Consider the following 55,999-nt stretch of genomic DNA (forward strand, 5'->3'; position numbering starts at 1 on the left):
CCCGAGAAAACGGATAACCACTCGGCATGGCAACTCCTCAAAACAACGGATGTTGCACTGACCGTATGAATCCGCCCGGCGTGTTATGTGCGTGATTTAAGTGTCGCGGTCGATGGGCGGCACCGGCCGGCCCCTCGCGCACTGCCACTAGGCTGGCGGAGTGTTTGAATCGCTGTCCGACCGTTTGACCGGTGCCCTCGCCGGGCTGCGCGGCAAGGGCCGACTGACCGACGCCGACATCGAGGCCACAACCCGCGAAATCCGGCTCGCCCTGCTGGAAGCGGACGTGTCGCTGCCGGTGGTGCGGGCGTTCGTCGGCCGGATCAAGGACCGCGCCCGGGGCGCCGAGGTGTCCGGCGCGCTCAACCCGGCGCAGCAGGTCGTCAAGATCGTCAACGAAGAACTCATCGGCATCCTCGGCGGCGAGACCCGCCAGCTGGCGTTCGCGAAGACGCCGCCGACCGTGGTGATGCTCGCCGGCCTGCAGGGCTCCGGTAAGACGTCGCTGGCCGGCAAGTTGGCCACCTGGCTGCGCGGCCAGGGGCACACCCCGCTGCTGGTGGCGTGCGACCTGCAGCGCCCCGCCGCGGTGAACCAGCTGCAGGTGGTCGGCGAGCGGGCCGGCGTCCCGGTGTTCGCACCGCATCCGGGCGCCTCTGCCGAGTCCGGGCCCGGCGACCCCGTCGCCGTAGCCTCACAGGGGCTGGTCGAGGCCCGGGCCAAGCACTTCGACGTCGTCATCGTCGACACCGCCGGCCGGCTGGGCATCGACGACGAGCTGATGGCCCAGGCCGCGGCCATCCGGGACGCCATCGACCCCGACGAGGTGCTGTTCGTCCTGGACGCGATGATCGGCCAGGACGCCGTCACCACCGCCGAGGCGTTCCGCGAGGGCGTCGGCTTCACCGGCGTGGTGCTGACCAAGCTCGACGGCGACGCCCGCGGTGGCGCCGCGCTGTCGGTCCGCGAAGTGACCGGTGTCCCAATCCTTTTCGCCTCCACCGGCGAGAAGCTCGAGGACTTCGACGTCTTCCACCCCGACCGCATGGCCAGCCGCATCCTGGGCATGGGCGATGTGCTGAGCCTCATCGAGCAGGCCGAGCAGGTCTTCGACGCCGAACAGGCCGAGGCCGCCGCCGTCAAGATCGGCGCCGGGGAGCTGACCCTCGAGGATTTCCTGGAACAGATGCTCGCCATTCGCAAGATGGGCCCGATCGGCAACCTGCTGGGCATGCTGCCCGGCGCCGGCCAGATGAAGGAGGCGCTGGCCGAGGTCGACGACAAGCAGCTCGACCGGTTGCAGGCCATCATCCGCGGGATGACGCCGGAGGAGCGCGCCGACCCCAAGATCATCAACGCGTCGCGGCGGCTGCGCATCGCCAACGGCTCGGGCGTGACGGTGTCCGAGGTCAATCAGCTGGTCGACCGCTTCTTCGAGGCCCGAAAGATGATGTCCTCGATGCTCGGCGGCATGGGCATCCCCGGCATCGGCCGCAAGTCCGCGACGCGAAAGGGCAAGGGCGCCAAAGGCGCAAAAGGAAAAGCGGGCAAGAAGGGCAAGAAGAGGGGCCCGACGCCGCCCAAGGTCCGCAACCCGCTCGGCCCGGGAATGCCTCAAGGGTTCCCCGACCTGTCACAGATGCCGGAGGGCCTCAACGAGCTGCCGCCCGGGCTGGCCGACTTCGACCTGTCCAAGCTGAAGTTCCCGGGCAACCCCGGAAGGGGGTAGCCGCGCGGTGCGCGTGCACGTGCGGGGTCTGGGGCTGCCCGACGAGACCGAGATCGAACTGTGGATCGTCGACGGCCGCATCAGCACCGAACCGGTCGCCGGGGCCGACACCGCCTTCGACGGCGGCTGGGTGCTGCCCGGCCTGGTGGACGCGCACTGTCACGTCGGGCTCGGTCACCACGGCGAGATCCCGATCGAGGAGGCGATCGGCCAGGCCGAGACGGAACGCGACGTCGGCGCGCTGCTGCTGCGTGACTGCGGCGCCCCGACCGACACCCGCAGCCTCGACGGCCACGACGACCTGCCCCGCATCATCCGGGCCGGCAAGCATCTGGCGCGGCCCAAGCGCTATCAGAAGGGCTTCGCGGTCGAGCTCGAGGACGAATCGCAGCTGCCGGCGGTGGTGGCCGAGCAGGCCCGCCGCGGCGACGGCTGGGTCAAGCTGGTCGGCGACTGGATCGACCGCGGTGTCGGTGACCTCGCCCCGCTGTGGTCCGACGACGTGCTGGCGGCCGCGATCGACGCCGCGCACGCCCACGGCGCGCGCGTCACCGCCCATGTCTTCAGCGACGAGGCCATGCCCGGCCTGATCAAGGCCGGGATCGACTGCATCGAACACGGCACCGGCCTGACCGACGACACCATCGCCCTGATGCTCGAGCACCGAACGGTGCTGGTGCCCACCCTGATCAACATCGTCGAGAACTTCCCGGGTATCGCCGACGGCGCCAAGCGCTACCCGGCCTACGCCGCGCACATGCGCCACTTGCACGCCCGCTGCCACGAGCGGGTCGCGGCCGCCCTGGACGCGGGCGTCCCGCTGTATGCCGGCAGCGACGCCGGCAGCATGATCGCGCACGGGCGGATCGCCGACGAGGTGGAGGCCCTCAAGGGGATCGGGATGAGCCCCACCGAGGCGCTGGGCGCGGCGTGCTGGGACGCCCGGCGCTGGCTGGGTCGGCCCGGTCTGGAGGACGGGGCCCCGGCCGACCTGGTGTGCTACGCGGACGACCCGCGGCAGGGTCCCGGTGTGCTGAGCAAGCCCGATCTGGTGATCTTGCGCGGCAACGTGTTTCGGCCGTAGTTAGGATCGGGTATGGCGTTGGCCAGCGGCGCGAACTTCGCCGGTTACCCGGTGGCGCGCAGGCTTGGTTCGGGTGTGACGGGTGAGGTCTATCTCGTCCAGGATCCGCGGGCGGCGCGCTGGCTGGCGCTGAAAGTCCTGTCGCCGGACCTGTCGGCCGACGGCGACTTTCGCCGGCGCTTCCTCGCGGAGACGACCGTCGCCGCCAACCTCTACCACCCGCACATCGTGGAGGTGTACGCCCGCGGCGAGTTCGATGGGCGGCTCTGGGTCGCGATGGACTACGTCGAGGGCAACAGCGCCGCGCGGCTGATGGCCGATCGGTTCCCCGCCGTCGCACCGGCCGGCGAGGTGCTGGCGATCGTCACCGCGGTGGCCGGGGCCCTCGACCACGCCCACGAGCGCGGGATGCTGCACCGCGACGTCAAACCCGGCAACATCCTGCTGACCTCGGGCCCGGGCGAGCAACGAATCCTGCTGGCCGACTTCGGGATAGCCCGCCAACCCGGCACGGTCGGCTACGCCGCGCCCGAGGCGGTGCTGGGCGCCGACGTCGACGGGCGCGCCGACCAGTACGCGCTCGCGGCCACCGCGTTTCACCTGCTGACCGGCGCGCCGCCGGCCGAACACGACGCGGCGCCGAGGCTCAGCGACCAGCGTCCGGAGCTGGCGCGCATGGACGGCGTCTTCGTCAAGGCGCTGTCCCGACGGCCCGGCGACCGGTTCGACAGCTGCCGGCGGTTCGCCGACGCGGCCGCCGAGGCCGCCGGCCTCCCGGTCGGCGAGCGCGGCCCGGGGGCCACGGAGGCCGTGGAGGCCGACCCCGTCGTCGACTATCCGGCCTACGCGTGGATGCCCGACCTCCCGCCCACCCGGTCGGCGCCCCGGCCCGCGCCCGACGCCGCACCGGCGACCTTGCCGGCGAAGCGCAGGCCGCGCAAGGTCCTGGTCGGCGCCGCGGCGGTGGCGCTCGTCGCCGGGCTGCTCGCCCTGGGCTTCGTGATCGGACGCAAGACCGACAACACCGCGCCCGCGGCGAGCCCGCCGTCCAGCGCCTCCGCCCCGGCCGCCGCGCCGCCGGCGCCCAGCACCCCGTCCGGCCCGCCCGCCCCGCTCGACGGCACGTATCGCCTCGAGGTCCAGCGAGCCAGGCAGACCTTCAATTACACGCCCAACCCGCAACCGCCGAACGTCAACACCTGGTGGGCATTTCGCTCGTCGTGCACGCCGTCGTATTGTGCGGCCGCCGCGATACAACTCGACAACAACGAGCACACGCAGCCCAACGCGGCGGGCGTCCGTCCCGTCGTGATGCGGTTCACCGACGGCGAATGGCGGTCCGAGCCGGAGACGGCGCAGTTCCCCTGCGTCGCCAAAGACGGCGCCGCCCACACCCAGACCATGACGCAGGTGCTGACGCTGCGCCCCGGATCCCAGCGTGATCTTGTCGGCGAGATGAACATCACCGTGCAAAGCAACGAGTGCGGCCAGCAATCAGCCGTGGTCCGGGTCCCGACGGTGGCCACCCGGACCGGCGACACGGCGCCGGGCGTCTACGTGCCGGATCCGGCGACGATCGGCGGCGCCCCGAGCGCGAGCGGCCCGCCCACGACCACCGGTGCACCCACCGCCACCGCCGCCCCGACGCCGTCGGCCACCGCGCCGTCCGGACCGGGGAGATGACCCTCCCAAGAAAAGATTGCGAGTGCTTGCTATCTATGTTACGGTCGTCGCAACCCAACGACCTGGAGGCAGACAGTGACCTACGACGTGATCATCCGCGACGGATTGTGGTTCGACGGCACCGGCGGTGCGCCGCAAACCCGCACGCTCGGGATTCGCGACGGTGTGGTGGCCACGGTGTCGGACCGGCCGCTGGACGAGACCGGTTGCCCGCAGGTGATCGACGCGGCCGGCAAGTGGGTCCTGCCGGGCTTCATCGACGTGCACACCCACTACGACGCCGAGGTGCTGCTGGACCCCGGGCTGAAGGAGTCGGTGCGCCACGGTGTCACCACGGTGCTGCTGGGCAACTGCTCGCTGTCCACGGTGTACGCCAACTCCGAGGACGCCGCCGACCTGTTCAGCCGGGTCGAGGCGGTGCCGCGCGAGTACGTCCACGGCGCCCTGGACTCCAACCGGACCTGGTCGACGGCCGCCGAATACATCGAGGCGATCGACGCCCTGCCGCTCGGGCCGAATGTCGGTTCGCTGCTTGGTCATTCGGACCTTCGTACCGCGGTGCTGGGCCTCGACCGCGCCACCGACGCGACCGTCAAGCCCACCGACGCCGAGCTGGAGAAGATGGCGGCGCTGCTGGACGAGGCGCTGGACGCCGGGGTGCTCGGCATGTCCGGCATGGACGCCGCGATCGACAAGCTCGACGGCGAGCGGTTCCGCTCGCGCGCGCTGCCGTCCACCTTCGCGACCTGGCGGGAGCGGCGCAGGCTGATCAAGGTGCTGCGCAAGCGCGGCCGGATGCTGCAGAGCGCGCCCGATGTCGAGAACCCCGTGTCGGGTCTGCTGTTCTTCCTGGCCAGCAGCCGGATGTTCGGGCGCCGCAAGGGAGTTCGGATGAGCATGCTGGTGTCGGCCGACGCCAAGTCGATGCCGCTCGCCGTGTACGTCTTCGGGCCCGTGACCCGGCTGCTGAACAAGCTGCTGGGCTCCAGCGTGCGGTTCCAGCACCTGCCGGTGCCGTTCGAGTTGTACTCCGACGGGATCGACCTGCCGGTGTTCGAGGAGTTCGGCGCCGGGACGGCCGCCCTGCACCTGCGAGACCAACTGCAGCGCAACGAGTTACTGGCCGACGAGGCCTACCGGCGGCAGTTCCGCAAGGAGTTCGACCGCATCAAGCTCGGCCCGTCGCTGTGGCACCGCGACTTCCACGACGCGGTCATCGTCGAGTGCCCCGATAAGTCGTTGATCGGCAAGAGCTTTGGCGCCATCGCCGACCAGCGCGGGCTGCACCCGCTGGACGCGTTCCTGGATGTGCTCGTCGAGAACGGCGAACGCAACGTGCGGTGGACGACCATCGTGGCCAACCACCGGCCCAAGCTGCTCAACGCGCTCGCGGCCGAGTCGAGTGTGCACATGGGCTTCTCGGACGCCGGTGCACACCTGCGCAACATGGCCTTCTACAACTTCGGCCTGCGGATGCTCAAGCGCACGCGGGACGCGCACCGGGCCGGCGCGCCGTTCCTGTCCACCGAGCGGGCGGTGCACCGGCTGACCGGCGAGCTGGCGGAGTGGTTCGGCCTCGACGCCGGCACCCTGCGTGAGGGAGACCGCGCGGACTTCGTGGTGATCGACCCGGCCGGCCTGAACGACGCGGTCGACGGCTATTACGAGGAGGAGGTTCCCTTCTACGGCGGCCTGCGGCGCATGGTCAACCGCAACGACGAGGCCGTGGTGGCGACCGGTGTCAACGGCGCCGTCGTGTTCGAGAGGGGCCGGTTCCGCGACGGCTACGGGACCACCGCCAAGTCCGGCCGTTACCTGCGGGCCGGCACACAACAGACCGCCGCCGCGAGCGTCTGAAGATGGCCAGGACCCAGCAGCAGCGCCGCGAGGAGACCGTCGGACGGCTCCTCGAGGCGAGCATCGCCAGCATCATCGAGGTCGGATACGCCCGCGCATCGGCCGCCGTGATCACCAAGCGCGCCGGGGTGTCGGTGGGCGCCCTGTTCCGTCACTTCGAGACGATGGGCGACTTCATGGCGGCGACGGCATCGGAGGTGCTGCGTCGCCAGGTGGAGTCGTTCACCAAGCAGGTGGCCGAGATCCCGCCCGACAAGCCGGCTTTGGAAGCGGCGCTGACGATCCTGCGGGACATCACCAGCAGCCCGACCAACGCGGTGCTGTACGAGTTGATGGTCGCCGCCCGCACCGACGAGAAGCTCAACGCCCATCTGCGCGAGGTGCTCGCCCAGTACTCCGCGAAGATCCTCGACGCCGCGCGCACACTGCCCGGCGCGGAGAGCTTCCCGGAGGAGACGTTTCCGGTCCTGGTGGCCTTGTTGACCAACGTGTTCGACGGAGCGGCAATCGTGCGAGGGGTACTGCCGGAACCGGAGATCGAGGAGCGACGGATCGCGTTGCTGAACGCCCTGATAACCGGGATGGTGCCGAATCAGGGTTTGTGACAACCGGTTTCGCGCGCCTACAGCGAGCCGATGCCGGACTCCGGGTTGAGCGCGAAACCCCAGTCGAACAGGCTCGCGGCCTGATCCCAATACGTCGGCCCACCCTCTTTCACCATCCCGTACATCATGGCGATCACCAGCCGGCGGCCGCCGCGGGCGGCGGCGCCGACGAAGGTCTTGCGGGCCGCGTTGGTGAATCCGGTCTTGCCGCCGATGGCGCCGGGGTAGCGCTGCAGCAGTTCGTCCTGGTTGGTGATGGGGTGATCGCCGTTATCGCCGGGGAACATCGCCGACGGCTCGGCGGTGATGTGCGCGAACACCGGATTGGCCATCGCGGCCCGGAAGATGACCGCCAGATCGTGGGCCGTGGAGGCGCCGGAGCCACCGGGCCCGTCCAGCCCGGACGGGGTCGCCGCGTGGGTGTTGGTCGCCCCGAGCGAGGCCGCCTTGGCGTTCATCTTGCCGACCGTGACGTCCGGGCCGCCGAGCAGGTGGGCCAGCGTGTTGGCGGCGTCGTTGCCCGAGACCAGCAGCAGCCCGTCGAGCAGTTGCCGCGCGGTGTAGGTGCGGCCCGGTTTGATGCCGACGCAGTTGCACTCGACCTGGGTGTCCGCGACGTCGGCGACGACGGTGGAGTCCAGGCTCAGCTCGTCCAGGGCCACCAGCGCCAGCAGCACCTTGATGGTGCTCGCGGGCGGGTGGGCCACGTTCTGGTCGCGGCCGGCCAGCACCTGACCGCTGTCCAGGTCGGCCACGATCCAGGTCTGCGCGGGGCCTTCGGGGATCGGCACCGAGCCGGCCGGCTGCATGCTGTCGGCCGAGGCGGTGACCGCGCCGCCGGTGGCGCCGACGGCGCCGACCGTAAGCGCAGCGGCGGCCGCGGCCATGAGTTTCCGCATGGCCGCAAAGTGTAACTTCCGCGCCGCTCACCGGGTAACCGTTGACCGCCGGCGCAACCGTGCACGAAAATGCGTGCATGGCCGGGGTTCGAGCAAAGAACCTGATGAGCCCCGACGAGACACTCGAGTTCCCAGGGATCAAGGTCCAACAGGTCGACGTCGGCGACCTGACCGTGGGGCGGATCGTGACGCAGCCCGGATGGCGGTGGTCGACGCACGTGCGCCCACGCGTCGGCGGGGACTGGTGCGACGCGCGCCACGTGGGGGTCGTGTTGTCGGGCCGGTTCGAGGTCGTGATGCGCGACGGAACGAAGCTGCAGTTCGGGCCGGACGACGTCTTCGAGATCCTGCCCGGTCATGACGGGTACACCCTCGGCGATGAGCCGTGCGTGCAGATCGAATGGTCCGGGTTGCGGGCCTTCGCGGGATTCCGGCTGTTCGGCACACACAACCGGGCGTTGGTCACGCTGCTGTTCACCGACCTCGTCGACTCCACGGCGATGGCGAAACGAGTCGGCGACGTCGCTTGGCGAGAACTGCTCTCCGCACACTACGAGGCGACACGGGCGGCGTTGGAACGCCACCACGGCCACGAGGTCAACACGACCGGAGATGGCCTGCTGGCGACCTTCGATGGCCCGGCCGCCGCCTTGCGCTGCGCGGCGGCGGTAAGCCGGGCCGCCGCGCGGGAAGGCCTGCAGATCCGTGCGAGCGTCCATGTCGGAGAGGTGGAACTGGTGGGGGCCGATGTGCGCGGCGTCGCGGTGCATGAGGCGGCACGGATCCTCGGCGCGGCGGCGGCCAACGAGATCCTGGTGTCAGCGACCACCCGCGCGCTGGCGGGCAACGCGGGATTCGTGTTCTCGCCCCGGGGCACTCACGTGCTCAAGGGCCTGCCGGGCGAATGGGAGCTCTTCGCATGCTTCGAGGAAGACGACGACGGCGGGGCCGGCAGCGGTTAGATAGGGCCGTTGACCCGACTCTCAGCGGGCCTCGAGGGGCGCATTTTGCGACCAGAGGATCTCCTCGAGCAGGTTGCGGCTGCGCCAGCCGTCCGGCGTGCGGACTATGTCGTGGTGGTAGTAGCCGCCGAAGTAGGTCAGCCCGTCCATGCCGGGGAACTGCATCGGGTTGAAGACCGCCGCCCGGACCCGGGCGGTGTCGCCGGTCACCTCAGCCTCGACGTTGGTGATGTAGTGCATGCCGCTCCAGGTGAAGGTGCCGAGCGTGCTGATCAGCCAATCGACAACCTGGTCGCGCTGGCCGGTGATGCCGCCCGAGGCCGCGTAGTCGATGAACGCGTCCTCGGTGAACACGGAGCGGTACAGCTCCCAGTCTCTGGTGTCCAGTGAGCGGGAATACCGTGCCAGCAGTTGCTGGATCTCGACGAAATCGAGGCTTTCGTTAGCGTTCATCGCCGCCGCCTTCGCATGACGCAGATGCCGATTTGATCGGCGTGCAGCTTACCGGCATTGCCGGGCGAATTTCCGCAGGAGCACTCCGTTCTGGCACAATGGGCGGCTGTCTGCCCTGCGGTCACGGCCGCGCGGTGGTCACACACGCGAGGCAAAACCGGATCCGCGCATCCCGCCCGGGTCGCTGAATTGCAGCGTGACACAAAGGAGAAGTCGCTCAACCATGGCTGTGAAGATCAAGCTGACCCGGCTTGGCAAAATCCGCAATCCCCAGTACCGAATCGCCGTCGCCGACGCGCGCACGCGGCGCGACGGCCGCTCCATCGAGATCATCGGCCGGTATCACCCGAAGGAAGACCCGAGCCTGATCGAGATCAACTCCGAGCGCGCCCAGTATTGGCTGTCCGTGGGTGCTCAGCCCACCGAGCCCGTCCGCAAACTGCTGCAGATCACCGGCGACTGGCAGAAGTTCAAGGGCCTGCCGGGCGCCGAGGGCCGGCTGAAGGTCAGGCCCGCCAAGCCCAGCAAGCTCGAGCTGTTCAACGCCGCGTTGGCCGCCGCCGAGGGCGAGCCGACCACCGAGGCCGCGAAGCCGAAGAAGAAGGCCCCGGCCAAGAAGGCCGCCAAGGCTGCCGAGGCTGCCGAGCCCACCGAGCCCGCCGCCGAGGCTGCCGAGCCCGTCGCCGAAGCCGAGCCCGCCGCCGCCGATCCCGCTGCCGAGGCGCCGGCCGAGGGTGGCGAGCAGCCCGAATCGACCACCGAAAGCTGACCGGCCCGTGAGCACCGTCGTCGTTGACGCCGTCGAGCATCTGGTCCGCGGGATCGTCGACAACCCCGACGATGTCCGGGTGGACATGGTGACCAGTCGGCGTGGCCGAACCGTCGAAGTGCACGTCCATCCCGACGACCTGGGCAAGGTGATCGGACGCGGGGGACGCACCGCGACCGCGCTGCGCACGCTGGTCGCCGGCATCGGTGGCCGCGGCATCCGCGTCGACGTGGTGGACACCGACCAGTAGGGCGGCGCCGCTCATGGAGCTGCTCGTCGGGCGCGTCGTCAAAGCGCACGGCATCGGCGGCGAGGTGGTCGTGGAGATCCACACCGATGATCCCGCTGCGCGCTTCGCGCCGGGTACCACGTTGCGCGCCAAGGCATCCCGGGGCGACGGGGGAGAGCGCGACTATGTCGTGGCCGCCGCCCGCGAGCACGGCGGTCGGCTGCTGGTGCGGTTGACCGGGGTGGACGACCGCGAGGCCGCCGACGCGTTGCGCGGCAGCCTGTTCGTGGTGGATTCCGACGACCTGCCGCCGATCGACGAGCCGGACACCTACTACGACCATCAGCTGGAGGGCCTGCGCGTGCGGACGACGGGAGGACAAGACGTCGGCGTCGTCGCCGAGGTGCTGCACACCGCGGCGGGTGAGTTGCTGGCGGTGCGGCGGGGCGACGGCGCCGAAACGGCCGAAGCGTTGGTGCCGTTCGTCGGCGCGATCGTGACGTCGGTGTCGCTGGACGAGCGCACCGTCGAGATCGATCCGCCCGAGGGCCTGCTGGACCTGGGCTAGCGGGCATCGACATGAGAATCGACGTCGTCACGATCTTCCCGGCCTATCTTGACCCGCTGCGACAATCGTTGCCGGGCAAGGCGATCGAGTCGGGCCTGGTCGACCTGCGCGTGCACGATCTGCGGCGGTGGACCCATGACGTGCACCGCTCGGTCGACGACACGCCATACGGCGGTGGGCCGGGCATGGTGATGAAGGCGCCGGTGTGGGGCGAAGCGCTCGACGAGATCTGTTCCGCCGAAACGCTGTTGGTCGTTCCCACCCCCGCGGGCGCGCTGTTCAAGCAGGCCACCGCCCAGCGTTGGAGCGCCGAGGCGCACCTGGTGTTCGCCTGCGGCCGTTACGAGGGCATCGACCAGCGCGTGATCGATGACGCCGCCCGGCGGATGCGGGTCGAAGAGGTCTCGATCGGCGACTACGTGTTGCCGGGCGGGGAGTCGGCGGCCATCGTGATGATCGAAGCGGTGCTGCGGCTGCTGGCCGGCGTCCTGGGCAATCCCGCGTCGCACCGCGATGATTCGCACTCGCCCGAGCTGGACCGGCTGCTGGAGGGGCCGAGCTATACCCGGCCGCCGAGCTGGCGCGGCCTCGACGTTCCCGAGGTTCTGCTGTCCGGCGACCATGCGCGAATCGCCGCCTGGCGCCGGGAGGTTTCGCAGCGGCGCACGCGGGAACGCCGGCCCGACCTGTCGGGCGACTAATCGGTGGGGGCGGTGCCGATCCGTCCGTTGGGGAATATCGTCTTGACCGCGCGCGTGATCGTGTCGCGCGCGGTGGCGTCGTCGGAGGACTGCAGCGACTGGACCACCATGACGTAGCGGCGGTCCGCCCCGATCAATCCGGTCGACAGATGCACCCAGGCGCTGCCGATGCAGCACATCCAGCCCTGCTTGACCGCGACCGTCTCGGCGTACAGGCCCTCGGGGATGCCGAATCGCTGTGGGTAGCCGTCGATTCCGGTCGGGGTGGCCTGCGCCAGGTCGTTGACGATGATCTTGGCGCGCTCCGCCGGCAGCCCACCCGACCCGTCGAGCAGGACGTCGTAGTAGTGCACCAGGTCGGTCACCGAACTCATGGTGTTCCACCAGCGCCCGTCGCTGGGCGGCGTGGTGGACGACAGGCCGTAGCGGCCCGCGACCTGGGTGATGATGGCGTCCCCGCCGCCCTGGTCCCAGAACTTCTCGGCGGCGCCGTCGTCGGACGACTGCAACATCGCGTCCAACGCCTGGTGGTCGTCGGGGGACAGCACGGTCTTGCCCTGCGACTCGGCCAGCAGCAGGTCGTCGGCGATGAACAGCTTGGCCACCGACGCGGTGCCGACGATCTGGGTGTTGCCGCTGGAGACCAGCTGGTGGGTCTTGCGGTCGAGGACCGCCACCGACAGCATGGCCCCGCCGGCGGCGGCCTCATCGGTGGCCCGCTGGACTCGTGCCTGCAGTCCGTCGAACCCGGAGCGGGGCAACGCCTGCGGTGGCAGCGTGGCGCCGTCCAGCATGAGCCCGACGGGCCGCGGCGGCTGTGCCGGACGGTCGGCCGCGGCGCGCACCGGCCTGGTGGACACCTTCGCGGGGGACCTCGCCGCGACGACCGCCTCGTCGCACCCGGCCATCACCAGCGTCACCGCCGCCATGGCGGCGAGCACAGTGAGCGGCCGTGCGCGCATTGTCTCCTCCGGACGTCTGGAAACGTGCGTGTGGCGGGCGGTTTTGACCCGAGTCATGTGTACCATTCACCGGCGTTTTCGGCGCGCCATGAACTGCGGGTTTACCTGTGATTTTCAATGCACGCGGGCCGTCTGGCACAATTGACCAGTTGTCTCGCCGCTGTCAGCGGACCGGGCCGCTTCCCGCCCGCTGCGAGATACGCCCCGGAAGCCCGAAAAACCATCGGCCTGGTGGCCCGTTCACACCCGCGTGTGGGCGGCTGCCGCGGCCGCGACCTCGAGGAAGAGTCTTCTCACGATGAACAGGCTGGACTTCGTCGACCAGGCGTCGTTGCGCGACGACCTCCCGGCCTTCGGTCCGGGCGACACCATCAACGTGCACGTCAAGGTGGTCGAGGGTGCCAAGGAGCGCATCCAGGTGTTCAAGGGCGTGGTGATCCGCCGGCAGGGCGCGGGCATCCGCGAGACGTTCACGGTGCGCAAGGAGAGCTACGGCGTCGGCGTCGAACGAACCTTCCCGGTGCATTCGCCGAACATCGATCACATCGAGGTGGTGACCCGTGGCGATGTCCGCCGCGCCAAGCTGTACTACCTGCGTGAACTCCGCGGCAAGAAGGCCAAGATCAAGGAAAAGCGCTGACCGGACGCGGCCGGCCGGGCCGCGAACCGCGCTGGCTACGCTGATCTCGTGACCGATACCACGGACTCGCCCGAACCCCAGTCCGACGCTGGTCAGTCAGAGCCGAAGGTTTCCACCCGCGACGCGGACACGGCCCCCGACGCGCCCCCGGAGCCCACCGAGCCGGAGCCCAAAGAGCCGGAGGCCAGCGAGCCGGAGGGCAAGAAGAAGTCCGCGCTGCGCGAACTGGCCATCCTGGCGGTGATCGCGGTGGGGGTCTACTACGTGATGCTGACGTTCGTTGCGCGTCCCTACCTGATCCCGTCGGAATCCATGGAACCGACGCTGCACGGGTGCACGGGCTGTGTGGGCGACCGCATCATGGTGGACAAGCTCAGCTACCGCTTCGGCGCGCCGCACCCCGGCGACGTCATCGTCTTCAAGGGACCGCCGTCGTGGAACGTCGGATACAGGTCGATCCGTTCTCCCAACCCCGCGCTGCGCCTGGCGCAGAACGCGCTGTCGTTCGTCGGTTTCGTGCCTCCCGACGAGAACGACCTGGTCAAACGCGTCATCGCGGTCGGCGGGCAGACGGTGCAGTGCCGGGCCGACACCGGGCTGACTGTCAACGGCAAGCCGCTCAAGGAGCCGTACCTGGATCCGGCGACCATGATGGCCGACCCGTCGGTGTACCCGTGTCTGGGCAGCGAGTTCGGGCCGGTGACCGTCCCGCAGGGCAGGCTGTGGGTGATGGGGGACAACCGCACGCACTCGGCGGACTCGCGCGCCCACTGCACCAGCGTCCCGGGCGAGGCGCTCAAGGGTGTGCTGTGCACCGGAGACCCGACATCGGGCACGGTGCCGGTAGCCAATGTCATCGGCAAGGCCAGGTTCATCGTCTGGCCGCCGTCACGATGGGGTGGTGTGGGTTCGGTGAACCCACAGCAGAATCAATAGCCATGGCCACCACGTGGCCGCCGCGGACGGTGATCCGCAAGTCCGGAGGTCTGCGCACCCTGGAGTCGGCGCTGTACCGCAGCGGCCTGGGGCCGGTGGCCGGGGTCGACGAGGTCGGCCGCGGCGCCTGCGCGGGTCCGCTGGTGGTCGCGGCCTGCGTGCTGGGGCCCGGGCGGCTGGAAAGCCTTGCGGCCCTTGATGATTCGAAGAAGCTCACGGAGAAGGTCCGGGAGCGGCTGTATCCGTTGATCCGCCGCTACGCCCTGGCCTACCACGTGGTGTTCATCCCGCCGGCCGAGGTCGACCGGCGCGGCGTGCACGTGGCCAACATCGAAGGCATGCGCCGCGCCGTGGCCGGCCTGTCGGTGCGGCCCGGCTACGTGCTCAGCGACGGCTTCCGGGTGCCCGGCCTGCCGATGCCGTCGCTGCCGGTGGTCGGCGGGGACGCGGCGGCCGCCTGCATCGCGGCGGCCAGCGTGCTGGCGAAGGTCAGCCGGGACCGGCTGATGGTCGCCATGGACGCCGACCACCCCGGCTACGGCTTCGCCGACCACAAGGGGTATTGCACGCCCGCGCACGGTCGGGAGCTGGCCCGGCTCGGCCCGTGCCCCGAGCACCGCTATTCGTTCATCAATGTCCGGCGGGTGGCCAGCGGGTGGAACACGCGGGTGGTGGCCGAATTCAGACCGGCCCCTCCGGCCGAGCGGGGCGAATACCGGTGAGGAAAGATGGCATCAGGGTTGTTACCCGCGCACCTTGGCAGGGAGAAGGACGTCTCAGCAGATGAGTGCAGAAGATCTCGAAAAGTACGAAACCGAGATGGAGCTCTCGCTCTACCGCGAATACAAGGACATCGTCGGCCAGTTCAGCTACGTCGTGGAAACGGAACGGCGCTTCTACCTGGCCAACAGCGTGGAGATGATGCCCCGCAACGCCGAAGGTGAGGTCTACTTCGAGCTGCGGCTGTCCGACGCGTGGGTATGGGACATGTACCGGCCGGCCCGGTTCGTCAAGCAGGTGCGGGTGGTCACCTTCAAGGACGTCAACATCGAAGAGGTGGAGAAGCCCGAGCTGCGGCTGCCCGAATAGGCCCCCGACCCAGAGCTATGTGCCCGGCGGAGGCGGAGTCTCGCCGTTGGACGGCAGCCGCCCGCGCCTCTCGATGACCTCCCGCGCCACGTCGGCCAGCTTGATGTTCAGGTCCTGGGAGTGTCGCCGCAGCAGGTCGAACGCCTCTTCTTCGGTCATGCCGTGCAGCAGCATCAGCATGCCCACCGCCTTGCCGATTTCACGGTTGCTGAGCAGCCCCTTTCGCAGGCTGGCGGCGTCCTCGCCCTTGGCGACGGCGTTGATGGCCACGCTGGCGAACGAGGCCAGGACCGCTGCCCGCCCGGCGGCCTCGGCGTCGAACGCGTTGGGCCTGTTACTGAACAGGTTGAGCGCGGCCCCCTTGCGCTTGTTGACCAGCAGCCGGAAGCCCATCGCGCCGCGCACCGGCGTCTCCGCGACGAGCAGCGACGCGAACTTGGGCCACAGCGACGGCGTGGTGAGGTCGGGGTCGATCTGCGGGGTTTCCTCCTCGATCGCGTCGATGCACGGGCCGTCACCCGCGCGCCGTTCCAGCTCGTCGATCTTCTGTGCGAGCCGGTCGCTGGCGCCCACGGTGAGGTAGCGATCGTTCTCGCGCACCAGCAGGCTGGCGTGATCGCAGCCCTTGACGATCATGGTCGCGGCGATGCAGATGGCCGCGTACATCTCGTCGGCATCCGAGCCCTGGTAAATGATCTCGGCGAGGGCCGCGAAGACGGTCGAGGGGTCGGCCGTCTCCCCGCCGGGTGGCGCCGCGTCCGCGCCGGCCTTCGATTCGTCTGCCACTTGTGCCTCGTTTTCCGCACGCGAGTTCGATGCCCTTGACGAGCATACTTACCTCCGCCGTGCACGGGTCTGAATCGGCCCTCACGGGTGGCCGCCCGAAATCCGCACCGCTGACCAGCGATTTTCGCGACGCCGGTTTCGGGCGCGGTGGGGCCGGGGAAAACACCCCGGGTGGGACTCACGGTTGCGGTAACCGGGCCGACGGGAGACATCGGCATCTCGGCGGTGACGGCGCTGGAGCGCGAACCCGCGGTGGACACCATCATCGGGATGGCGCGCCGCCCGTTCGACCCGTCGTCGCGGGGCTGGGTGAAGACGATCTACCGGCAGGGCGACATCCTGGACCGCGAGGCCGTCGACGCGTTGGTCGCGGACGCCGACGTGGTCGTCCACCTGGCGTTCATCATCATGGGCTCGCGCGACGAGAGCGCGCGAATCAACCTGCAGGGCGCGCGCAACGTGTTCGAGGCGTCCGTCGGCAGCGTCCGGCCGCGGCGCCTGGTGTACACCTCGTCGGTGGCGGCGTACGGCTACTACCCCGACAACCCCGTCCCGCTCACCGAGGACGTGCCGACCCGCGGGTCCCCCGAGCACTACTACTCCGCCCAGAAGGCCGCGTGCGAGGCGCTGCTCACCGACATCAGCAAGGACTCGTCGCTGGAGGTTTTCATCCTGCGGCCCTGCGTCGTCGCCGGGCCCAAGGCCCGTGCCCTGGCCCGGTCGATGCCGTGGAACAAGTTGCCCGGCCCGCTGCGCGCCGCGGCCAAGCTGGTGCCGATGCTGAAGCCGGTCGTGCCGGACCCCGGTTTTCCGTTGCAACTGGTCCACCACGACGACGTCGCGGCCGCGATCGCGCTGGCGGCCACCGCCCCGACGCCGCCGGGCTCGTACAACATCGCCGGCGACGGCGTCGTGACGGTGGGCGACGTGGCCAAGGCGCTGGGCGGCCGGCCGGTGCCGGTGCCCGCGGCCGCCGCCTCGGCGGCGTCCGCGGCGGTGTCGCGATTGCCGTTCGTCCCTTCGATACTGGAATGGCTGCACGTAGCGCGGACATCGGTGGTGATGGACACCGCCAAGGCGAAAAAGGAACTCGGCTGGCAGCCGGTGCACTCCTCGGCGGACACCTTGGCGGCGTTGGCTCGGGCGGTTTGACGGTCGCGCGGCCCGGCCGCCCGACCCGGCCGATGTAGGTTGATTTCGTGAGGTTTCACCGGGCGTCCGGCGACATCCCCGCCGACTACGACGAACGCGCGGTGACCGTCGCGCCCGCCAAGCACGAGGCGGCGGGCATGCGTGCGGTGATGGTCTCGCTGCAGCGGGGGCTCGAGCAGATGGGCGCGGTGCGCACCGCCGCGGCGCTGGCGCGGCTCAACCAGCGCAACGGCTTCGACTGTCCCGGCTGCGCGTGGCCGGAGGAGCCGGGCGGGCGCAAGCTGGCCGAGTTCTGCGAGAACGGGGCCAAGGCCGTCGCCGAGGAGGCCACCCGGCGCACCGTCACACGAGAGTTTTTCGCCCGGCACTCGATAGCCGAGCTGTCGGGAAAGCCCGAGTACTGGCTGTCCCAGCAGGGCCGGCTCACCGAGCCGATGGTGCTGTGTCCCGGTGACGACCACTACCGCCCGATCGGCTGGGACGCCGCCTACCGGTTGATCGTCGAGCGGCTGGGCGCGCTGGAGCACCCGGACCAGGCGGTGTTCTACACGTCCGGGCGCACCAGCAACGAGGCCGCGTTTTGCTACCAGCTGCTGGTCCGCTGTTTCGGCACCAACAATCTGCCCGACTGCTCCAACATGTGCCATGAGTCGTCCGGCTCGGCGCTGACCGAGTCGATCGGAATCGGCAAGGGCTCGGTCACCGTCGACGACGTCGCGCGCGCCGACCTGATCGTCATCGCCGGGCAAAACCCCGGCACCAACCACCCGCGAATGCTGTCGGTCCTTCGCAAGGCAAAGGCCAACGGCGCCAGGATCATTGCGGTGAACCCGCTGCCCGAGGCCGGGCTGATCCGGTTCAAGGATCCGCAGCAGCTGAACGGGCTTGTGGGACACGGCATCCCGATCGCCGACGAATTCGTGCAGATCCGCATCGGCGGCGACATGGCCCTGTTCGCGGGACTGGGCAGGTTGTTGCTCGAGGCCGAAGACCGCGCCCCGGGCACCGTCGTCGACCGCGAGTTCGTCGACGCGCACTGCGCGGGTTTCGACGAATACCGGCGCCGGACAATGGAGATCGACCTCGACACCGTGCACGCCGCCAGCGGTGTGCAGCGCGCGCAACTCGAACGCGTGGCCGCGATGCTGATGGCGTCGCGGCGCACCGTCGTGTGCTGGGCCATGGGCCTGACCCAGCACACCCACGCCGTGGCCACCATCGGCGAGATCACCAACCTGTTGCTGCTGCGCGGCATGATCGGCAAGCCGGGCGCGGGGGTGTGCCCGGTGCGCGGGCATTCCAACGTGCAGGGCGACCGCACGATGGGCATCTGGGAGCAGATGCCCGAGCAGTTCCTGGCCGCCCTGGACCGTGAATTCGGCATCAGCTGCCCCCGCAAGCACGGGTATGACACGGTGGCCGCGATCCGCGCGATGCGCGACGGGCGGGCCACGGTGTTCGTCGGCATGGGCGGCAACTTCGCGTCGGCCACCCCAGACACCGCAGTCACCGAGGCGGCCCTGCGCAGTTGCGCTCTGACGGTGCAGATTTCGACCAAGCTCAACCGCAGCCACCTCGTGCACGGGAACACCGCACTGATCCTGCCGACGCTGGGCCGCACCGACCGCGACATCCGCGGCGGGCGCAAACAGGTTGTCTCGGTGGAAGATTCGATGTCGATGGTGCATCTGTCCCGCGGCAGCCTGCACCCGCCCAGCGACCAGGTGCGCAGCGAGGTGGAAATCGTCTGCCAGCTGGCCCGCAGGCTGCTCGGCGCGGAGCATCCGGTGCCGTGGGAACGGTTCGCGGCCGACTACGACACCATCCGCGACGCGATCGCCGCGGTGGTCCCCGGCTGCGCCGACTACAACCGCAAGGTGCGCGGGCCGGACGGGTTTCAGCTTCCCCACCCCCCGCGCGACGCACGCGAATTCCACACCAGCACAGGCAAAGCCAACTTCGCGGCCGACCCGCTGCAGTGGGTGCCGGTGCCGCCGGGCCGGCTGGTGCTGCAGACGCTGCGCAGCCACGACCAATACAACACCACGATCTACGGGCTCGACGACCGTTATCGCGGGGTGAAGGGCGGGCGCCGCGTGGTATTCGTCAACCCCGCCGACATCGAGTCGCTGGGACTGGCGGCGGGCCAGCGGGTCGACCTGGTGTCGGAGTGGACCGACGCCGACGGGCGGCTGCAGGAGCGTCGCGCCAAGGACTTTCTGGTGGTGGCGTATTCGACCCCGGTCGGCAACGCCGCGTCCTACTACCCGGAGACCAATGCGCTCGTCCCACTGGATCATACGGCCGCCGTGTCGAACACCCCGGTGTCCAAGGCGATCATCGTGCGATTGGAGCCGGCGTCATCGGGCACGTAACCGCGCGGCGGAGGGTCAGGCATCTCAGCGCCGGTCGGGCCGTCACCCGGCCGGAGACCCTGGTCGTCGAGGAGCCGCTGGAGATCCGCGTCAACGGCGCTCCGGTCACCGTGACTATGCGCACGCCGGGCTCGGATATCGAACTCGCGCAAGGGTTTCTGCTCACCGAGGGAATCATCGGGTGCCGCGAGGACGTGGTCACCATTCGCTACTGCGGCGGGCGCGGGGACGACGGCGCCAACACGTACAACGCCCTCGACGCGACACTCGCGCCCGGCGTGCGGGAGCCCGACCTCGACGTCACCCGCAACTTCTACACCACCTCGTCGTGCGGGGTCTGCGGCAAGGCGTCGTTGGATGCGGTGCGGGTGATCGGCCGGTTCGCGCCGGGCTCGGATCCGGCGACCGTCGCCGCGGCCACGCTCAAGGCGATGCCCACCCAACTCCGCAGGGCGCAAAAGGTTTTCGACAGCACCGGCGGTCTGCACGCCGCGGCGTTGTTCGGTGTCGACGGCACCATGCTCGCGGTGCGGGAGGACATCGGCAGGCACAACGCGGTCGACAAGGTCATCGGCTGGGCGCTGGAACACCGGCGGGTGCCGCTGAGCGCGACGGTGCTGCTGGTCAGCGGGCGGGCCTCGTTCGAGCTGATGCAGAAGGCCGTGGTGACCGGGATCCCGGTGCTGGCCGCGGTGTCGGCGCCGTCGTCGCTGGCGGTCTCGCTGGCCGAGGAGTCCGGGGTCACGCTGGTGGCGTTCCTGCGGGAAGACTCGATGAACGTCTACACCCGGGCCGACCGGATCACGTAGCGCTGGGGATAGACCCGGGACTGGGGATAACCGCCTGTTCCGGCGCGCGCTCGGCCGCTTCGTGTCGGGGCCGTCGGGCAGGTTGGCCGCATGACGACCGAACCGACGATGACGCGGATTCAGTTGGGCGCGATGGGCGAGGCGCTCGCCGTGGATCACCTGACGAGGATGGGGCTGCGGATCGTGACCCGCAACTGGCGCTGTCGCTACGGCGAACTCGACGTGATCGCGTGCGACGACACCACCCGCACCCTGGTGTTCGCCGAGGTCAAGACCCGCACCGGCGACGGCTACGGCGGCCTGCCGTACGCGGTCACCGAGCGCAAGGTTCGACGGCTGCGCCGGCTGGCGGGGCTGTGGCTGGCCGCCCAGCACGAGCGCTGGGCCGCGGTCCGCATCGACGTGATCGGCGTGCGGGTCGGGCCCGATTACCCACGCCGCGCCCCGCAGATCATGCACCTGCAGGGGATCGGCTGATGGCGCTGGGGCGCGCGTTCTCGGTCGCGGTATGCGGATTGGACGGCAAGATCGTGGAGATCGAGGCCGACATCACCTCGGGGCTGCCGGGCGTGCACCTGGTGGGCCTGCCCGACGCCGCGCTGCAGGAATCCCGCGACCGGGTCCGGGCCGCCGTCACCAACTGCTGCAACAGCTGGCCCCAGACGAGGCTCACGCTCGCGCTCTCACCGGCGACGCTGCCGAAGATGGGATCGGTCTACGACATCGCCCTGGCGGCGGCCGTGCTGTCGGCGCAGCGAAAGAACCCGTGGGAACGACTGGAGAAGACGGTGCTGCTGGGCGAGCTGGCGCTGGACGGCCGCGTCCGGCCGGTGCGCGGCGTGCTGCCCGCGGTGCTGGCCGCCAAGCGCGACGGCTGGCCGGCCGTCGTCGTACCGGTGGACAATCTGGCCGAGGCGGGCCTGGTCGACGGCATCGACGTTTGGGGCGTTCGCACCCTGGGCCAGCTGCGGAGCTGGCTGTGCGGCAAGGCCCGGCTGCACGACCGCGTCGCCACGGCCGCCCCGCCCGCGGAGCCGCGTGCGGACCTGGCCGACGTGGTGGGCCAGGCGCAGGCGCGTTTCGCCGTCGAGGTCGCCGCGGCCGGGGCGCATCATCTCATGCTGACCGGGCCGCCCGGGGTGGGCAAAACCATGCTGGCGCAACGCCTTCCGGGGTTGCTGCCACCGCTGTCGGACACCGAGTCCCTGGAGGTCACCGCGATCCACTCGGTGGCCGGGCTGCTGTCGGGGGACACCCCGCTGATCACCCAGCCGCCGTTCGTGGCGCCCCACCACAATTCCAGCGTCGCGGCGCTGGTGGGCGGCGGTTCGGGCATGGCCCGGCCGGGCGCCGTCAGCCGGGCGCACCGCGGGGTGCTGTTTCTCGACGAATGCGCCGAGATCAGCGCCCACGCGCTGGAAGCGTTGCGAACACCGTTGGAGGACGGGGAGATTCGTTTGGCCCGCCGCGACGGGGTCGCGTGCTACCCGGCCCGGTTCCAGCTGGTGCTGGCCGCCAACCCGTGTCCGTGCGCGCCGGCCGATCCGCAGGATTGCGTCTGCGCGGGGGCGGTCAAACGGCGCTACCTGGGAAAGCTGTCGGGGCCGCTGCTGGACCGGGTGGACCTCCGGGTGCAGATGCATCCGGTGCGGGCCGGGGCGTTCTCGGTTTCCGACGGGGAATCGACCGAACAGGTTCGCCGCCGGGTGGCGGCGGCCCGCGACGCGGCCGCGGCGCGCTTGCGGCCGCACGGGTTTCGCACCAACGCCGAGGTCAGCGGGTCGCTGCTGCGGCGCAGGTTCCGTCCCGGCCATGAAGCAATGAAACCGTTGCGCACTGCGCTGGACCGTGGACTGCTCAGCATTCGTGGCCTGGATCGCACGCTGCGGGTCGCGTGGAGCCTGGCGGACCTCGCCGGTCGCGGCTCGCCCGGCATCGACGAGGTGGCCGCGGCGCTGAGCTTCCGGCAGCCGGGAGCCCAGCGATGACCCGCGCCGGCGACGATGCAGAGCTGTCTGCCTGGGCCTACCTGTCCCGGGTGGCCGAGCCGCCGTGCCCGGAGCTGGCCGCGCTGGTGGGATGTGTTGGCCCCCAGGAGGCCGCCGACCGGGTCCGGCGCGGCCTGGTCGGCGACGACCTTGCTCAGCACACCGAGGCCAGGCGCGGAATCGACCGCGCCGCAGCCGATCTCGAGCTGCTTGCCCGCCGCGGCGGACGGCTGATCACCCCCGACAGCCACGAGTGGCCGCTCGCGTTCGCCGCGTTCGGCGGCGCCGCGGTGCGGTCGCGCGGCGGGCCGCCGATGGTGTTGTGGGCGATCGGCCCCGCCCGCCTGGACGAGGCGGCGCACCGCGCGGCCGCGGTGGTCGGCACGCGCGCGGCGACCGCGTATGGCGAGCACGTCGCGGCCGACCTGGCGGCCGGGCTGGTCGAGCGCGACGTCGCGGTCGTCTCCGGTGGGGCCTACGGCATCGACGGCGCGGCCCACCGCGCGGCGCTGGCCGCCGACGGAATCACCGTGGCGGTGCTGGCCGGCGGGATCGACGTCCCCTATCCCGCCGGGCATTCCGCGCTGCTGCATCGCATCGGCCAGCACGGGCTGCTGTTCACCGAGTACGCGCCCGGGATCCGGCCGGCCCGGCACCGTTTCCTGACCCGCAATCGCCTGGTGGCCGCCACCGCCGGCGCCGCGGTGGTGGTGGAGGCGGGGCTGCGCAGCGGCGCCGCGAACACCGCGGCCTGGGCCCGGGCACTGGGCCGGGTGGTGGCCGCGGTGCCCGGACCCGTCACATCGTCGGCGTCGGCGGGTTGCCACGAGCTGTTACGCAACGGCGCCGAACTGGTCACCAGGGCCGACGACATCGTCGAACTGGTCGGCCGCATCGGCGAGTTGGCACCCGAACAGTCGCGGCCCACCACGGCGCTGGACGGGCTGGGCGAAGCCGAGCGCCAGGTGTACGAGGCGCTGCCGGGCCGCGGCGCCGCCACGGTCGACGAGATCGCCGTGGCGGCGGGGCTGGCGGCCGAGCGGGTGCTGGGCCCGCTGGCGATCCTCGAGGTGGCCGGGCTCGCCGAGCGGCAAGATGGCCGGTGGCGAATCGTCCGCGCCGGCGGCGGCCGGGCCGCGGGTACGGTGCGACTCGTATAGTCGACGACGGGTCGGGACTGGACAGGAGGACAAGTGGCAGGTCGACCTCTGCAACGCTTCGAAGTCGTCGGTACCAAGCAACTCACCCGGCACATGGTCCGGGTGGTGCTCGGCAGCAAGACTTTCGACACCTTCGTGCCCAGCAAGTTCACCGACTCCTACGTCAAGATGGCGTTCGTCGCCGACTACGTCGACATGGGCGGGCTGCCGCAACCGCTGACGCTGGACAGCTTCGCCGACCTGCCGCCGGCGAAAAGGCCGTCGGTGCGGACCATGACCGTCCGCCAGGTCGACGCGGCGGCCGGCGAGATCACGGTCGACATCGTGGTGCACGGCGACCACGGGGTGGCCGGGCCGTGGGCCGCCGCCGCGCAGCCCGGCCAGCCGATCTATCTGATGGGCCCCGGCGGCGCGTACACCCCCGACCCGGCCGCCGACTGGCATCTGCTGGCCGGTGACGAGTCCGCGCTGCCCGCCATCGCCGCGGCGCTGGAAGCGTTGCCGCCCAACGCGGTTGGCAAAGCGTTCATCGAGGTGGCCGGCCAAGAGGACGAAATCCCTTTGACCGCACCGGAATCCGTCGAGGTCAGCTGGGTCTATCGGGGCGGGCGCGCCGACCTGGTTCCCGAGGATCGCGCGGGCGACCACGCGCCGCTGATCGAGGCGGTCACCACCACCCCATGGCTGCCCGGGCAGGTACACGTCTTCATCCACGGCGAGGCGCAGGCGGTCATGCACAACTTGCGGCCCTACGTCCGCAAGGAGCGCGGCGTGGACGCGAAATGGGCGTCGTCGATCTCCGGCTACTGGCGACGCGGCCGCACCGAAGAGACGTTCCGGCAGTGGAAGAAGGAACTGGCCCTGGCCGAGGCCGGGACTTAGCGGTGGCGCCCAATTTCGGGGACTACCAGAACGAGATCTACTTGCGGGGCCTGGCCGGGGTGGTGCCGCCGTTCCCGATGGCCTTCGCCGAGCTGGAAGCCAAGGCCGCGACGGCGCTGCCGCCGTCGGTGTGGTCGTACGTGGCGGGCGGGGCCGGCGACGAGCGCACCCAGCGGGCCAACTGCGAGGCCTTCGGGCGGTGGGGCCTGTACCCGCGCATGTTCGTCGGCGCCGCGCAGCGCGACCTGTCCGTCGACCTGTTCGGCCTGGCCCTGCCGACCCCGCTGTTCATGGCGCCGATCGGCGTCATCGGGCTGTGCGCCCAGGACGGCCACGGCGACCTGGCCACCGCGCGCGCGGCCGCGGTCACCGGGGTGCCCATGGTCGCCTCGACGCTCACCGTCGACCCGATGGAAGACGTCGCCGCCGCCTTCGGCGACACGCCCGGGTTCTTCCAGCTGTACACGCCGACCGACCGCGAGCTGGCCGCCAGCCTGGTGCAGCGCGCCGAGGCGGCCGGCTTCAAGGGCATCGTGGTCACCCTCGACACCTGGGTCACCGGCTGGCGCCCACGCGACCTGAGCACGTCGAACTTCCCGCAGCTGCGCGGGCACTGCCTGGCCAACTACACCAGCGACCCGGTGTTCCGCGCCGGCCTGCAGCGCCCACCGGAGGAAGACCCGCAAGGCGCCGTGCTGCGCTGGGTGCAGCTCTTCGGAAATCCCCTGACGTGGGACGACCTGGGCTGGCTGCGCTCGCTGACCAAGCTGCCGCTGCTGGTGAAGGGCATCTGCCACCCCGACGACGCCCGGCGCGCCCGGGACGGCGGCGTCGACGGCATCTACTGCTCGAACCACGGCGGCCGGCAGGCCAACGGCGGCCTGCCCGCCATCGACTGCCTGCCAGGGGTGGTCGAGGCCGCCGACGGTCTGCCGGTCCTGTTCGACTCGGGCATCCGCAGCGGCGCCGACGTCATCAAGGCGCTGGCGCTGGGCGCCACCGCGGTGGGTGTGGGCCGGCCGTACGCCTGCGGTTTGGCGCTCGGCGGCGTCGACGGCATCGTGCACGTGCTGCGCATGCTGCTGGCCGAGGCGGACCTGATCATGGCGGTGGACGGCTATCCCACACTCAAAGATCTCACCCCGGACACGCTCCGGCGCGTCGACTGAGCCGCGGCGCGCCCGGCTGCGACCGTGGGGGAGTGCAAGCGATCCTCGATGAGTTCGACGAGTACCTGGAGCTGCAATGCGGGCGCTCGGCGCACACCCGTCGCGCCTACCTGGGGGACGTGCGGTCGCTGTTCGCCTTCCTCGACGGACGGGGCGTGGAGGCGCGCGGGCTCGGCCTGGACCGGTTGAGCCTGCCGGTGCTGCGGACCTGGCTGGCCGCGGCGGCCGGCGCCGGTGCGGCCCGCACGACGCTGGCCCGCCGCACCTCGGCGGTCAAGGCGTTCACCGCGTGGGCGCTGCGGCGCGGCCTGCTGACCACCGACCCCGCCACCCGGCTGCAGGTGCCCAAGGCGCACCGCACCCTGCCGGCGGTGCTGCGCCAGGATCAGGCGCTCGACGCCATGGCCGCCGCGAAATCCGGTGCTGCGCAAGGCGATCCGTTGGCGCTGCGGGATCGGCTGATCGTGGAGATGCTGTACGCCACCGGGATTCGGGTAAGCGAGTTGTGCGGCCTGGACGTCGACGACGTCGACGCCCGGCAGCGGGTGGTGCGGGTGCTGGGCAAGGGCGACAAGCAGCGCACCGTGCCGTTCGGGGTGCCGGCCGCCGACGCGCTGCGCGGGTGGCTGAACGACGGGAGGCCGGCCCTGGTCACCGCGGAGTCCGGGCCGGCGCTGCTGCTGGGCGCCCGCGGCCGCCGGCTCGACGTGCGCCAGGCCCGCACGGTCGTGCACCAGACCGTCTCCGCGGTGAACGGCGCCCCCGACATGGGGCCGCACGGCCTGCGGCACAGCGCGGCCACACACCTGCTCGAAGGCGGGGCCGACCTGCGGGTCGTCCAGGAGCTGCTCGGCCATTCCAGCCTGGCGACCACCCAGCTGTACACCCACGTCGCGGTGTCCCGGTTGCGGGCCGTGCACGACCAGGCCCACCCCCGGGCTTAGCCCTGGAGCGGCTTGAGCCGGATCCGGGTGGACTTCAGCAGGCCCAGCGGATCGACGTAGTCCGCGCCCGACGCCGGGCCCCACATCGCGCCCCAGTGCAAGCACGCCGCCGTCGGGCAGCCCGGGTGCCCGGCGACCAGCTCGCCGAGCACGGTCTGCGCCGTCACCGGCTGACCGACCCGCACCGCCGCTCGCACCGGCTCGTAGCTGGTGCGCAATCCGCCGGGATGGGCCAGCGACACCACCGGCCGCCCGGCCAGCAGCCCGGCGAACACCACGGTCGCGTCCGCGGCGGCGTATACCCGCTGGCCGGGGGATCCCGGCAGGTCCACGCCCCGATGCCCCGGTTGCCAGTCGGGCGACGGGGCGTCGAATCCCCGGGCCACCGCGGGCGGCGGGCGCAGCGGCCAGTCGAACCGAACGTCGTCGGCGACCGCCGGCGCGGCGCCGAGCAGGTCCAAGGCCAGCATCAGTGCCACCCACCGCATCCGTGCAGTCCAGCGCGGCGCCGCCGATCGGGCCAGTCAGCGCTGTGGACAAGCACCGTCAAAGCACCTGGCCGAGCGGTGTAAACTGCTTCACGCGGTCCGTGTGAACGGGCTGACTTCGCGTGTCTGCGCAACAACCGGATGCCGTGCGGTCCCGAGTAAGGGTTCGGCATCTCGACAGACGCCAGGGCCCGGCCTCACCCGATGCCGGGCGACAACCGACAACAAAGGAATGGCCGGTAATGGCTGTTGTAACCATGAAGCAGCTGCTCGACAGCGGCACCCACTTCGGGCATCAGACCCGACGCTGGAATCCCAAGATGAAGCGGTTCATTTTCACCGACCGCAACGGCATCTACATCATCGACCTGCAGCAGACGCTGACCTTCATCGACAAGGCGTACGAGTTCGTCAAGGAAACCGTCGCCCACGGCGGGACGGTGCTGTTCGTGGGCACCAAGAAGCAGGCGCAGGAATCGGTCGCGGCCGAGGCCACCCGCGTCGGCATGCCGTACGTGAACCAGCGCTGGCTGGGCGGCATGCTCACCAACTTCGCCACCGTGCACAAGCGGCTGCAGCGCCTCAAGGAGCTCGAGGCGATGGAGCAGACCGGCGGCTTCGAGGGCCGCACCAAGAAGGAGATCCTGGGCCTGACCCGCGAGAAGAACAAGCTGGAGCGCAGCCTCGGCGGCATCCGCGACATGAACAAGGTCCCGTCGGCGGTCTGGGTGGTCGACACGAACAAGGAGCACATCGCCGTCGGTGAGGCGCGCAAGCTGGGCATCCCGGTCATCGCGATCCTGGACACCAACTGCGACCCCGACGAGGTCGACTACCCGATCCCGGGCAACGACGACGCGATCCGCTCGGCCGCGCTGCTGACCAAGGTGATCGCCTCCGCGGTCGCCGAGGGCCTGCAGGCCCGCGCCGGCCTGGGCCGCGGCGACGGCAAGCCCGAGGCGGAGGCCGCCGAGCCGCTGCCCGAATGGGAGCAGGAGCTGCTGGCCTCGGCCGCCGCGACCGCCGGCGCCCCGACCGCCGCCCCCACCGACGCCGCTGCGGGTGCACCCGAAACAACTCCGTCACAGGAAGGCTGACCATTGGCGAACTTCACCGCCGCCGACGTCAAGCGGCTTCGTGAACTGACCGGCGCCGGCATGCTCGACTGCAAGAACGCGCTCGCCGAGAGCGACGGCGACTTCGACAAGGCCGTCGAGGCGCTGCGCATCAAGGGCGCCAAGGACGTCGGCAAGCGCGCCGAGCGGGCCACGGCCGAAGGCCTGGTCGCGGCCAAGGACGGCGCGCTCATCGAGCTGAATTCCGAGACCGACTTCGTCGCCAAGAACGCCGAGTTCCAGGCCCTGGCCGAGCAGATCGTCGACGCCGCGCTGGATGCCAAGGCCACCGACGTCGAGACGCTGCTGGCCGCCAAAATCGGCGACAACACCGTCGAGCAGGCCATCGCCGACTTGTCGGCGAAGATCGGCGAGAAGCTCGAGCTGCGCCGCGTGCAGTACTTCGATGGCAACGTCGAGACCTATCTGCACAAGCGCGCCGCCGACCTGCCGCCGGCGGTCGGGGTGCTCGTCGAGTTCGAGGGCCAGGACAAGGACGCGGCGCACACGGCCGCGTTGCAGATCGCCGCGCTCAAGGCCCGCTACCTGTCCCGCGACGATGTCCCCGAGGAGGTTGTGGCCAGCGAACGCCGCATCGCCGAGGAGACCGCCAAGGCGGAGGGTAAGCCCGAGCAGGCGCTGCCCAAGATCGTCGAAGGCCGGCTGAACGGCTTCTTCAAGGATGCGGTGCTGCTCGAGCAGCCGTCGGTGTCCGACAACAAGAAGACCGTCAAGGCGCTGCTCGACGAGGCCGGCGTGACGGTGACGCGGTTCGTTCGCTTCGAGGTGGGGCAGGCCTAGCCGGCGACGGCTGGCGTCAGTGCCATGCGACGCGTACACGCTTTCGGTGACGATGCCCTCGGCGACCTCGATGCGGTGGGCCTGTCCGAGGCCATCCGCGCCGGCTGGGTCGGCAGAGCCGACGTCATCGAGGCCGCCATCGCCCGCGCCGAGGCCGTCAACCCGGCCCTGAACGCCTTGGCGCACAAGGCGTTTGACCAGGCCCGCGAGGCCGCCTCGGCCGGGCCGGGGACCGGGCGGTTCTTCGACGGCGTCCCCACGTTCATCAAGGACAACGTCGACGTCGCGGGCCAGCCGACGATGCGGGGCGCCGACGCGTGGACGCCGTTCGACGCCGTCTCCGACGGCGAGTTCACCCGGCTGTACCTGGCCACCGGGCCGACATCGCTGGGCAAGACGCAGATGTCGGAGTTCGGGTTCAGCGCGTCCGCCGAACATCCGCGGCTCGGGCCGGTCCGCAACCCGTGGGACACCGACTACACCGCGGGTGCGTCGTCCTCGGGATCGGGCGCCTTCGTCGCCGCCGGTGTGGTGCCGATCGCACACGCCAACGACGGCGGCGGCTCGATCCGAATTCCGGCCGCCTGCAACGGACTTGTCGGGCTGAAGCCGTCGCGCGGTCGGCTGCCGCTGGATTCGCAGCTGCGCCGGATGCCGGTGGGCATCGTCGCCAACGGTGTGCTGACCCGTTCGGTGCGCGACACCGCGGCCTTCTATCGGGAGGCCGAGCGCATCTGGCGCAATCCCGGGCTGCCGCCGGTCGGCGACGTCACGGGCCCGGGCCGGCAGCGGCTGCGGATCGCGGTGGTGACCCGCTCGGTCCACCGCGAGTGCAGCCCGCAGCTGCGCGAGCTGACGCTGAAGTCGGCCGGCCTGCTCGAGGAGCTGGGCCACCGCGTCGAACACGTCGATGAGCCCCCGGTGCCGGCCGGCTTCACCGACGACTTCGTGCTGTATTGGGGGTTCCTGGCGCTGGTGCAGGTGCGCACCGGGCGGCGCCTGTTCGGCCAGACGTTCGACCGCACCCGGCTGGACGCCTTGACCCTGGGCCTGGAGCGGCACAGCGGCCGCAACCTGCACCGGCTGCCGGGGGCCATCGTGCGCCTGCGCAGGATGCGGCGGCGCACCGCGGAGTTCTTCCGGACCTACGACGCGGTGCTCACGCCGACGGTCGCCGACGAGACGCCGCGAATCGGCCACCTCGCGCCGACCGACTACCCGCAGCTGATGCAGCGGCTGATCGACTGGGTTGCGTTCACCCCGCTGCAGAACGTCACCGGCGAACCGGCGATATCGCTGCCGCTGGCCCAAACCGCGGATGGCATGCCGGCCGGCATGATGCTGGCCGCCGACATGGGGCGCGAAGCGCTGCTGCTGGAACTGGCCTACGAGCTCGAGGAGGCCCGGCCGTGGGCGCGGATCCACGAGCCCGGGGAATCCGCGTAGCCCGGGTCAGTCGGATCCCAGCCGTTCCAGCATCCGCTTGAACTCGCGTTGCTGGGCCGGGGTCAGCTTGGCCAGGATGCGCGAGTCGGCGACGCGGACCGCGCCCTCGGCGCGCTTCAACAGGGTGCGGCCCGAAGCCGTCAGCGTGGCGGGCAGCGCACGCCCGGAGGAAACCGATTGCGGCCGGGCCACAGCGCCGATCTCTTCCAGCCTGCGCAACACCGTGTTCATCGCCTGCGGTGTGACGTTGGTGCTTCGGGACAACTCGGCGCTGGATAGGCCCGGGGACATCGAAAGGATTCGCAGGCAAACGAATTCGGGCAGTGTCAGGCCGAGCGGACCCAACACCGAGGAAACCTCCGGTCGCAGAACCGCTCCCACCTGGTAGAGCAGGTATCCCAGTGGAGCGTCTTCGGTTTGACCCATGTCAACGATATTGACATATGCCGCAGCTTTTCGACGGGATTCGGGGTTTGCGGGTTCGGGGTTTACGCCTCCGCCGGAAAGCTCATGGCGACTTCACCTTTCGCGATCGGCCGTGCCGACGTCCGGATCGAGTTAATCGTTGGGGTAGTCGTGGCCCCAGTGGCGCGGTGCTGGTAGTGATGCCGATGTTGTTCCTGTGGCGCCAAAAGACCTGCGTTAAAAGGCGCTCAGCAAAACGGCACCCGAAATGGCGGGCATTCCGGCTGGTGGTGGGCCGTGCCTTTCACAATTCGCAATTGTTCGCGTTTAACGCCGCGCCGAAAAGGTTATGGGGAAATACATCGCGCCCTGTCTAAAGGGGGGTGACTGTGGATAGGAAAGGAATTGAGCATGAAGGTCAGTAGGACTGCTGTAAAGAGTGCTATTGCCGCCGGGGGGATAGCCGCGGCAGGAGTGTTCACCGCAGCGACCGCATCCGCTGCGCCGCCCAACATCCAGCCGTTCGGCACCAGCGAACCACTCATCGATGGTCCCCTGGTCACGAATTACACCGTGAGCAATCTGCAACCCAGCAACGCGGTGATCCCGGGGTACACGCCGAAGGGCACGCTCTATCAGGCCGACGTCACCGCCAGGTCGGATAGCGGTCTGGTGACCCCGATGGTCAACGACTTCATCGCCCGCGGGCCCAACGGGCAGAACTACCGGGTGATCGACAAGGTCGCTGCCCCGGGCAGCCTCAACCCGGCGCCCATCCCGCAGGGCAGCGAATCGACCGGGACGCTGTACTTCGACGTGACCGGCGCACCGCCGAACGGCGTAGCCTACAACGACGGGAACCAGGACGTGCTGATCTGGACGTCGAACCTGTCGCCGGGCTCGACACCGGCCTCGCCGACAACCCCGGCGCCCGGTGCGCTGCCCAGCCCGGCGCCGAGCGGGGCGACGCACGCCTGATCGGTTCTGAGCCGGCCTGAGCCGGTCTGATCCGGCCTGATCCGGTTGGACAAACCTCCCCGCGCCTTGCCCTTGGCGCGGGGAGGTTCTCGTCCACGCGAATCCAACGCGGCCGAACGGGGTACCCGAACACACATGAGCAATCCCGATCACAGGTCAGACCACAGGCCAACCGAGGTGCGCGAGCAAGCGCGGCGCCACGCCGAACGGGCGCGGGCGACGATGCAGGACAAGCGCGGTGATCGCGACGGCGGGCTGAGCGGCTGGGTCGCCGAGCGCGCCGCCGAGTGGGACCTCGGCGGCCAGGACGAAACCACGCTGCAGCGCCAGAAGTTCTTCTGGAACGTCCTGGTCGACTACTGGTTCCGCATGGAGATCGACGGCTGGGAGAACATTCCCGGGCCGCCGGTGCTGCTGGTGGGGATCCACTCGGGCGCGCCGTTCGTCTGGGACGCGTGGACCGTCGGCCTGCAGTGGTGGCGACGTTTCGGACAGGATCGCCCGTTGCACGGCACCGCCCACGACGCGTTGATGGCGATTCCGCTCATCGGGCGCTACTTCCGGTCGATGGGCGTGCTTCCGGCCGCCCCGGACGCGATCGCCACCGCGCTGGCCGAGGGCCGCGATGTGGCGATATGGCCGGGCGGGGAGGTGGACTCGCTGCGCCCGTGGACGGAGCGCGATCGCGCCAACCTCGCCGGGCGCACCGGATTCGTGCGGATGGCGATTCGCGCCGGCGTGCCGATCGTGCCGATCGCCACCGTCGGCGGTGCCGACGCGATGCCGGTGCTGATCCGCGGGGACCGGCTGTCGAGGGCCCTGCGGCTGGACCGGCTGCTGCGGCTCAAGGTGTTCCCGCTGGCGGTCTCGCTGCCCTGGGGCATCGCGCCGGCGGCGCTTCCGCAGCTGCCGCTGCCGGCCAAGATCAGGACCCGGTTCATGCCCGTCGTCGAGCTGGACCACGACCCCGCCCGCGCCGATGACGACGAATACGTCGACCGCAAGTACCGCGAGGTCGAGAACAGCATTCAGGAGGGCATGGACGCGCTCGCGCGCAAGCGCGCGCTCCCGCTCTTCGGGTGACCTAGACGCGCGAAAGCTGAACCGTAACAGGGTCTTTGAGGGTCAGCGGGCGACCGTGTCGGTTGGTTCCGGGGCGGACGTCGAGATCGGGCCCAGCGCCGGTTCGTTGACAACCCATTCCGGGTGCGGCGGCGTCACCGCCATGTAGCCCACACCGCGCACGGTGTCGACCATCGACTCGTGTTCGGGTCCGAGCTTGGCGCGCAGCCGCCGCACGTGAACGTCGACCGTGCGGACGCGGCCGTTGCAGTCATAGCCCCACACCTCGTGCAGCAACCGGGTGCGGCTGAACGCCCGACCCGCATGCTGCACAAGGAAATTCAACAGCTTGAACTCGGTAAGCGTCAGGCCCAGGTCCCTGCCCGCGACGGACGCGGTGAAGCTGGCCGGGTGCAGGACGAGGTCCCCGAATTTCAGTGTGCCGTCGACCGTGCTGCGCCGGCGTTTGATCGCCAGCCGCAGCCGCGCCTGCAACTCGTCCGCGCCGGCGGCGGGCAGCATCACGTCGTCGAAATTCCAGTCGATGTCGACCGTGACGAAGTCCACCGGGGTGACGACGGCCAGCACCGCCGTGGCCGGCGCGGTGGCGGTGAGCCGGCGGCACACCCCGCGAGCCGCGGCGAGGTCGGTGCGCGCGTCGATGATCGCGACGTCGGCGTTGTCGGGCTGCCCGTCAACGTGCTCGGTCAGCGACGCCCGCCGTGTCGTGTGCGCCACCGAGCCCAGCGTCGGCAACACCGACTCGAAATCGTCGGCATCGGTAAGCAGTAGTACGTCCAATGACGTCTCCAAAACTCATGACGGTCCTGCAAGCGCAGCGCAGGGTACCCGGATTAGTTCAGAACTATGCCACCTCTGCCCGAGATGTAACCCATCCCGCAGAAAGTCGATGGGCCCGGCCCGTAGAGCCGGGCCGGACCCATCGTGGAAACAAGCTACTGGTTCTGGTTGGACTTCTGCCGCTCCTCGGCCACCTGCGCGCTGCCGCGGGCGGCTTCGGCCTCGGCCTCCTTCTTGGCCGCGTCGCGCTGTGCCTCGGCCTTGTCCTGCTGGGCCTGGCCCTCGCGGGTCAGGTCGTCTCGGCCCGAAACGGCCCCGGCGGCCTCCTTGACCCGTCCCTTGACGTCCTCGACGACGCCCTTGACGGCTTCGGCAGGTCCGGATTTGTTGCTGTCAGCCATGGCTGGTTCCTCCTGAGTGGCTTGCGTGATGCGGGCGATTCGCGCCCAATCGATGCCGATCCACGCGATCGGCCGGGTCAACGCGGGTCCGGCCCTCATTCTCAAGGCCGTGAATTCCCTCGCGCTGATGCGGATTCCCCGTGCCGCCGGATGTTCAAACATCCCTCGGCATCGCCCGCTGCGGGTCGCGACCGGGCAGATAATGCACCCCGCCGACGCCGCATTGTGCTGCGATGAGGCAGGATGTGAAATGCCGTTCCGGGCGAGGTCATCCCGGGATGGCACTGTCATGCGAGGAGTGTGATGACGGATCCCGAGCCAACGAGCGCCAACGGCGCACCGGCGCCCTCGGCGGGTCGATCGAAGTATTCGAGAGTGTTGCTCAAGCTCGGTGGCGAAATGTTCGGCGGCGGCCAGGTGGGGCTGGATCCCGACGTCGTGGCACAGGTGGCCCGCCAGATCGCCGAGGTCGTTCGCGACGGCGTGCAGGTCGCCGTCGTCATCGGCGGCGGCAACTTCTTCCGCGGCGCGCAGCTTCAGCAGCGCGGAATGGAACGCACCCGTTCGGACTACATGGGCATGCTCGGCACCGTCATGAACAGCCTCGCGCTGCAGGACTTCCTGGAGAAGGAAGGCATCGTCACCCGCGTCCAGACCGCGATCACCATGGGCCAGGTGGCCGAGCCCTACCTGCCGTTGCGCGCCGTCCGCCACCTGGAGAAGGGCAGGGTGGTGATCTTCGGGGCCGGCATGGGGCTGCCGTACTTCTCCACGGACACCACCGCGGCGCAGCGGGCGCTGGAGATCGGCGCCGAAGTCGTGCTGATGGCCAAGGCGGTCGACGGGGTGTTCTCCGCGGATCCGCGGCAGCACCCCGAGGCCGAGCTGCTCACCGCGATCAGCCATCGCGAGGTCATCGACCGCGGGCTGCGGGTGGCCGACGCCACCGCGTTCAGCCTGTGCATGGACAACGGCATGCCGATCCTGGTGTTCAACCTGTTGACCAGTGGCAATATCGCCCGCGCGGTCGCTGGTGAGAAGATCGGAACACTGGTCACCACCTGAGGGGAAGACGCGCAAATGATCGACGAAGCTCTCTTCGACGCGGAAGAGAAGATGGAAAAGGCCGTGTCCGTGGCCCGCGAGGACTTGTCGACCATCCGGACCGGCCGCGCGAACCCGGGGATGTTCTCCCGCATCGTGATCGACTACTACGGCACCAACACCCCGATCACCCAGCTGGCCAGCATCAACGTCCCCGAGGCCCGGCTGGTGGTGATCAAGCCCTACGAGGCCAATCAGCTGCACGCCATCGAGACCGCGATCCGCAACTCCGACCTCGGGGTGAACCCCACCAACGACGGCACGCTCATCCGGGTGGCCGTACCGCAGCTCACCGAGGAGCGCCGCCGCGAGCTGGTCAAGCAGGCCAAGCACAAGGGAGAGGAAGCCCGGGTGTCGGTGCGCAACATCCGTCGCAAGGCGATGGAGGAGCTGCACCGCATCCGCAAGGACGGGGAGGCCGGCGAGGATGAGGTCGGACGCGCCGAAAAGGATCTGGACAAGACCACCCATCAGTACGTCGCCCAGATCGACGAGCTGGTCAAGCACAAAGAAGGCGAGCTGCTGGAGGTCTAGCGGCCGCTCAGCAACCAAGTCCGTGGCAGCGAACTACGCCGGCGCAGGCTCGTCGCCCGATGAGCAAGCCCGTCGGGCCGAGAACACCACGGCGCAGCCCGCCAAGAAGGCGTCCCGGGCCGGGCGCGACCTGCGCGCCGCGATCGTCGTGGGCCTGTTCACCGGCGGACTCGTCGTCGTGACGGCGGTGTTCGCGCACCGCTACTGGGTGGTCCTCTGCTCCGGCGCGGCCCTGGTCGCCAGCCACGAGGTGGTGCGGCGGCTGCGCGAGGCCGGCTACGTCATTCCCGTCATCCCGCTGCTGGTCGGCGGCCAGGTCACGGTGTGGCTGACCTGGCCCTTCCACGCCGCCGGCGCCATGGCCGGCTTCGGGGGCACCGTCGTGGTCTGCATGATGTGGCGGCTGTTCATGCAGGACAACAGCAAACGGCCGGAGCCGTTCGCCGGTTCCCCGTCGGCGAACTACCTGCGGGACGCGTCCGCCACCGTCTTCCTGGCCGCCTGGGTCCCGCTGTTCGCCTCGTTCGCCGCGCTGCTGGGCTACCCGCACGACGGCACCGGACGGGTGTTCTGCCTGATGGGCACAGTCGTCGCTTCCGATGTGGGCGGCTACGCGGTGGGGGTGCTGTTCGGAAAGCATCCGATGGTCCCGGCGATCAGCCCGAAGAAGTCCTGGGAGGGGCTGGCCGGGTCGATGGTCTTCGGCATCACGGCCGCGATCCTCATCGCGACGCTGCTGGCGCACAAACCGTGGTGGATCGGCGCGCTGCTGGGCGTCGTGCTCGTGTTCACCTGCACGCTCGGCGACCTGGTCGAGTCGCAGGTCAAGCGCGACCTCGGCATCAAGGACATGGGCCGGCTGCTGCCCGGCCACGGTGGCCTGATGGACCGCCTCGACGGCGTGCTCCCGTCGGCCGTCGCGACCTGGACGGTGCTGACGCTGCTGCGCTGATGTGGCCGATACTGGACGGGTCATGGTCCAACAGCTGGTTTTCGACGAGCCGCGGCCGAGCAGGCCGCCGCGGCACCTGGCCGACCTCGACGCGGCGGGCCGCGCCGCAGCCGTCGCGGAGCTGGGCCTGCCGGCGTTCCGCGCCAAGCAGCTCGCGCACCAGTACTACGGCCGGTTCGTCGCCGACCCGGGGCAGATGACCGACCTCCCGGCGGCCGTGCGCGACCGGATCGCCGAGGCCATGTTCCCCAGGCTGCTCACCGCGGCCGCCGAGGTGAGCTGTGATGCCGGCCAGACCCGAAAGACGTTGTGGCGAGCCATCGATGGCGCCACCGTCGAGTCGGTCCTGATGCGCTATCCGCAGCGCAACACGGTGTGCATCTCGTCGCAGGCCGGCTGCGGCATGGCCTGCCCGTTCTGCGCGACGGGCCAGAGCGGGCTGACGCGCAACCTGTCCACCGCCGAGATCCTCGAGCAGGTGCGCGCCGGTGCCGCCGCACTGCGCGACGACTTCGGCGGCGATCGGCTGTCGAACGTGGTCTTCATGGGCATGGGCGAGCCGCTGGCCAACTACGCGCGGGTGCTGGCCGCGGTGCGGCGCATCGTCGACGCGCCGCCGCACGGTTTCGGCATCTCGGCCCGATCGGTGACGGTGTCGACGGTGGGCCTGGTTCCGGCGATCCGCAAGCTCGCCGACGAAGGGCTGGGGGTGACGCTGGCGCTGTCGCTGCACGCGCCCGACGACGAGCTGCGCGACACGCTCGTCCCGGTCAACAACCGCTGGAAGATCGGCGAGGCGCTCGACGCCGCCCGGCACTACGCCGAGGCCACCGGTCGGCGGGTGTCGGTCGAGTACGCGCTGATCCGCGACGTCAACGATCAACCGTGGCGGGCCGACCTGCTCGGCAAGCGGCTGCATCGTGCCCTCGGCCCACTGGTGCACGTCAACCTGATCCCGCTCAACCCGACGCCGGGCAGCGACTGGGACGCCAGCCCCAAGCCGGTGGAGCGGGAGTTCGTCCGGCGGATCCGAGCGAAGGGGGTGTCATGCACCGTCCGAGACACCCGGGGTCGCGAGATCAGCGCCGCCTGCGGGCAGCTGGCAGCGCGCACCTGAACCGCCGCGGCGCCCGGCACGTCTTTAAGACGTAACCCCCAGCAGATGAGGAATGCCATGATTCGCCTGTTGTCCCCGCTCAGACTGTTCGCCGCAGCGGTGTGCGCCGCCGCCCTGATATTCGGGCTGGCCGAGGCGCCGCGCGCGAAGGCCGCCGACGATCGGCTGCAGTTCACCGCGACCACGCTCAGCGGCGCGCCGTTCAACGGCGCCAGCCTGCAGGGCAGGCCGGCGGTGCTGTGGTTCTGGACGCCGTGGTGTCCGTTCTGCAACGCCGAAGCCCCCGGCGTCAGCCAGGTCGCGGCCGCCAACCCCGGGGTCGCCTTCGTCGGCGTCGCCGCGCACTCCGACGTCGGCCAGATGCAGAGCTTCGTCTCCAAGTACAACCTGAACTTCCCCAACCTCAACGACGCCGACGGTTCGATCTGGGCCCGGTACAACGTGCCGTGGCAGCCGGCCTACGTGTTCTACCGGTCGGATGGCAGCTCGACGTTCGTCAACAACCCGACCTCGGCCATGTCCCAGCAGGAGTTGGCCGGCCGGGTGGCCGCGCTGACGCACTGACCCGGTGAACCAGGGCCTCATAGGTCTGGCCTTCGCCGCCGGGCTGGTGGCGGCGCTCAACCCGTGCGGGTTTGCCATGCTGCCCGCGTACCTCCTTCTGGTGGTGCGCGGGCAGCGCCAGAGTGCACAGCCGGCCGCGGCGTGGGCGCCGATCGGCCGCGCCGCGGCGGCCACCGCCGGCATGGCGCTGGGCTTCGTCACGGTGTTCGGACTGTTCGGGGCGCTGACCATATCGGCGGCCACGGCCGTGCAGCGCTACCTGCCGTACGTGACCGTCGCGATCGGCGGAGTCCTTGTCGCCCTTGGGGTTTGGCTGCTGGCGGGCCGGGAGCTGGCGCTGCGGCCGGTGGGCTCGCGGTGGGCGCCGAACGCGCGGCAGGGCTCCTGGATCGCGGGCATGTACGCCTACGGCGTCAGCTATGCGATCGCCTCGCTGTCGTGCACCGTCGGCCCGTTCCTCGCGGTCACCGGCGCCGGCCTCCGGGGCGGGTCCATCGTCACCGCCGTCGCGGTCTACGTGGCCTACGTCGCGGGCCTGACGGCGGTCGTCGGCGTGCTCGCCATCGCCGCCGCTCTGGGCGGCTCGGCGCTGGCCGACCGGCTGCGGCGGGTGCTGCCGTTCGTCAACCGGATCGGCGGCGCGCTGCTGGTGGCGGTCGGCCTGTATGTGGCCTACTACGGCGTCTACGAGCTGCGCCTGTTCGGCGGCGGGGCAAACCCCCACGACGGGGTGATCGCGGCGGCCGGACGCCTGCAGGGCACGCTGGCCGGCTGGGTGCACCGGCACGGCGGATGGCCGTGGGCCGCGGCGTTGCTCGTGCTGGTCGCGGGCGCACTCGCCGGGGCCTGGTATCGGCGGGCGCGGCGCTGAAAACGCCCGGGCGAGCTACCTGATCCAGCCGCGGTGGCGGCCCCACAGATCGCGCACCAGGACGAAGAGCGTCAGCGCGGCGAACCCGATCAGGAACACGTTCTCGACATGGCCGACGTGGTTGCCGCGCAGCATCGCGACCAGGAGTATCAGCGCCAATACCCCGACGACGTGCCAGGTGCGGTGGTTGATCCGGCTCCACCCCCACGCCGCGGACGGCACCTCAGCGGGGTCGACGCCGTTGTAGTGCTCCACCTCGGTACTGGCCACGACGATTCCCTTCCTGTCGGCTCGTACCGAGATTCTGGCATACGCCCCGCGCGGGCGGGCGGGGCACAATGAGTGGGTGACTAACGCGACTGCCGGGGGGCGCCTGCGGGTGCTCGTGTTGGGCAGCACCGGCTCGATCGGCACCCAGGCGCTGGAAGTCATCGCCGCCAACCCCGACCGTTTCCAGGTGGTCGGGCTGGCCGCCGGGGGCGCCAACGTAGACACGCTGCTGCGGCAGCGCGCCGAAACCGGCGTCGGCAACATCGCCGTCGCCGACGACCGCGCGGCACAGCGGGTGGGGGACGTCCCCTACAGCGGACCCGAGGCGGTGACCCGGCTGGTCGAGGAGACCGAGGCCGACGTCGTGCTCAACGCGCTGGTCGGGGCGCTGGGCCTGCGGCCGACGCTGGCGGCCCTCGCGTCGGGTGCCCGGCTGGCGCTGGCCAACAAGGAATCGCTGGTCGCCGGCGGTCCGCTGGTGCTGCGGGCGGCGCGGCCGGGTCAGATCGTGCCGGTCGACTCCGAGCACTCCGCGCTGGCCCAGTGCCTGCGCGGCGGCGACCCCGACGAGGTCGCCAAGCTGGTGCTGACCGCCTCGGGCGGGCCGTTTCGCGGCTGGTCCGCCGCCGACCTCGAGGGCGTCACCCCCGAGCAGGCCGGCGCCCACCCGACCTGGTCGATGGGCCCGATGAACACGCTGAACTCGGCGTCGCTGGTCAACAAGGGGCTCGAAGTGATCGAGACCCACCTGTTGTTCGGCATTCCCTACGACCGCATCGAGGTCGTGGTGCACCCGCAATCGATCGTGCATTCGATGGTCACGTTCGTCGACGGCTCCACGATCGCCCAGGCCAGCCCCCCGGACATGAAGCTGCCCATCTCGCTGGCGCTGGGCTGGCCGCGGCGGGTGGCCGGGGCCGCCCCCGCCTGCGACTTCACCACCGCCTCGACCTGGGAATTCGAGCCCCTGGACGCCGACGTCTTCCCGGCCGTCGAACTGGCCCGGCAGGCCGGCCGGGCCGGGGGCTGCATGACCGCCGTCTACAACGCGGCCAACGAGGAGGCGGCGGCAGCGTTCCTCGACGGGCGGATCGGCTTCCCCGCGATCGTGAAAACCATCGCCGATGTGCTGCACGCCGCAGACCAGTGGGCCGTTCCACCCGCTACCGTGGATGACGTACTGGACGCGCAGCGCTGGGCACGGGAGCGAGCGCAGCGCGCCATCACAACTGCCAGTCCCGCGGGAGTCTGAAGAGAATGATGTTCGCAATCGGCATCGTGCTGTTCGCGCTCGCCATCCTGATCTCGGTGGCGCTGCACGAGTGCGGCCACATGTGGGTCGCCCGCGCCACCGGCATGAAGGTGCGCCGCTTTTTCGTCGGGTTCGGCCCCACGCTGTGGTCGACGCGGCGCGGCGAGACCGAGTACGGCGTCAAGGCCGCCCCGCTGGGCGGCTTCTGCGACATCGCCGGCATGACCCCGGTCGAGGACCTGGCACCCGACGAGCGCGACCGCGCCATGTACAAGCAGGCGACGTGGAAGCGCGTCGCGGTGCTGTTCGCCGGCCCCGGCATGAACTTCGTCATCTGCCTGGTGCTGATCTACGGCATCGCGCTGGCCTGGGGGCTGCCCAACCTGCACCCGGACACCCGGGCCGTCGTCGGCGAAACCGCTTGCGTCGCACCGGAAACCGCGCCGGGCAAGATTGGCGGCTGCACGGGGCCGGGGCCGGCGGCGCTGGCCGGGATCCGCGCCGGCGACGTCGTCGTCAAGGTCGGGGACACCCCGGTCTCCACCTTCGAGGACATGGCCGCGGCGGTGCGCAAGGCACAGGGCGTCGTTCCGGTCGTCGTCGAGCGTGACGGCGCCACGATCACCACCTACGTCGACGTCACGCGCACCCAGCGCTTCCTGCCCAACGGCGCCGCCGGGCAGGGCGGCCAGCCCCAGGCCTCGAATGTGGGCGCGATCGGGGTGGGCGCCGTCAAAGCCGCGCCCACGCGCTACGGCGTGCTCGCCGCGATACCGGCCACCTTCACCTTCGCCGGTGACCTGACCGTCGAGGTGGGCAAGGCGCTGGCCGCGATACCGACGAAGGTGGGCGCGCTGGTGCACGCCATCGGCGGCGGACAGCGCGACCCGCAAACGCCGATGAGCGTCGTGGGGGCCAGCATCGTCGGCGGCGACACCGTCGACCACGGGCTGTGGGTGGCGTTCTGGTTCTTCCTGGCCCAGCTGAACCTCATCCTGGGCGCGATCAACCTGGTGCCGCTGCTGCCCTTCGACGGCGGCCACATCGCGGTCGCGGTGTTCGAAAAGATCCGCAACTCGATCCGGGCCGCCCGCGGCATGGTCGCGGCCGCGCCGGTGAACTACCTCAAGCTGATGCCCGCGACGTACGTGGTGCTGGTGTTCGTGGTCGGCTACATGCTGCTGACCGTGACCGCCGACGTGGTCAACCCGATCCGGATCTTCCAGTAGAAAGAGAGCGAAAGTGACCATAGGCCTGGGCATGCCGGACGCCCCGGCACCCACGCTCGCCCCCCGGCGCAAGACCCGCCAGCTGATGGTCGGCGACGTCGGGGTCGGCAGCGACTACCCGATCGCCGTGCAGTCGATGACCACGACCAAGACGCACGACGTCAATTCGACGCTGCAGCAGATCGCCGAGCTGACCGCGTCCGGTTGCGACATCGTCCGGGTGGCCTGCCCGCGTCAGGAGGACGCCGACGCGCTGGCCGAGATCGCCCGCCACAGCCAGATCCCGGTGATCGCCGACATCCACTTCCAGCCGAAGTACATCTTCGCGGCGATCGACGCCGGCTGCGCCGCGGTGCGGGTGAACCCGGGCAACATCAAGGAATTCGACGGCCGGGTCGGCGAGGTCGCCAAGGCGGCCGGCGCGGCGGGCATCCCGATCCGCATCGGCGTCAACGCGGGCTCGCTGGACAAGCGGTTCATGGAGAAGTACGGCAAGGCGACGCCCGAGGCGCTGGTCGAGTCCGCGCTGTGGGAGGCCTCGCTGTTCGAGGAGCACGGCTTCGGCGACATCAAGATCAGCGTCAAGCACAACGACCCCGTCGTGATGGTCGCCGCCTACGAGCAGCTGGCCGCGCGGTGCGACTACCCGCTGCACCTCGGCGTCACCGAGGCCGGCCCCGCCTTCCAGGGCACCATCAAGTCCGCGGTCGCGTTCGGCGCGCTGCTGTCGCGGGGCATCGGCGACACCATCCGGGTGTCGCTGTCGGCGCCGCCGGTGGAGGAGGTCAAGGTCGGCAACCAGATCCTCGAGTCGCTGAACCTGCGGCCGCGTTCGCTGGAGATCGTGTCGTGCCCGTCGTGCGGTCGCGCGCAGGTCGACGTCTACACCCTGGCCAACGAGGTCACCGCCGGGCTCGACGGGCTCGACGTGCCGCTGCGGGTCGCCGTGATGGGCTGCGTCGTCAACGGTCCGGGCGAGGCCCGCGAGGCCGACCTGGGCGTCGCGTCGGGAAATGGCAAGGGCCAGATCTTCGTTCGCGGCGAGGTGATCAAGACCGTGCCCGAATCCCAGATCGTCGAGACGCTGATCGAGGAGGCGATGCGGCTCGCCGCCGAACAGGAAACCGGCCGCGATGCGGGCACAACACCGAGCGGTTCGCCTATTGTGACCGTAAGCTGATATAGGCCTCGACCGGCCTTCGGTTCGCACCACAGAGAGTTCGCCAGATGTCGGCTCCGCCCATCTTTCGCCTCATCGGCGACCGGCGGGTGTCCGTGGTGCGTGACGCCGCCGCGGTGTGGCGGGTCCTCGACGAAGATCCGGTCGGCTCGTGCATGGTCGCGGCGCGGGTCGCCGACCACGGCATCGACCCCGGCTCGATCGGCGGCGAGCTGTGGACCCGCCGCGGCGTGGAGGAGTCGCTGTGCTTCGCCGGGGCCAACCTGATCCCGCTGCGCGGCGCGCCGGCCGACCTGGCCGCGTTCGCCGACGAGGCGATGAGCGGGACGCGGCGCTGCTCGTCGCTGGTCGGCAGGGCCGGCCTGGTGATGCCCATGTGGGAGCGGCTCGAATCGGCGTGGGGGCCCGCGCGCGACGTGCGCGACGACCAGCCGTTGATGGCGCTGGCGACGCACCCCGACTGCGAGATCGACACCGAGGTGCGTCAGGTCCGCCCGGAGGAGCTGGACGCCTACCTGGTGGCCGCCGTCGACATGTTCATCGGCGAGGTCGGCGTCGACCCCCGGCTCGGTGATGGCGGCCGCGGCTATCGCCGCCGGGTGGCCAGCCTGATCGCGGCCGGGCGCGCCTGGGCCCGGTTCGAGCAGGGCCAGGTCGTCTTCAAGGCCGAGGTGGGATCGCAATCGCCGGCCGTCGGCCAGATCCAGGGCGTCTGGGTGCACCCCGAATGGCGCGGCCTGGGCATCGGGACCGCCGGCACCGCGATGGTGGCCGCGGTGATCGTCGGGGGCGGGCGCATCGCCAGCCTCTACGTGAACCACTTCAATACCATCGCCCGCGCCGCCTACGCCCGGGTCGGCTTCGCCGAGGTCGGCACCTTCGCGACTGTTCTGCTCGACTGAGGGCCCTCGCGCGATAACGGTTGGGTTTCGGTGTGCCTACGGCCGTGTCGCGGCCAACGTGCCTAACATCAGCCTCAATGGCAACTCTAACCACATACGTATCACGGCTGGCCGGGCTGGCCGCGGTCGTGCTCATCGTCGCGTCGGCGCAGGCATGCACCCCCCGGCCCGACGGGCCCGGCCCGGCCGCCGAGCGGTTCTTCCGCGCGCTGGCCATCGGGGACACCGCGACGGCCGCCCAGCTCAGCGACAACCCCAACGAGGCCCGCGAGGCGCTCAACGCGGCCTGGGCGGGGCTGCAGGCCACCCACCTGGACGCGCAGGTTCTGTCCGCCAAGTACGCCGAGGACACCGGCACGGTCGACTACCGGTTCACCTGGCACCTGCCCAAGAACCGGACCTGGACGTATGACGGCCAGCTGAAGATGGCCCGCGACGAGGGCCGCTGGGAGGTCCGCTGGGCCGCCAACGGGCTGCATCCCAAGCTGGGCGAGCATCAGACGTTCGCGCTGCGGGCCGACGCGCCGCGGCGCGCCTCGGTCAACGAACTCGGGGGCAGCGACGTGCTGGCGCCCGGCTACCTGTACCACTACACGCTGGACGCCACCCAGGCCGGTCCCGGCCTGATCGGGACGGCTCACGCGGTCGTCGACGTGCTGCGGCCCCTGAACAATTCGCTGACCGACCCGCAGTTGCTGGCCGAGCAGGCCAGCTCGGCGACCCAGCCCGTCGACCTGGTCACGCTGCAGCCCGCCGACAACGACAAGATCTTCCCGCTGATCGGCAGGCTGCCCGGCATCGTGATCACGCCCCTGGCCGACATGCTGCCCACCGACCCGCATTTCGCGCCGGCCGTCGTCAGCCAGGTGAAGAAGGCCGTCATCGACCAGCTCAACGGGCAGGCGGGCTGGCGGGTGGTCAGCGTCAACCAGAACGGGGTCGACGTCGCCGTGCTGCACGAGGTCGAGGGCTCGCCGGCGCCGTCGGTGTCGATCACCCTGGACCGGGCGGTGCAGAACGCCGCGCAGCACGCGGTCGACACCCGCGGCGGCAAGGCGATGATCGTCGTGATCAAGCCGTCGACGGGGGAGATCCTCGCGATCGCGCAGAACGGCGCCGCCGACGCCGACGGCCTGATCGCCACCAACGGCCTGTTCCCGCCCGGGTCGACCTTCAAGATGGTCACCGCCGGCGCGGCCATCGACCGCGACATGGCCACCCCGAACACGATGCTGGGCTGCCCGGGCCGCATCGACATCGGGCACCGCACCATCCCCAACTACGGCGGCTTCGACCTCGGCGTGGTGCCGATGTCGCGGGCGTTCGCCAGCTCCTGCAACACCACGTTCGCCGAGCTGAGCAGCAGGATGCCGCCCCGCGGCCTGACGCAGGCGGCCACCCGCTACGGGATCGGGCTCGACTACCAGGTGGACGGCATCACCACCGTCACCGGGTCGGTGCCCCCGACGGTGGACCTCGCCGAGCGCACCGAGGACGGGTTCGGCCAGGGCAAGGTGCTGGCCAGCCCGTTCGGCATGGCGCTAGTGGCCGCCACGGTCGCGGCCGGCAAGACGCCGGTGCCGCAGCTGATCGCCGGGCGGCCGACGACGGTCGACGGCGACAGCACGCCGATCAGCCCGAAGATGGTCGACGCGCTGCGGCCGATGATGCGGCTGGTGGTGACCAACGGGACCGCCAAGGAGATCGCCGGCTGCTGCGGCGAGGTGTACGGGAAGACCGGCGAGGCCGAGTTCCCCGGCGGATCGCACTCGTGGTTCGCCGGGTATCGCGGCGATCTGGCGTTCGCGGCGCTGATCGTCGGGGGCGGCAGCTCGGAATACGCGGTCCGGATGACCAAGGTCATGTTCGAGTCGCTGCCGCGGGACTTCCTGGCCTGAGCCTCTCGCGCGTCCGCGGCAGCGGTAAATTTGCGAGCATGACCGATGCCGGCGGAGACACGGTGATGTTGCGCGTTTCCGACGCCGACCGCAACGGCACGATGCGGCGGCTGCACAACGCCGTCGCGCTCGGGCTGATAGACATCGGCGAGTTCGAGCAGCGCTCGTCGCTGGTGTCCTATGCGCGCACCCGACGCGAGTTGGACGAGCTCGTCGGCGATCTGCCCGGGCCGGGCGCCATCGTCACCTCCGCGGCCGACCGGGTCCAGCTGCGCGGCTGGGCCGGGTCCCTGAAGCGCCACGGCGAGTGGACCGTGCCCACCCGCCTGGCGCTGATCCGGCGGCTGGGATCGATCGACCTCGATCTCACCCGGGCGCGGTTCGCCGGGCCGGTGGTGGTCATCGAGCTCGACATGAAGTTCGGCTCGCTGGACCTGCGGCTGCCCGAGGGCGCCAGCGCGTCGATCGACGACGTCGAGGTCTACGTCGGCAGCGCCAGCGACCGCCGCAGGGACGCGCCGGCCGAGGGGACGCCGCACGTGGTGCTGACCGGCCGGGTGACGTGCGGGTCGGTGATTATCCGCGGGCCGCGCCGCGCGCTCTTCTCCCGGCGTTGAGTCTGCGCCCAATCTGTTCCAGGGCTGCCCAGGCCAGCCCGTAAGCTGGCGGCATGCCCGCTCGCACCGCGCTTTCCCCCGGAGTGCTGTCGCCGACGCTTCCGGTGCCCAACCACATCCCGCGCCCGGAATACGTCGGCAAGGCGACCGCCAGGGAGGGCAGCGAGCCCTGGGTCCAGACGCCCGAGGTGATCGAGAAGATGCGCGTCGCCGGCCGGATCGCGGCGGGCGCGCTCGCCGAGGCGGGCAAGGCGGTTGCGCCCGGAGTCACCACCGACGAGCTGGACCGGATCGTGCACGAGTACATGGTCGACCACGGCGCCTACCCATCCACCCTGGGTTACAAGGGATTCCCGAAGTCGTGCTGCACGTCGCTCAACGAGGTCATCTGCCACGGAATCCCGGACTCGACGGTGATCGCCGACGGCGACATCGTCAACATCGATGTCACCGCCTACATCGACGGCGTGCACGGCGACACCAACGCGACCTTTCTGGCCGGCGACGTCTCCGAGGAGCACCGGCTGCTCGTCGAGCGGACCAAAGAGGCCACGATGCGCGCCATCAACGCCGTCAAACCCGGGCGCGCGCTGTCGGTCATCGGCCGCGTCATCGAATCGTATGCAAATCGGTTCGGGTACAACGTGGTTCGCGACTTCACCGGGCACGGCATCGGGACGACGTTTCACAACGGCCTGGTCGTGCTGCACTACGACCAGCCCTCGGTCACGACGATCATGCAGCCGGGAATGACGTTCACCATCGAACCGATGATCAATCTCGGCGGCCTGGACTACGAGATCTGGGACGACGGCTGGACCGTGGTCACCAAGGACCGCAAGTGGACCGCGCAGTTCGAGCACACCCTGCTGGTCACCGACACCGGCGCCGAGATCCTGACCTCGGTATAACAAGCCGTGAACCCTTGAGCGGGGCGCTGCTGGTCGCGGGCACCAGCTCCGACGCCGGGAAGTCCGTGGTGGTCGCGGGCCTGTGCCGGCTGCTGAGCCGCCGCGGCGTGAAAGTGGCGCCGTTCAAGGCGCAGAACATGTCCAACAATTCCGTGGTCACCGCCGACGGCGGCGAGATCGGTCGGGCGCAGGCGCTCCAGGCGCGGGCGGCGGGGCTCGAGCCCAGCGTGCGGTTCAACCCGATCCTGCTCAAACCGGGCGGCGACCGCACGTCGCAGCTGGTCATCAAGGGACGCGTCGCCGACTCGGTGAGTGCGGCCGGCTACATGCGGCATCGCGACCGCCTCGCCGGCGTCGTCGCCAACGAATTATCTTGCCTGCGCGACGAATTCGACGCGGTAATCTGTGAGGGCGCCGGTTCCCCGGCCGAAATCAACCTGCGCCCAACGGATTTGGCCAACATGGGCCTGGCCCGGGCCGCGGACCTACCGGTGATCCTGGTCGGTGACATCGACCGCGGCGGGTTGCTGGCGCACCTGTTCGGGACGGTCGCCGTGCTCGAGCCCGCCGATCAGGCGCTGATCGCGGGCTTCATCGTGAACAAGTTCCGCGGCGACCCCGGGCTGCTGGAACCCGGGCTGCGGCAACTGACCGACCTCACCGGCCGTCCCACCTACGGGGTGCTGCCCCACACCGACGAGCTGTGGCTGGACGCCGAGGACTCGCTGTCGGTGGTGGCGCACCGCGTCGTCGGCACTCCGGCGCCGCCGCGCGGCGACCAGTGGCTGCGGGTGGCCGCGGTCCGGCTGCCCCGGATCTCCAACTCCACCGACGTCGAGGCGCTGGCCTGCGAGCCGGGCGTGCTGGTGCGCTGGATCGCCGACCCCGCCGACCTGGCCGACACCGACCTGATCGTGCTGCCCGGCAGCAAGGCCACCGTCGCCGACCTGGCCTGGCTGCGCGATCGCGGCCTGGCCACCGCGATCGTCGGGCACGCCCGCGCCGGCAAACCGGTCTTGGGCATCTGCGGCGGCATGCAGATGCTGTGCAAGCGCATCGAGGACACGGTCGAATCCGGGGCCGGGGCGGTTGCCGGGCTGGGGCTGCTGGACGCCGACATCGCGTTCGAGGAGGCCAAGACCCGGCGCCGCTGGCGGCGGCCGCTCGCAGGGTACGAGATCCATCACGGGCGGCTCGTCCGGTGCGACGAGACGGCCTGGTTCGGCGTCGACGGGCAGGCACACGGCGTCGCGTGCGGCGCGGTGTTCGGCACGCACTGGCACGGCCTGCTGGACAACGACGGCTTCCGGCGCGCCTGGCTCACCCGCGTCGCCGACGCGGCGGGCCGCGACGGATTCGTGGTCGCCGACGACACCGACGTCGGGGCGCGACGCGACGCCCAGCTGGACCTGATCGCCGAGCTGCTCGCGTCCCACCTCGACGTCGACGCGGTCCTCGGCCTGCTCGACGGCCCCCCGCCGCCGCGACCGCGCATCGCGACCGCGCTGCGGCCGTAGCGCACGCCTCGCGCGGACCGGCCGGTTGGCGGTAGCGTGCGGGGGTGCCCTCGATGATGACCACACTCGACGGGTTCCCCGTTCCAGTTGGTGTAGCCGGTCCGGAGAAGGGCGTCGTCGTCGTCATACTCGGCGACGCGCAGCGAGCGCCGGCCGCCTATGACGCCGTGTGCGAGCGCCTGCACACCGCCTCGCTGCGCACCGTCGTCATCGGCCTCGATCCGCGGTTGACGCCCAAGTCGGTGATCGGCATCCTCGACGCGCTGGGCATCGGGTGGGCCGTGGTGGTCGGCGACCGCGCCGGCGCCGACCTCGCCTGGGAACTGGCGGCCACCAAGCTGGGCCGGTTCACCGGCCTGGTGGTCATCGACCGCGGGCATCCGGCGGTGGCCGACCCCAGCGGGGTGGTTCGCGACGAGCACTGCCCGCCGGTGGAGATCGGCACCACCGTGCTGGTCAGCTCCCCGGGCGGGCGGACGGTGGCCCGCAACAGCCAGCGGTTCGTCTACGCCGAATACCGCACCGTGGACCTCCTCGGGCGGCGCAACGCGCAGGAGTCGACCGCGCAGCTGGCCGCCGAGATCGTGTTGCGCGCCAGCACCTGGTAGCCGGTCCGGATTCGGTGATGTTGTCCTTGGCCGCGCTGGACCAGCTGGTCGGGGTCGACGAGGTGGACACCGTCATCGTGGCGTTCACCGACATGCAGGGCCGGCTGGTCGGCAAGCGGATCTCGGCCCGGCTCTTCGTCGACGAGGTGGCCGCCCACGGCGCCGAATGCTGCAGCTACCTGCTCGCCGTCGACGTCGAGATGAACACCGTGCCCGGTTACGCGATGTCGAGCTGGGAAACCGGCTACGGCGACATGGTGATGCGGCCGGACCTGGCCACCCTGCGGCGCCTTCCCTGGCTGCCCGGCACGGCGCTGGTGATCGCCGACCTGTGCTGGGCCGACGGCAGCGCGGTGGCCGCCTCGCCGCGCGCCGTGCTGCGCCGGCAGCTGGACCGGCTGGCCGAGCGCGGCCTGGCCGCCGACGTCGCGACCGAGCTGGAGTTCATCGTGTTCGACCAGTCGTATCGGCAGGCCTGGGCCGGCGGCTACCGGGGGCTGACCCCGGCCAGCGATTACAACATCGACTACGCCATCTCGGCGTCGTCGCGGATGGAGCCGCTGCTGCGCGACATCCGGTTGGGCATGCAGGGGGCGGGCCTACGGTTCGAGGCCGTCAAGGGCGAATGCAACAGAGGACAGCAGGAGATCGGCTTCCGCTACGACGACGCGCTGGTGAGCTGCGACAACCACGCCGTCTACAAGAACGGCGCCAAGGAGATCGCCGACCAGCATTCCAAGAGCCTGACGTTCATGGCGAAATACGATGAGCGCGAAGGCAATAGCTGCCACATCCACCTGTCGCTGCGCGGCTTGGACGACGGCTCCGCGGCGTTCGCCGACGACGCCGGCGCGCACGGCATGTCGTCGACGTTTCGTGGCTTCCTCGCCGGCCAGCTGGCCACGCTGCGCGAGCTCACCCTGTTCTTCGCGCCGAACATCAACTCCTACAAGCGATTTGCCGACGGCAGCTTCGCGCCCACGGCGCTGGCCTGGGGGCTGGACAACCGCACCTGCGCGCTGCGGGTCGTCGGCCGCGGCCGCCACATCCGGGTCGAGTGCCGGGTCGCGGGCGGCGACGTCAACCAGTACCTCGCGGTGGCGGCGCTGATCGCGGGTGGGCTGTACGGTGTCGAGCGAGGCCTGGAACCACCCGAGCCGTGCACCGGCAACGCCTACGCGGACACGGGCCTGCCGCGGCTGCCCGCCACGCTGGGGGAGGCCGCCGCGTTGTTCGAGGCATCGGCGTTCGCCCGCGACGCTTTCGGCGACGACGTCGTCGCGCACTACCTGAACAACGCCCGCGTGGAGCTGGCGGCCTTCAATGCGGCGGTCACCGACTGGGAGAGGGTACGGGGGTTTGAGCGGCTCTAGCGCGCCGGTGATCGGCCTGACGACTTATCTGGAGCAGGTACGGACCGGGATCTGGGACGTCCGCGCGGGCTACCTGCCCGCGGACTACTCCGAGGGCGTCATCGCGGCCGGCGGTGTCGCGGTGCTGCTGCCGCCGCAGCCGACCGACGCCGCCGGCGCGGCGCTGGACAGCCTGGACGGTTTGGTGATCACCGGCGGCTACGACCTCGACCCCGCCGCCTACGGCCAGCCGCCGCACCCGAGCACCGACGAGCCCCGCACCGCGCGCGACGCGTGGGAGCTCGCGCTGCTGCGCGGTGCGCTGGACCGGGGGCTGCCGGTGCTGGGCATCTGCCGCGGCGCGCAGGTGCTCAACGTCGCGTTCGGCGGGACCCTGCACCAGCACCTGCCCGACGTGCTCGGCCATTCCGGGCACCGGGCCGGCGACGCCGTGTTCACCACGCTGCCGGTGCGCACGGTGCCGGGCACGCGGCTGGCCGCGCTGCTGGGCGAGTCCGCCGACGCGTCGTGCTATCACCATCAGGCCATCGACAAGGTCGGCGACGGCCTGGTGGTCAGCGCGTGGGACGCCGACGGCGTGGTCGAGGGGCTGGAGCTGCCCGGGGATTGCTTCGTGCTCGCGGTGCAGTGGCACCCCGAACAGACCCTGCACGACCTGCGCCTGTTCCGGGCGATCGTGGACGCCGCGCGGTCGTACGCGGACGGCCGATGAGCGCGGCGCGACTGATCAACCCCGCCACCGAGGAGGTGCTGCGCTCGGTCGACCTGGCCGACGCCGCCGCGGTCGACGACGCGGTGGGCCGCGCGCGGGCGGCCCAGCGGCGCTGGGCGCGGCTGGCCCCGGCGGAGCGGGCGGCCGGGCTGCGCGCGTTCGCCGCCGCCGTCGACGCCCACGGCGGCGAGCTGGCCGCCCTCGAGGTCGCCAACGCGGGTCACCCCGTCGCGTCGGCCGTGGCCGAGGCCGCCCACGTCCGCGACGTGTTGACGTTCTACGCCGCCGCCCCGGAACGGTTGTCCGGCAAGCAGATTCCGGTGGCCGGCGGGCTCGACGTCACGTTCAACGAACCGCTGGGCGTGGTCGCGGTGATCACGCCGTGGAACTTCCCGATGATGATCGCGTCGTGGGGCATCGCGCCGGCGCTGGCGGCGGGCAACGCCGTGCTGGTCAAGCCGGCGGAGCTGACGCCGCTGAGCACGATCCGGCTGGGTGAGCTGGCCGTCGAGGCCGGGTTGGACGCGGACCTGCTGCAGGTGCTCCCGGGCGCGGGCGCGGTGGTCGGCGAGCGATTCCTCACCCACCCGGACATCCGCAAGATCGTGTTCACCGGGTCCACCGACGTCGGCAAGAAGGTGATGGCCGCGGGGGCCGCCCACGTCAAGCGGGTGACGCTGGAACTCGGCGGCAAGAGCGCGAACATCGTCTTCGCCGACTGCGACCTGGAGCGTGCCGCGGCGACCGCGCCGGCCGGGGTGTTCGACAACGCCGGCCAGGACTGCTGCGCCCGCAGCCGGATCCTGGTGCAGCGCAGCGTCTACGAGAGGTTCATGGAGCTGCTCGAGCCCGCGGTGCGCGCCGTGGTGGTCGGGGACCCGGCGTCCCGCGATACCGAGATGGGCCCGCTGGTGTCGGCGGCGCACCGCGACAAGGTGGCCTCGTATGTGCCCGACGACGCGCCTGTCGCGTTCCGCGGCAGCGCGCCCACCGGCCGCGGATTCTGGTTCCCGCCAACGGTTCTGACCCCGCGGCGCACCGACCGCGCCGTCACCGACGAGATCTTCGGCCCGGTGGTGACCGTGCTGGCCTTCGACGACGAGCACGACGCCATCACGCTGGCCAACGACACCGCCTACGGCCTGTCGGGATCGATCTGGACCGACGACCTGTCTCGCGCGCTCCGGGTGGCCCGGGCGGTCGAATCGGGCAACCTGTCGGTGAACTCGCACTCCTCGGTGCGCTACAACACCCCGTTCGGCGGCTTCAAGCAGTCCGGGCTGGGGCGTGAGCTCGGCCCCGACGCGCCGCTGCATTTCACCGAGACCAAGAACGTGTTCATCGCGATCAAGGAGGAGGGCTCGTGATGGACCTGACCCGACGGCTGGCGGACCGGGTGGCGGTGGTCACCGGCGGTGGCGGCGGCATCGGCCTGGCCTCGGCGCGGCGGATGCGCGCCGAGGGCGCGACGATCGTCATCGGCGACATCGATCCCGACGCCGGCGCCGCGGCCGCCGACGAGGTCTCGGGTTTGTTTGTGGCCGTTGATGTTTCCGACGAAGACGCGGTCAACGCGTTGTTCGACACCGCGGCACAGGCCTACGGCTCGGTCGACATCGCGTTCAACAACGCCGGCATCTCACCGCCGGACGACGACCTGATCGAGAACACCGAGCTGCCGGCGTGGCAGCGGGTGCAGGACGTCAACCTCAAATCGGTGTACCTGTGCTGCCGGGCGGCGCTGCGGCACATGGTGCCCGCGGGCCGGGGCTCGATCATCAACACCGCGTCGTTCGTCGCGGTGCTGGGCTCGGCGACGTCGCAGATCTCCTACACCGCGTCCAAGGGCGGGGTGCTGGCCATGTCACGGGAGCTGGGGGTGCAGTTCGCCCGCCAGGGCATCCGGGTCAACGCGTTGTGCCCGGGGCCGGTCAACACCCCGCTGCTGGCCGAGCTTTTCGCCAAGGACCCCGAGCGCGCCGCGCGGCGGCTGGTGCACGTGCCGCTCGGGCGTTTCGCCGAACCCGACGAAATCGCCGCCGCCGTGGCGTTTTTGGCCAGCGACGACGCGTCCTTCATCACCGCGTCGACGTTCCTGGTCGACGGCGGCATCAGCTCGGCCTACGTCACGCCTCTCTAGGGGCGGTTCCCCTGACCAACCGCGTCGGTTCGCACACCCCGCTGCCGGCCGCGGCGGTCGCCCAGGCGGCCGGCACCGACAGCGCCCCGATCGACCGGCCGCGGCCGAAGCCCCGGGTCGCCGGCGCGCCGCGGCCCGGGATCAGGGCGCGCAGCGCGGCCGCGCGGTCCAGCGCCGCCGCCTTGTTGAGCGAATTCAGCCGGCCGATCGCGACGTCGGCCGGCGCGGACAGCGAGCTGAGTCTCGACAGGGCCGCCCTCGCCGCCGACAGGGAGGCGTCCAGGCTCCTCAGCGGCGACGCCGAAAGCGCCTGTAGCGCTTCGGGAATCGCCGACATCACCCGGTTGCCGGCCGAGATGACGTCCGGGGCGCAGGCCAATGCCCAGCCACGTGACGCCGGCCTCGCCGGGCCGTCGGCGCCCGGCGGCGAGCCGAACCGGGTCAGCGCGGTGGCGCCGGCCGCGGCGCGGGCGTAGGCGTGCATGGCCTCGGCGTCCCGGGCCCACATCCGCTCGTAGTCGGCCTCGGTGTCCGCGATCGCCGGGCCGTCCTGGCCCAGGCAGTTGGCCCCAGCGAGCGAGCGCAGCCGCGCCCGGTTGGCCTCGATCGCCGGCGGGGGCACCGTCGCGGCGAACGCCGCATCGTATGCGCTCGCCGCGGCCCTGGCCCGGGCGGCGGCCTGTTGGGCCTGCGCGCTCGTTGCTTTCAGCCACGCGACATGGTCGGCCGCGGCCGGGGCGATCGGCCTGACGGCCATGCATTCAGCCGCCGCATCGCGCAGCCGGGCGGCCAGCCCGTCCCACATCGCGGCGGCCTCGACCATCGATCGTGCGCCGGGGCCCGAGTACATGCGCCCGGAATTGGTTTCCGGCGGTAGGGTCGCGAAATTCATTGGTACCTCTCCCTGAAAGACATAGACGCACGGGTTACGGACGCGCGTGCCGCGGAGAGGTCAGCGACGAGCGACGCAGAGCCGGGCCAGGGTATCTCGGCCGGCAAGGCCGGCCGACCGCCGTCGTCGCGTGCTACCAGCGCCCCGAAATGCCACAGGGGCGGACCCTACAACAGGACCCTTGGGCGGCAACCGGAAAAAGCTGTGAAAACGATCAAAGTCCGGCGGGCGTATCGCCGCAGGTCAGCACGGCTACGGCGCGTCGCGCCCGGCCTGACCGCTCGCCCAGCGGCCGATGGCCGCGGCCGCGCTGTGGTAGTCGGTGCTGAACGCGCTCGCCCGCGGCGCCGGCGCCCAGGTCCGCGGAACCGACAGCCGGCCGATCGGCTTCCCGCGCCCGATGGCCGCGCTGACCGCGGTGCCGCGAGCGGCCGACTTCGCCGCGCCCGTTATGGCGACGGCCAGGGGCACGCTCGCGCCCCTGGCGAACCCCAACCTCAGCGAGCTGAGCCTCGCCAACGCCGGCGACATCGCCAGCAGGGCCCTGTCGAACCCCGTCGGCGACGCGCAGGACAGCTGTTTCAGGGCGTGCGGCACCCTCGAAAGCAGTTGGGCGCCAGCCGATATGACCTCCTCGTCGGCCGTCGGTTCGTCACCGGTTGGCGCGGCGGGCGGTGGCGGCTCGAATTGCGGCATCGCCGAGGCGGCCGCCGCGGCGTCGGCATAGGCATACATGGCGGCGGCGTCGGCGACCCACATCTTCTCGTAGTCGGCCTCGGCCGCCGCGATCGCCGGGTTGGCCTGGCCCAAGAAATTGGTCTCGGCCAGCGCGCGGCGCAGCGCGCGGTTGTTTGCGATCACCTGCGGTGGCACGGTCGCGGCGAACGCGGACTCGTACGCTTCGGCGGCGGCCCTGGCCTGCGCCGCCGTGCGCTGAGCCTGCGCGGCGGTGGCGTCGAGCCACCGCAGGTACGGCGCGGCGGATTCGCCGTAAGCCGTGGCCGCCGAGCCCCGCCAGCCGTGCGCCAGCCCCGAGGTCATCGCGCGGCCGTTCGTCGCCATCTCGGACAGCGAGTCGGCCAGCCTGTCCCAGGCCGCGGCCGCGGCCAGCAACGACCCCGGGCCGGGGCCGAAATACATTCGTTTCGAGTTGATTTCCGGCGGTAGCGTTCCGAAATCCATTGCTATTTCTCCGCGCCGGCGGGGGTGTGCAAAGTATGCGGAGTCGGGTCACTGAAAAACACGGGTTGCTCCTTGGGGGAGGAAGGCGAAAATGGGCCGCGCACAACAAGCAGGCGCGTGCCGATCAGCAGCGGGCGACGCAGAGTTGAGTCAAAAGGCCTTGGCCCGCAACGGTAGTCACCGGGGCGCGGGTGCTCGGGTGGCCCCACTGCTGCCACCGGGCGCCACCTGCCACCGCCGGAGTCG

56 protein-coding genes and 3 pseudogenes (1 of these 59 cut by a window edge) are annotated in these 55,999 nt (G+C 70.7%); 47 read left to right on the top strand and 12 right to left on the bottom strand.

Annotated features, from left to right (window positions below; genetic code table 11):
• The first annotated feature begins 160 nt into the window (after window positions 1–160).
• The 5 genes and pseudogenes from ffh (at window position 161) to OQ968_RS22085 (ending at window position 6,958) form a co-directional block, all read left to right on the top strand.
• Complete coding sequence (ffh, locus tag OQ968_RS22065; RefSeq protein ID WP_324681473.1) at window positions 161–1,729, top strand: signal recognition particle protein; 1,569 nt, start codon at window positions 161–163, stop codon at window positions 1,727–1,729.
• A gap of 7 nt (window positions 1,730–1,736) precedes the next feature.
• A complete protein-coding gene (locus tag OQ968_RS22070; protein ID WP_324681475.1) occupies window positions 1,737–2,813 on the top strand; it encodes an amidohydrolase family protein in 1,077 nt (358 codons plus the stop codon).
• 12 nt (window positions 2,814–2,825) lie between these two features.
• Window positions 2,826–4,496 (top strand): serine/threonine-protein kinase, encoded by a 1,671-nt coding sequence (locus OQ968_RS22075; protein WP_324681477.1) that lies wholly within the window; start codon window positions 2,826–2,828, stop codon window positions 4,494–4,496.
• A 35-nt stretch (window positions 4,497–4,531) separates the two neighbouring features.
• Window positions 4,532–6,353: pseudogene (locus OQ968_RS22080) on the top strand (N-acyl-D-amino-acid deacylase family protein).
• Window positions 6,354–6,355: 2 nt separating this feature from the next.
• Window positions 6,356–6,958: a TetR/AcrR family transcriptional regulator gene (locus tag OQ968_RS22085; RefSeq protein ID WP_324681478.1), complete on the top strand. Its 603-nt coding sequence runs from the start codon at window positions 6,356–6,358 to the stop codon at window positions 6,956–6,958.
• Window positions 6,959–6,975: 17 nt separating this feature from the next.
• Here the strand turns inward: OQ968_RS22085 and OQ968_RS22090 are convergent, their stop codons facing one another.
• The gene (locus tag OQ968_RS22090; RefSeq protein WP_324681480.1) at window positions 6,976–7,857 is read right to left on the bottom strand and encodes a D-alanyl-D-alanine carboxypeptidase family protein; all 882 of its coding nucleotides are present in this window, start codon (window positions 7,855–7,857) and stop codon (window positions 6,976–6,978) included.
• 77 nt (window positions 7,858–7,934) lie between these two features.
• On the opposite strand from OQ968_RS22090, the gene OQ968_RS22095 reads away from it, so the two are divergent.
• A complete protein-coding gene (locus tag OQ968_RS22095) occupies window positions 7,935–8,819 on the top strand; it encodes an adenylate/guanylate cyclase domain-containing protein (RefSeq protein ID WP_324681482.1) in 885 nt (294 codons plus the stop codon).
• A 21-nt stretch (window positions 8,820–8,840) separates the two neighbouring features.
• Here the strand turns inward: OQ968_RS22095 and OQ968_RS22100 are convergent, their stop codons facing one another.
• Window positions 8,841–9,272: a nuclear transport factor 2 family protein gene (locus tag OQ968_RS22100; RefSeq protein ID WP_324681483.1), complete on the bottom strand. Its 432-nt coding sequence runs from the start codon at window positions 9,270–9,272 to the stop codon at window positions 8,841–8,843.
• A 223-nt stretch (window positions 9,273–9,495) separates the two neighbouring features.
• Between OQ968_RS22100 and rpsP the strand changes: the two genes are divergently transcribed.
• Genes rpsP through trmD form a run of 4 tightly spaced genes read left to right on the top strand, consistent with a single transcriptional unit; the run spans window position 9,496 to window position 11,539 of the window.
• Window positions 9,496–10,041, top strand: a complete 546-nt coding sequence (gene rpsP / locus OQ968_RS22105; RefSeq protein ID WP_324681484.1) for a 30S ribosomal protein S16 — start codon at window positions 9,496–9,498, stop codon at window positions 10,039–10,041.
• A 7-nt stretch (window positions 10,042–10,048) separates the two neighbouring features.
• Window positions 10,049–10,291: an RNA-binding protein gene (locus tag OQ968_RS22110; RefSeq protein ID WP_003878715.1), complete on the top strand. Its 243-nt coding sequence runs from the start codon at window positions 10,049–10,051 to the stop codon at window positions 10,289–10,291.
• A gap of 13 nt (window positions 10,292–10,304) precedes the next feature.
• Window positions 10,305–10,838 (top strand): ribosome maturation factor RimM, encoded by a 534-nt coding sequence (rimM, locus tag OQ968_RS22115; RefSeq protein ID WP_324681487.1) that lies wholly within the window; start codon window positions 10,305–10,307, stop codon window positions 10,836–10,838.
• Window positions 10,839–10,849: 11 nt separating this feature from the next.
• On the top strand, window positions 10,850–11,539 hold the full coding sequence (gene trmD / locus OQ968_RS22120) for a tRNA (guanosine(37)-N1)-methyltransferase TrmD (RefSeq protein ID WP_324681489.1): 690 nt from the start codon (window positions 10,850–10,852) through the stop codon (window positions 11,537–11,539).
• On the opposite strand, the gene OQ968_RS22125 is transcribed toward trmD, so the two are convergent.
• Window positions 11,536–12,501 (bottom strand): hypothetical protein, encoded by a 966-nt coding sequence (locus OQ968_RS22125; protein ID WP_324681490.1) that lies wholly within the window; start codon window positions 12,499–12,501, stop codon window positions 11,536–11,538. The two genes, trmD and OQ968_RS22125, sit on opposite strands and share 4 nt — an antisense overlap.
• Before the next feature lie 298 nt (window positions 12,502–12,799).
• Here OQ968_RS22125 and rplS point away from each other — a divergent pair, with 298 nt between their 5' ends.
• The 4 genes and pseudogenes from rplS (at window position 12,800) to OQ968_RS22145 (ending at window position 15,166) form a co-directional block, all read left to right on the top strand.
• Window positions 12,800–13,141 carry a 50S ribosomal protein L19 gene (gene rplS, locus OQ968_RS22130; RefSeq protein ID WP_324681492.1) on the top strand — a complete coding sequence of 114 codons (342 nt, stop codon included), beginning with the start codon at window positions 12,800–12,802 and terminating at the stop codon, window positions 13,139–13,141.
• Between the two features lie 48 nt (window positions 13,142–13,189).
• On the top strand, window positions 13,190–14,077 hold the full coding sequence (gene lepB, locus OQ968_RS22135) for a signal peptidase I (RefSeq protein WP_324681493.1): 888 nt from the start codon (window positions 13,190–13,192) through the stop codon (window positions 14,075–14,077).
• A 2-nt stretch (window positions 14,078–14,079) separates the two neighbouring features.
• Window positions 14,080–14,857: pseudogene (locus tag OQ968_RS22140) on the top strand (ribonuclease HII); the annotation flags it as partial.
• A 3-nt stretch (window positions 14,858–14,860) separates the two neighbouring features.
• Window positions 14,861–15,166 (top strand): DUF2469 domain-containing protein, encoded by a 306-nt coding sequence (locus tag OQ968_RS22145; protein WP_324681614.1) that lies wholly within the window; start codon window positions 14,861–14,863, stop codon window positions 15,164–15,166.
• 15 nt (window positions 15,167–15,181) lie between these two features.
• Here the strand turns inward: OQ968_RS22145 and OQ968_RS22150 are convergent, their stop codons facing one another.
• The gene (locus OQ968_RS22150) at window positions 15,182–15,952 is read right to left on the bottom strand and encodes a GAF and ANTAR domain-containing protein (RefSeq protein ID WP_324681494.1); all 771 of its coding nucleotides are present in this window, start codon (window positions 15,950–15,952) and stop codon (window positions 15,182–15,184) included.
• Between the two features lie 171 nt (window positions 15,953–16,123).
• On the opposite strand from OQ968_RS22150, the gene OQ968_RS22155 reads away from it, so the two are divergent.
• The 9 genes from OQ968_RS22155 to OQ968_RS22195 all read left to right on the top strand — a co-directional run bounded on the left by OQ968_RS22155 (window position 16,124) and on the right by OQ968_RS22195 (window position 26,431).
• On the top strand, window positions 16,124–17,104 hold the full coding sequence (locus tag OQ968_RS22155) for an NAD-dependent epimerase/dehydratase family protein (protein WP_324681495.1): 981 nt from the start codon (window positions 16,124–16,126) through the stop codon (window positions 17,102–17,104).
• A gap of 47 nt (window positions 17,105–17,151) precedes the next feature.
• On the top strand, window positions 17,152–19,479 hold the full coding sequence (locus tag OQ968_RS22160; protein WP_324681497.1) for an FdhF/YdeP family oxidoreductase: 2,328 nt from the start codon (window positions 17,152–17,154) through the stop codon (window positions 19,477–19,479).
• The gene (fdhD, locus tag OQ968_RS22165) at window positions 19,467–20,288 is read left to right on the top strand and encodes a formate dehydrogenase accessory sulfurtransferase FdhD (protein ID WP_324681615.1); all 822 of its coding nucleotides are present in this window, start codon (window positions 19,467–19,469) and stop codon (window positions 20,286–20,288) included. The genes OQ968_RS22160 and fdhD overlap by 13 nt, the downstream gene beginning before the upstream one ends.
• A 90-nt stretch (window positions 20,289–20,378) precedes the next feature.
• Entirely contained in the window at window positions 20,379–20,765 is a 387-nt protein-coding gene (locus OQ968_RS22170) for a YraN family protein (protein WP_324681498.1), read from the top strand.
• A complete protein-coding gene (locus OQ968_RS22175) occupies window positions 20,765–22,276 on the top strand; it encodes a YifB family Mg chelatase-like AAA ATPase (protein WP_324681499.1) in 1,512 nt (503 codons plus the stop codon). The genes OQ968_RS22170 and OQ968_RS22175 overlap by 1 nt, the downstream gene beginning before the upstream one ends.
• Window positions 22,273–23,436 carry a DNA-processing protein DprA gene (gene dprA / locus OQ968_RS22180; RefSeq protein ID WP_324681500.1) on the top strand — a complete coding sequence of 388 codons (1,164 nt, stop codon included), beginning with the start codon at window positions 22,273–22,275 and terminating at the stop codon, window positions 23,434–23,436. Before OQ968_RS22175 ends, dprA begins: the two co-directional genes overlap by 4 nt.
• 33 nt (window positions 23,437–23,469) lie before the next feature.
• Entirely contained in the window at window positions 23,470–24,318 is an 849-nt protein-coding gene (locus tag OQ968_RS22185) for a siderophore-interacting protein (RefSeq protein WP_324681502.1), read from the top strand.
• A 2-nt stretch (window positions 24,319–24,320) separates the two neighbouring features.
• Window positions 24,321–25,487: a lactate 2-monooxygenase gene (locus OQ968_RS22190; protein WP_324681503.1), complete on the top strand. Its 1,167-nt coding sequence runs from the start codon at window positions 24,321–24,323 to the stop codon at window positions 25,485–25,487.
• 32 nt (window positions 25,488–25,519) lie between these two features.
• Window positions 25,520–26,431 carry a tyrosine recombinase XerC gene (locus tag OQ968_RS22195; RefSeq protein WP_324681505.1) on the top strand — a complete coding sequence of 304 codons (912 nt, stop codon included), beginning with the start codon at window positions 25,520–25,522 and terminating at the stop codon, window positions 26,429–26,431.
• Window positions 26,432–26,436: 5 nt separating this feature from the next.
• Here OQ968_RS22195 and OQ968_RS22200 read toward each other — a convergent pair.
• Window positions 26,437–26,955, bottom strand: a pseudogene (locus OQ968_RS22200) (M23 family metallopeptidase); the annotation flags it as partial.
• Window positions 26,956–27,161: 206 nt separating this feature from the next.
• On the opposite strand from OQ968_RS22200, the gene rpsB reads away from it, so the two are divergent.
• Genes rpsB through OQ968_RS22215 form a run of 3 tightly spaced genes read left to right on the top strand, consistent with a single transcriptional unit; the run spans window position 27,162 to window position 30,281 of the window.
• Window positions 27,162–28,016, top strand: coding sequence for a 30S ribosomal protein S2 (gene rpsB / locus OQ968_RS22205; protein WP_324681507.1), 855 nt, complete (start codon window positions 27,162–27,164; stop codon window positions 28,014–28,016).
• Between the two features lie 3 nt (window positions 28,017–28,019).
• Window positions 28,020–28,835 carry a translation elongation factor Ts gene (gene tsf / locus OQ968_RS22210; RefSeq protein ID WP_324681509.1) on the top strand — a complete coding sequence of 272 codons (816 nt, stop codon included), beginning with the start codon at window positions 28,020–28,022 and terminating at the stop codon, window positions 28,833–28,835.
• 24 nt (window positions 28,836–28,859) lie between these two features.
• Window positions 28,860–30,281: an amidase gene (locus tag OQ968_RS22215; RefSeq protein ID WP_324681511.1), complete on the top strand. Its 1,422-nt coding sequence runs from the start codon at window positions 28,860–28,862 to the stop codon at window positions 30,279–30,281.
• 6 nt (window positions 30,282–30,287) lie between these two features.
• Here OQ968_RS22215 and OQ968_RS22220 read toward each other — a convergent pair whose 3' ends face one another.
• Entirely contained in the window at window positions 30,288–30,707 is a 420-nt protein-coding gene (locus OQ968_RS22220; protein WP_324681512.1) for a MarR family transcriptional regulator, read from the bottom strand.
• A 390-nt stretch (window positions 30,708–31,097) separates the two neighbouring features.
• Between OQ968_RS22220 and OQ968_RS22225 the strand changes: the two genes are divergently transcribed.
• Complete coding sequence (locus tag OQ968_RS22225) at window positions 31,098–31,664, top strand: MPT63 family protein (protein WP_324681513.1); 567 nt, start codon at window positions 31,098–31,100, stop codon at window positions 31,662–31,664.
• A 135-nt stretch (window positions 31,665–31,799) separates the two neighbouring features.
• Complete coding sequence (locus tag OQ968_RS22230; RefSeq protein WP_324681515.1) at window positions 31,800–32,747, top strand: lysophospholipid acyltransferase family protein; 948 nt, start codon at window positions 31,800–31,802, stop codon at window positions 32,745–32,747.
• 42 nt (window positions 32,748–32,789) lie between these two features.
• Here the strand turns inward: OQ968_RS22230 and OQ968_RS22235 are convergent, their stop codons facing one another.
• Together OQ968_RS22235 and OQ968_RS22240 are read right to left on the bottom strand one after the other, a co-directional pair.
• The gene (locus tag OQ968_RS22235) at window positions 32,790–33,527 is read right to left on the bottom strand and encodes a response regulator transcription factor (protein WP_324681517.1); all 738 of its coding nucleotides are present in this window, start codon (window positions 33,525–33,527) and stop codon (window positions 32,790–32,792) included.
• A 155-nt stretch (window positions 33,528–33,682) separates the two neighbouring features.
• Window positions 33,683–33,928 carry a CsbD family protein gene (locus OQ968_RS22240; RefSeq protein ID WP_324681519.1) on the bottom strand — a complete coding sequence of 82 codons (246 nt, stop codon included), beginning with the start codon at window positions 33,926–33,928 and terminating at the stop codon, window positions 33,683–33,685.
• 303 nt (window positions 33,929–34,231) lie between these two features.
• Here OQ968_RS22240 and pyrH point away from each other — a divergent pair, with 303 nt between their 5' ends.
• The 6 genes from pyrH to OQ968_RS22270 are packed head-to-tail and all read left to right on the top strand — an operon-like array spanning window position 34,232 to window position 39,070.
• Window positions 34,232–34,993, top strand: a complete 762-nt coding sequence (gene pyrH, locus OQ968_RS22245) for a UMP kinase (RefSeq protein WP_324681520.1) — start codon at window positions 34,232–34,234, stop codon at window positions 34,991–34,993.
• A gap of 15 nt (window positions 34,994–35,008) precedes the next feature.
• Window positions 35,009–35,566, top strand: coding sequence for a ribosome recycling factor (gene frr, locus OQ968_RS22250; RefSeq protein ID WP_324681521.1), 558 nt, complete (start codon window positions 35,009–35,011; stop codon window positions 35,564–35,566).
• Window positions 35,567–35,588: 22 nt separating this feature from the next.
• The gene (locus tag OQ968_RS22255; protein ID WP_420715983.1) at window positions 35,589–36,518 is read left to right on the top strand and encodes a phosphatidate cytidylyltransferase; all 930 of its coding nucleotides are present in this window, start codon (window positions 35,589–35,591) and stop codon (window positions 36,516–36,518) included.
• 22 nt (window positions 36,519–36,540) lie between these two features.
• Window positions 36,541–37,635, top strand: coding sequence for a 23S rRNA (adenine(2503)-C(2))-methyltransferase RlmN (gene rlmN, locus OQ968_RS22260; protein ID WP_324681522.1), 1,095 nt, complete (start codon window positions 36,541–36,543; stop codon window positions 37,633–37,635).
• 45 nt (window positions 37,636–37,680) lie between these two features.
• Window positions 37,681–38,199 carry a protein disulfide oxidoreductase gene (locus OQ968_RS22265; protein ID WP_420715984.1) on the top strand — a complete coding sequence of 173 codons (519 nt, stop codon included), beginning with the start codon at window positions 37,681–37,683 and terminating at the stop codon, window positions 38,197–38,199.
• Window positions 38,200–38,203: 4 nt separating this feature from the next.
• Window positions 38,204–39,070, top strand: a complete 867-nt coding sequence (locus tag OQ968_RS22270; RefSeq protein WP_324681525.1) for a cytochrome c biogenesis CcdA family protein — start codon at window positions 38,204–38,206, stop codon at window positions 39,068–39,070.
• Window positions 39,071–39,085: 15 nt separating this feature from the next.
• On the opposite strand, the gene OQ968_RS22275 is transcribed toward OQ968_RS22270, so the two are convergent.
• Window positions 39,086–39,340 (bottom strand): DUF2631 domain-containing protein, encoded by a 255-nt coding sequence (locus OQ968_RS22275; RefSeq protein ID WP_324681526.1) that lies wholly within the window; start codon window positions 39,338–39,340, stop codon window positions 39,086–39,088.
• A 76-nt stretch (window positions 39,341–39,416) separates the two neighbouring features.
• On the opposite strand from OQ968_RS22275, the gene dxr reads away from it, so the two are divergent.
• The 13 genes from dxr to OQ968_RS22340 all read left to right on the top strand — a co-directional run bounded on the left by dxr (window position 39,417) and on the right by OQ968_RS22340 (window position 53,679).
• The gene (gene dxr / locus OQ968_RS22280) at window positions 39,417–40,592 is read left to right on the top strand and encodes a 1-deoxy-D-xylulose-5-phosphate reductoisomerase (protein ID WP_324681527.1); all 1,176 of its coding nucleotides are present in this window, start codon (window positions 39,417–39,419) and stop codon (window positions 40,590–40,592) included.
• Window positions 40,593–40,597: 5 nt separating this feature from the next.
• Complete coding sequence (locus tag OQ968_RS22285; protein ID WP_324681529.1) at window positions 40,598–41,821, top strand: M50 family metallopeptidase; 1,224 nt, start codon at window positions 40,598–40,600, stop codon at window positions 41,819–41,821.
• A gap of 13 nt (window positions 41,822–41,834) precedes the next feature.
• On the top strand, window positions 41,835–43,001 hold the full coding sequence (ispG, locus tag OQ968_RS22290; protein WP_324681530.1) for a flavodoxin-dependent (E)-4-hydroxy-3-methylbut-2-enyl-diphosphate synthase: 1,167 nt from the start codon (window positions 41,835–41,837) through the stop codon (window positions 42,999–43,001).
• A 47-nt stretch (window positions 43,002–43,048) separates the two neighbouring features.
• The gene (locus tag OQ968_RS22295; RefSeq protein WP_324681531.1) at window positions 43,049–43,903 is read left to right on the top strand and encodes a GNAT family N-acetyltransferase; all 855 of its coding nucleotides are present in this window, start codon (window positions 43,049–43,051) and stop codon (window positions 43,901–43,903) included.
• A 77-nt stretch (window positions 43,904–43,980) separates the two neighbouring features.
• On the top strand, window positions 43,981–45,801 hold the full coding sequence (locus OQ968_RS22300) for a penicillin-binding transpeptidase domain-containing protein (protein ID WP_324681533.1): 1,821 nt from the start codon (window positions 43,981–43,983) through the stop codon (window positions 45,799–45,801).
• A 38-nt stretch (window positions 45,802–45,839) separates the two neighbouring features.
• Window positions 45,840–46,418 carry a DUF1707 domain-containing protein gene (locus OQ968_RS22305; protein WP_324681534.1) on the top strand — a complete coding sequence of 193 codons (579 nt, stop codon included), beginning with the start codon at window positions 45,840–45,842 and terminating at the stop codon, window positions 46,416–46,418.
• Window positions 46,419–46,471: 53 nt separating this feature from the next.
• Window positions 46,472–47,329: a type I methionyl aminopeptidase gene (map, locus tag OQ968_RS22310; RefSeq protein WP_324681536.1), complete on the top strand. Its 858-nt coding sequence runs from the start codon at window positions 46,472–46,474 to the stop codon at window positions 47,327–47,329.
• 14 nt (window positions 47,330–47,343) lie between these two features.
• Window positions 47,344–48,846: a cobyric acid synthase gene (locus OQ968_RS22315; protein ID WP_324681538.1), complete on the top strand. Its 1,503-nt coding sequence runs from the start codon at window positions 47,344–47,346 to the stop codon at window positions 48,844–48,846.
• Window positions 48,847–48,899: 53 nt separating this feature from the next.
• Window positions 48,900–49,454 carry an alpha/beta hydrolase gene (locus tag OQ968_RS22320; RefSeq protein WP_324681540.1) on the top strand — a complete coding sequence of 185 codons (555 nt, stop codon included), beginning with the start codon at window positions 48,900–48,902 and terminating at the stop codon, window positions 49,452–49,454.
• Window positions 49,455–49,471: 17 nt separating this feature from the next.
• The gene (locus tag OQ968_RS22325) at window positions 49,472–50,827 is read left to right on the top strand and encodes a glutamine synthetase family protein (RefSeq protein ID WP_324681541.1); all 1,356 of its coding nucleotides are present in this window, start codon (window positions 49,472–49,474) and stop codon (window positions 50,825–50,827) included.
• Window positions 50,778–51,539, top strand: coding sequence for a gamma-glutamyl-gamma-aminobutyrate hydrolase family protein (locus OQ968_RS22330; RefSeq protein WP_324681542.1), 762 nt, complete (start codon window positions 50,778–50,780; stop codon window positions 51,537–51,539). The genes OQ968_RS22325 and OQ968_RS22330 overlap by 50 nt, the downstream gene beginning before the upstream one ends.
• On the top strand, window positions 51,536–52,906 hold the full coding sequence (locus OQ968_RS22335) for an aldehyde dehydrogenase family protein (protein WP_324681543.1): 1,371 nt from the start codon (window positions 51,536–51,538) through the stop codon (window positions 52,904–52,906). The genes OQ968_RS22330 and OQ968_RS22335 overlap by 4 nt, the downstream gene beginning before the upstream one ends.
• Complete coding sequence (locus tag OQ968_RS22340; protein ID WP_324681545.1) at window positions 52,903–53,679, top strand: 3-oxoacyl-ACP reductase; 777 nt, start codon at window positions 52,903–52,905, stop codon at window positions 53,677–53,679. The genes OQ968_RS22335 and OQ968_RS22340 overlap by 4 nt, the downstream gene beginning before the upstream one ends.
• Here OQ968_RS22340 and OQ968_RS22345 read toward each other — a convergent pair.
• The 3 genes from OQ968_RS22345 to OQ968_RS22355 form a co-directional block, all read right to left on the bottom strand.
• A complete protein-coding gene (locus tag OQ968_RS22345; RefSeq protein WP_324681547.1) occupies window positions 53,666–54,571 on the bottom strand; it encodes a PPE family protein in 906 nt (301 codons plus the stop codon). The genes OQ968_RS22340 and OQ968_RS22345 overlap by 14 nt on opposite strands.
• Before the next feature lie 252 nt (window positions 54,572–54,823).
• A complete protein-coding gene (locus tag OQ968_RS22350; protein WP_324681549.1) occupies window positions 54,824–55,753 on the bottom strand; it encodes a PPE family protein in 930 nt (309 codons plus the stop codon).
• A 124-nt stretch (window positions 55,754–55,877) separates the two neighbouring features.
• Window positions 55,878–55,999, bottom strand: the 3' portion of a protein-coding gene (locus OQ968_RS22355; RefSeq protein WP_324681551.1) for a hypothetical protein. It continues 316 nt past the right edge of the window; 122 of the gene's 438 nt are visible here — the last part of the coding sequence; its start codon lies off the right edge, out of view; it ends in the stop codon at window positions 55,878–55,880.

The sequence above is a fragment of the Mycobacterium sp. 663a-19 genome (genome assembly GCF_035616495.1).
Lineage (GTDB): Bacteria > Actinomycetota > Actinomycetes > Mycobacteriales > Mycobacteriaceae > Mycobacterium.

Coding starts and splice junctions, on each gene's coding strand:
- OQ968_RS22075 (WP_324681477.1), top strand. CDS start 2,826: ATGGCGTTGGCCAGCGGCGCGAACTTCGCCGGTTACCCGGTGGCGCGC.
- OQ968_RS22085 (WP_324681478.1), top strand. CDS start 6,356: ATGGCCAGGACCCAGCAGCAGCGCCGCGAGGAGACCGTCGGACGGCTC.
- OQ968_RS22090 (WP_324681480.1), bottom strand. CDS start 7,857: ATGCGGAAACTCATGGCCGCGGCCGCCGCTGCGCTTACGGTCGGCGCC.
- OQ968_RS22095 (WP_324681482.1), top strand. CDS start 7,935: ATGGCCGGGGTTCGAGCAAAGAACCTGATGAGCCCCGACGAGACACTC.
- OQ968_RS22100 (WP_324681483.1), bottom strand. CDS start 9,272: ATGAACGCTAACGAAAGCCTCGATTTCGTCGAGATCCAGCAACTGCTG.
- rpsP (WP_324681484.1), top strand. CDS start 9,496: ATGGCTGTGAAGATCAAGCTGACCCGGCTTGGCAAAATCCGCAATCCC.
- rimM (WP_324681487.1), top strand. CDS start 10,305: ATGGAGCTGCTCGTCGGGCGCGTCGTCAAAGCGCACGGCATCGGCGGC.
- trmD (WP_324681489.1), top strand. CDS start 10,850: ATGAGAATCGACGTCGTCACGATCTTCCCGGCCTATCTTGACCCGCTG.
- OQ968_RS22125 (WP_324681490.1), bottom strand. CDS start 12,501: ATGCGCGCACGGCCGCTCACTGTGCTCGCCGCCATGGCGGCGGTGACG.
- rplS (WP_324681492.1), top strand. CDS start 12,800: ATGAACAGGCTGGACTTCGTCGACCAGGCGTCGTTGCGCGACGACCTC.
- OQ968_RS22145 (WP_324681614.1), top strand. CDS start 14,861: ATGAGTGCAGAAGATCTCGAAAAGTACGAAACCGAGATGGAGCTCTCG.
- OQ968_RS22170 (WP_324681498.1), top strand. CDS start 20,379: ATGACGACCGAACCGACGATGACGCGGATTCAGTTGGGCGCGATGGGC.
- OQ968_RS22175 (WP_324681499.1), top strand. CDS start 20,765: ATGGCGCTGGGGCGCGCGTTCTCGGTCGCGGTATGCGGATTGGACGGC.
- dprA (WP_324681500.1), top strand. CDS start 22,273: ATGACCCGCGCCGGCGACGATGCAGAGCTGTCTGCCTGGGCCTACCTG.
- rpsB (WP_324681507.1), top strand. CDS start 27,162: ATGGCTGTTGTAACCATGAAGCAGCTGCTCGACAGCGGCACCCACTTC.
- OQ968_RS22215 (WP_324681511.1), top strand. CDS start 28,860: ATGCGACGCGTACACGCTTTCGGTGACGATGCCCTCGGCGACCTCGAT.
- OQ968_RS22220 (WP_324681512.1), bottom strand. CDS start 30,707: ATGGGTCAAACCGAAGACGCTCCACTGGGATACCTGCTCTACCAGGTG.
- OQ968_RS22225 (WP_324681513.1), top strand. CDS start 31,098: ATGAAGGTCAGTAGGACTGCTGTAAAGAGTGCTATTGCCGCCGGGGGG.
- OQ968_RS22230 (WP_324681515.1), top strand. CDS start 31,800: ATGAGCAATCCCGATCACAGGTCAGACCACAGGCCAACCGAGGTGCGC.
- OQ968_RS22240 (WP_324681519.1), bottom strand. CDS start 33,928: ATGGCTGACAGCAACAAATCCGGACCTGCCGAAGCCGTCAAGGGCGTC.
- pyrH (WP_324681520.1), top strand. CDS start 34,232: ATGACGGATCCCGAGCCAACGAGCGCCAACGGCGCACCGGCGCCCTCG.
- frr (WP_324681521.1), top strand. CDS start 35,009: ATGATCGACGAAGCTCTCTTCGACGCGGAAGAGAAGATGGAAAAGGCC.
- rlmN (WP_324681522.1), top strand. CDS start 36,541: ATGGTCCAACAGCTGGTTTTCGACGAGCCGCGGCCGAGCAGGCCGCCG.
- OQ968_RS22265 (WP_420715984.1), top strand. CDS start 37,681: ATGAGGAATGCCATGATTCGCCTGTTGTCCCCGCTCAGACTGTTCGCC.
- OQ968_RS22285 (WP_324681529.1), top strand. CDS start 40,598: ATGATGTTCGCAATCGGCATCGTGCTGTTCGCGCTCGCCATCCTGATC.
- OQ968_RS22295 (WP_324681531.1), top strand. CDS start 43,049: ATGTCGGCTCCGCCCATCTTTCGCCTCATCGGCGACCGGCGGGTGTCC.
- OQ968_RS22300 (WP_324681533.1), top strand. CDS start 43,981: ATGGCAACTCTAACCACATACGTATCACGGCTGGCCGGGCTGGCCGCG.
- OQ968_RS22305 (WP_324681534.1), top strand. CDS start 45,840: ATGACCGATGCCGGCGGAGACACGGTGATGTTGCGCGTTTCCGACGCC.
- map (WP_324681536.1), top strand. CDS start 46,472: ATGCCCGCTCGCACCGCGCTTTCCCCCGGAGTGCTGTCGCCGACGCTT.
- OQ968_RS22320 (WP_324681540.1), top strand. CDS start 48,900: ATGATGACCACACTCGACGGGTTCCCCGTTCCAGTTGGTGTAGCCGGT.
- OQ968_RS22325 (WP_324681541.1), top strand. CDS start 49,472: ATGTTGTCCTTGGCCGCGCTGGACCAGCTGGTCGGGGTCGACGAGGTG.
- OQ968_RS22330 (WP_324681542.1), top strand. CDS start 50,778: ATGCGGCGGTCACCGACTGGGAGAGGGTACGGGGGTTTGAGCGGCTCT.
- OQ968_RS22335 (WP_324681543.1), top strand. CDS start 51,536: ATGAGCGCGGCGCGACTGATCAACCCCGCCACCGAGGAGGTGCTGCGC.
- OQ968_RS22345 (WP_324681547.1), bottom strand. CDS start 54,571: ATGAATTTCGCGACCCTACCGCCGGAAACCAATTCCGGGCGCATGTAC.
- OQ968_RS22350 (WP_324681549.1), bottom strand. CDS start 55,753: ATGGATTTCGGAACGCTACCGCCGGAAATCAACTCGAAACGAATGTAT.